Source organism: Bradyrhizobium sp. MI1.3 (assembly GCF_055811695.1).
Window position 1 is genome coordinate 72200 of record NZ_JBVVPQ010000009.1, and the last position, 42666, is coordinate 114865.

Genomic DNA, 42666 nt, shown 5'->3' on the forward strand with positions numbered 1-42666 from the left:
CCCCCCCACGCTTGGCCCCCCCGCGCCACCCCCCCCGCCATCGCCCCCCCAGCGACGCAATCCAGAATCTCTCCGCGGCGGCAGACTGGATTGCTTCGCTGCGCTCGCAATGACGGAGTCTCTGGGCGGCAGCGTCACGCTTCCATTCACATTTTCGATCGCAGACGCACCTTCGCATCCTCGCGGCGCATTCGCCCGAGCTTTGCTTCGATGCCTCACCCTCAAATGAAAAGAGGGCGCAGGGAAGACCGGGTGCCGGCTGGCACCCGCGGTCCACTGTGCGAGATTGTCGTAAGAACATTGCACAGCGGCATACAGGTGAAGCCTGAACATCCGGCCTTCCCTGCGCAGTGGTTTTACGGCTTTATGTCGCGCTCTCCCCGGGGAGCGATGCACTATTGCCCCCGTCGCCTTGCGGATGGCTGATGCACGCGCCCCGGTTGGGCCGCGACATCACCGCAACGCTTGGCGCACAGACCCCGGGCGCCAGGACCACACGGCCTTATTTTAGTGGCCGATGGAGAGATTTGGGCGGCCTTGGATTGATTTAGGCCCTTCAAATAAAGGCCTTTTCGGATTTACTTTTCCCGCAGGCCGCAGGCTTTCCATCAGAAGCCGCTGCAATTGGCGCTAGGCCCCAATCTCGAACCCTTCCCAAGGCCGATGAGATCGAGAACCCAGCGCCAAAGGCAGCACCCAAAAACCCACAATGGGCGCGGCCCAGAGAGACTATCGACTATGACGACGAAGACCAAGGACTGCATCTCCACGCTGATCAGCGCGGGGATCAGTGAGGATGACGGACGTGCGTTGCGCCGCATCTCGATGACGCTGCATCGCTGGCATGAGCTGGAGTGCGGCAACGAGCGCGGCGAAGCGGTCGAGCGCGATGAAGAAACCGGACTGACCTATCTGACTTTCGATACTGGCCAGAACGGCAAGCGCGGGCGCACGCGGATTCCTGATCGCGAGACCAATGCGCTGAAGCGGCTGGCGAAGATCATCAAGGGCTATCCGGGCTTCGCCTTCCACGTGAATGGCGATCCGCGCGGCTCGGCGCTCTTCATCATGCGCCCCGGTGATGTACCTGCCGGGGCCGACATCGACGCTTGCTACAATCGCGGCATAGCGGTGTTCAAATGACGGAGGCTGCCATCATCCGCGCTCGCATTGCCGAGCTAACGAAAATGCTCGCCGATCTGCAGGCCCGCCTGCGCATCATCGAAATTGAAAAGCAGCTGGTCGCGATGCTGCAGGCAAAAGAAGGAGCAACCATCCAATGAAAAAGCTCATCATCACCGCGCTCGTAATCGGCGGCATCATTGCCGCCTTCTATGGGGTCCAGCGCTTCGGCGATCAGGTCACCGAGGAAGGCAAGCAGATGCTGGTGCTTTGGGACAAGACTGAAGCGCTGATCGAGACCGCCCCGCGCGGCTTCGTTCCGCAGTCCTGCAGCTTGGCACGATCCAACGCCAGCGAGCTGCGGACGCTGCTGGCCAAGCGTTACATGACGCCCGAGAAGATGGAAGCACAAAAGGCTCTGGCCACGCAGGCGAAGGTTTGCGTCACTGATCTGCAGGCCGCGAATAAATGAGCTGATCCCGGCAACTCCCCAGCCAGCCCCGCCACCGATAGGTCGCGGGGTTAGGCGGTCAGAACGCCCCGCAATTCCGCGCGGCCTTCTGAAAAGGAAACTTGCCACATGACTACGAAGAAAACCCACCCTGCCGATACCGCCGATCTCGCGCTGATCCCGGCTTGCAAAAAGTTCACCGCCACGATCCTGAAGGGCGGCAAGCCGAATACTTCCGAGCATGCTTCGCTTGATGCTGCGCGGATCGAAGCGGCGAAGCTGAACGCTACCGCGAACGGCATGCGCAAGGCCCTGGTTTACGCGATCACCGACGATGGCCGATCGATCCTCGTTCCCGCATTGTATGGCCGCTCGCCAGCTGATGCAGGCAGCGAAGCCGCGAAGGCCGATGACAAGGCGCGCGATGCGAAGCCGCAAGGGCCGAAGACCGGCAAGCCATCCGAGGCCGATGTAGCGGCGGCGAAAGCCGAAGCTGCCGAGCGCGCCGCACTGAAGGCGAAGCCAGCGAAGCCCGCGAAGGCCGAGAAGCCCGCAAGGAAGGCGAAGGCCGCGAAGCCTGCGAAGGCCGCGAAGCCCGCGAAGGCGAAGCCCGCGAAGGAAGGCCCCTCCAAGGTCAAGACGGTGATCAAGATGCTGACCGGCAAGAAGGCGGTAACCCGAAAGGATATCGCCGAGGCGGTCGAATGGCCTTCGATCAACATCAAGGCGATCTGCGCCCGCAAGGGCATGAAGTTGAAGCAAGCCGCCGACGGCACGCTCTCCGCATCGGCACCGAAGTAACGCGATCAGGGGCGGCCTTCAGGGCCGCCCTTCATGCTTTCAAAACCCACAAAGGACGAACCAAATGCCAATTCGCTTTCGCAAAAGTTTCGGCGGCCTGATCCTCGATATCGATCATGTGCATCTGGAGCCGCACCCTGATCATCCCGACAACCAGCTCGCCAAGTAAGGGAAAGCCATCACCATGTCGAAGACTGCAAAGCAGAATATCCTGAACCGCGACTGCATCAAGCCGGTGAAGAAACGCCGCAAGATTGGCGATGCCGAATGCTCGGGCTTTTACGTCAGCCTGAGCCCTACAGCGCCGCCGACCTTCTCGCTGAAATATACTTGCCCGCGAACCAAGGAGCGTCTGACGCATCGGCTGGGCACCTATCAGGTGGGCGGCGATGGCATCGAAGCGCGCGACGTGGCCTATTGGCGCGTCGAAGCGATGAAGGTGAAGGTCAGGATCGCCAAGGGCGAAGATATCGCGGGCACCACGCAGCGGGCGCGGCAGGCGGCGGCAAAGCAGGCGATCACCGTCGATGAGCTGATCGATCTGCGCATTGCGTGGATGAGCGAGGAGATCACCGAGCGCCGCCAGACCGAGCAAGGCTGGATCGTCAAGGTGAAGCCGCGCGTCAAGGATCACGCCAACATGGCGGCGCATCTGAACCGCTACATTCGCCCGCGCCTCGGGCCGATGATTGCGAGCGAGGTCACCAACGATGATATCGCGCAGCTGCAGATCGACATCCTTGAAAAGCATATGTTCGTCAGGAAGCGCAGGCCCGATCAAGGCGCACCAAACAGCCCCGTCCGCCATATGCGCAAGGCGGCATCGGGCCTGTTCAATTGGGCGGCTGAAGCGGGCCGCAAATACATCAACAGCAGCCCCTGCGTGAACCTGCCCGAGATGCCGAAGGAGCCGCCGCGCAAGCGCAAGCTGAGTCATGACGAGATCAGGGTGCTATGGCACGGGCTTGATCGGCCCGACATGCCGATCGATCGCAAAATCTGTCTGGCGCTGAAGTTCGCGCTGGCCTCCTCGCTGCGATCGATCGAGTTTCTGCACATCCATCAGGATGAACTGCAGGGGCGCGGCCTGAATGATCCGAAGCCGCTGGTGATCATCCCCGAGGAGCGCGTCAAAAAGGCGCGCGACATTCATCAGCCGCTGTCCGATCTGGCGGTCGAGATCGCCCGCGAAGCGATGGGCAACTATCCGTGGATGTTTGCGGGCCGCTTCGGCACCGAGCCGCTGAATCGCAAGGCGATGGCCTGTGCGCTGCGCGGCAAGACCAAGCGCGTCAAGGGCAAGGTGGTGATTGAAAGCGAAGGCATCTGCCGCTTCCTCGGCATGCGGCCTTTCACGCCGCATGATCTGCGCCGCACCGCTGCCAGCCTGATGGGCAGCATCAAGGTGCCGCGATCGATCATCGCGCTTTGCCTCGACCATGTCATCAAGGCCGACGAGTTCGGCGATGTCTCGGCGGTGACGGGGGTTTACGATACCGATCAGCGCATCGACGAAAAGCGCGATGCCCTGCAGAAGCTCGCCGATGAGATCAGGCGCATCGTCAGCGCGCCGCAGGAGATGCGGCAGGCCGCCTGACGCATGTGAAAAAAAGTTAGCCGCCCCGCTTGATCCGGGGCGGCTTTTTTGTTGCCATCGATCCCGCCAAGGCTGGGGCGCAGCCAAGGCGGCTAAGATGCTTCCATTGCTGCAGCCGAGGTTTCCCCTCGGGCTGGCCATCGCCTGCGCGGCCCTGTGGTGCGCGCTGGCGATCGGGACTGTATTGGGCCGGGGCGGCGAAAATTCCGCACCAACGCCGCCGCCTGGGCCGCCGCAAAAGGCCATTTCGCGGATCATTCGGGCCGACCGGATCGCCCCGGTGCTGGCCTTTGATGAGCGCTGGCCCCAGCACCAGCTATGCAGCAGGCGATCATGGCTGAAGTAATCCAGCCCGCGCCAAAGCGTGCCACTGCTGTCCAGATCAAGCCACAGCGCGCCAAACGCCATGCAGATCGCGTATGCGGCAGCAAGGGCCGCCGCTATTTCCACATCGGGCGGCATCTATCATGGAGGTGCAGGCGATGAACAGGAGACTCGCCGAAGTCGATGCGTGGATGGAGCAGGTAAAGCTGCGCGCCGAGTAGCGAACGGGGTCGCTTCCAACTGCGAGCGAGTTACCAGCCTGGCATTCTGAAAAGACGGCCGTTCTCGCCCTCATCGTGGAGGAGCAGTACTGTCTCGCTATCGTCAAAAAACGCGGGGTCACCTTCTGCACGAGCGGGAAGATCGGAATCGATCAAAGTAATGATCGATTGAACGCCAAGGGAAGTGTAGCGCCGAATGACCGCAAGCAGGTTCTCTTTCTTGCGATCGTCCAATGATTCCAGGACGCCGTCGTGATAGACAAAGCGCGGAAAGTTCTCGTGCAGGTGCGCCCTGAGTACGGCCATATCGAACGCGACGCAAAGTAGCTTTCTGTAAGTGTGCCCGAGATCAGCGCTGGTGGCATTGCCTGCCTCGTCTAGTATCTCCGCTCTAAACTCTAGGTGTCCCTCCTTATTGGGTGAAACGCTCAAGAGGGCCTTTCGGTCTACAACTTCTTCAACAATCTCATTGAAGAATAAGCGAATAGTAGAAAATAGGCTCACTTTGTCCGCGTTCTGAGCCTCTACGTCGGCTTCAATTTCGGATTGCACGCGGCCACGTTCTTCAGTCAGCGTGCGGATTTCGGTGCGGAGTTCCTGCAAGCGATGGAGAAATGCGCGTTGACGCTCAAGGGAAGTGATATCAGCGCGAAGAGTGACCAGTTCGGCTGACACTTGTTTGTATTTCCCAAAAGCGTCCGTGCCACTTAGAAACGCCAACATCTCTGAGCGCCGCTTTCCAAGGGTGTTTAACTCGGTCCCTATCTGCTTAAGTTCCGCATCTATTTCCTCACGCTCTTCTTGCAGGTAGACGCGTCGCTCGTCGGTAATCGCTTTGTTGAAGGATATCAGTTGCTGAAAATCCTTCTTAAGCTGCCCCTCGAACAGCACGCCAGCCTCTAAAAATAGCTTTCTGGCTTCGTCGGGATTGAAAAGTATTTGGCCCTCATCAAGCGAAGAAACTACCTTCTTTTTATTTTGGGTGAGGGAGTAGCGCCGTGCGTTAAGTGCGCTGATTCTATCATCGACTTCTTCAACGAGTTGCTTGGTTTGCGCCTTGTCTTGTGCGCGGAAGTCGAACGCGTCGAGAAGCTGCTGCTTCTTATCGGCTTCCTGCTGCTTCAGCAAAAGGATGCCGTCAATTTTGCTGGCATCCTCAACGGAGCCGCCGAGCTCTTGTCGTATCGTTTGCGCCGTCGCTTGCTTTTCCGCAAGCTCCCGTTCTTTGTCATAGTGGCGCGAGATCAGTTCTGCTTTAAAGCCTAGAATATGAGCCAAGAATGGCTTCCAGTCAGCGTGACCACCCGCAAATCGTCTAAGATGAAAAACGTCCCGGAAATCGTCTTGCGAACGTAGGAGGTAACCTAGTCCCTTGCGGTAGGCCCATGGCTTGAGCGCTCGCCAATCCAATAGACTATCGAGCAAGTCTCGCGCGCGCTCAAAGGGTACGTCCGAATGGTCCCATGCGGCACCTGCTGTAGTTGAGAAGTCCTGGTTGGCTGCCGCATGCTTCTTAAAAGCAATCTTTGATGCCTCTGCCACGCTTCGCCGAATTGTTAAGAAAGAGCCATCGGCCAACTCAACTTCGAGAAAAAACACGAAGTTGTTGAAGCGGTCGGCGTGCTTGAAAAGAAAAAATTTCGGATCGCGTCCGGCCAGAAAGCAGAAATCTAGCATTCTGCCAACCGTCGTCTTGCCCAGATTGTGGGTGTCTCTCTTGCGATTTTCGGGGAGCCTGATCTCAGCCAGCACAACGTTTAGGCCCGGTATGAATTTTACCGGGCCAAAAATTGAAGGCGCGTTTGAGTAGAGCTTAGAGAGCTTCATTCGGCCCAACATACTCGATCGCATCAGTCTTGGGGTGGTACTCAATGAGGCCCATCAAAAACAGGAAGTTGATTGACGGCAGAAACAAGACTTCGCCGCCCACGACCGCATGGCGCGCGTACTTCAAAAGAGCGTCATACTCGTCCAACCGCCGCGCTTTCAGCCGTGCGAGGAGAAGGAACGCCACGCTTAGAACGGTGCGGTCAGGGTGCGAATGCTTAGACGGCCGCAGCATCTGCAACCTCTCCAATGTCGCAATTCCAGTACATATAAAAGAGAACTGCTCTCGTAAGGCGTTTGTGCCGCAATTGCCGAAGCACAGGGTCGCGCGCGAAAAGGAGATCGAGAAGATACTCCATAACATCATCGAAGCTCTGGTAGTCCTTGCGTTTTGCGATGATTTTCAACTGAAATTCATCTACCACGGCTTCGTAGAACCGCAGGATGTCTTCGTTTTCTGGAGCAGACAGGAACGTTCTGATTTGGGCAGTTTCCTTTAGATATTTCTTCCTCAGTGCTTTGGCATAATCGGCCGACATGTTGTTGAGTAGATTCTTGTCCTCAAACGAAATCCGCGCGGTCGGCGGATCATCAAGAACAGCCGCCACTTCAGCTTTACTCCGTGCGAGCGCCTGCACTACCTCAGCGAGGTCGTCAGGGCTGACAATCAACGGAGAATCGATGGGATCGAGATCGGCAAGCTTTGCTACATCTCCGAACGTCTTTAGCCACAGCTCGAGTTGCTCTACTCCGCACAGATAAATGGAGCTCGTAGGCAGAGCGCATTTCGTGGAGATATGAGAGCAAATCTGGGCATCCGCATTTCCGGCAAGGCGCCGATTGGAGAACAGCATGTAGTGATCGAGAAGCTTGGCATCGCGGAGCTTTTTTATTCGAGGTATCTCCTCGCCAAGCACGGTGGTTGCTGCCGTCAAACTGAAAAAGTCTCCTTCAGAAAAGTTGCGGTTGTAGCCGTTCGTATGCTTTGCTTGGATGATTGTAATGCCCGACCACGGCGATGCCTTGCTAGGATGGAGCTCGGCGGTTCCAATGAATTTAGCGTCGCGCCCCCCGTCGGGCCCCTTGGCGAACCCCTGAACGGAAATACCCAGTAGGCGTTGGCACAGCAACACGACCAGTGTTTCAAATTGATCCGAATTCAAATCCTCGTACGCGTACTTCATTTGCGTCGCGCACGAACGCTGTAAAAAGCCATTTGATCGAATCCCCAGAACCTAAATGGACTATCCTGCAACCGAAAGGCGAGCGCAAGTGCATGCTGTGACTGGGGCGTGGCTCAGTGGCGGCAGGCTAGGGCGAGTTCGACCAGGCGACGTATCGCCTCAACGATTGGGCACGCCGTTCTTTTCCGCCCACGCATCGATGTCCGTGGCAAGTTCCTCCGGCGGCCGTACCGCTGAAACTGGCTCGCGTCGCCGGTCGTCCACGTCTTTTTTGGTTTACCTTAGTTGACTTCTTCATATTTTTGGTTTGCCAAAATGAAGCGCAGCGGGGAAGCCCCTTTCCTGGTGTGCGGCAAACACCCTTAAGGTGCGGAAATGCTGGTAGCGGTGGCGAGAATCCCGATGAATTGGCTTGCTTCAGTGGACGGTACGGTCCCGGTGCCGTCGTAGTGTCGAACCGAGCACAGCAATCTGTGGATCGCGATGGATCACCGCCGCATGGGGATAGCGCCGGTTTTGGGGTGCGCGCTCACCTCCGCGCGGATATAGTTCTGCCGTTATTGTTGAAATCGAAGGATTCGTGGGGCATAGAACGCGATACCTGCACTAGGTGCAGGTCTGGCGGGTCAAGCTGTAAACCCACGAGAGGTCGAAAAAGCGAAGCGGCCGCCGAACGTGGCGAAATAGTCCGAGTACATTCGACCCATGAGCCTGATCAAATCAAAGAAACGCGTCGCCGACCACGGGGAGGTGTTCACCCCTCCTTGGATGGTCGAAGCGATGCTCGACCTCGTCAAGGGCGAGACCGAGCGCATCGACTCCCGCTTCCTGGAGCCGGCGTGCGGAAGCGGTAACTTCCTCGTCCGTGTCCTGCAACGGAAGCTCGCCGCGGTCGAATTCAAGTTCGGGAAGTCTGACTTCGAAAAACGGCACTACGCCCTATTCGGCCTGATGTGCACTTACGGGGTCGAGCTTTTGGTGGACAATATCGCCGAGTGCCGTGCGAACATGCTGGAGGTCCTGGCTGAGTATCTGAACATCGACGACCAAGATGACCTGTACCGCGCCGCATCCTACGTGCTGTCGCAGAACCTCGTGCACGGCGACGCCCTAACGATGCGCGCTTATGACGGACAGCCCATCACCTTTGCTGAGTGGGGCTACCTCGGCAAGGGCAAGTTTCAGCGGCGCGACTTCCGCTTCGACGCTCTCACTGGCTCATCCGCCTTCAGCGCGGAGGGTTCGCTCTTTGCTCACCTGGGCAAGCACGAAATCTTCACGCCGACTAAGACGTACTCGCCGATGACGGTGATCGAACTGGTCGCCGCCGCAGGCACACCCAAGGAGGCCGCATGAGCGCGCAGGCTGGGTTTGCGTTCCGTGGTCGCAACCCGGATGTGCTGACCTGCATCGCGAATCTCTCGAATGACGAGGTGTTTACCCCGCCCGAGTTCGCGAACCGTATACTGGACACGCTGGCCGAGGCGTGGGGGGGTGATTACGGCGGGACGAATATCTGGGCGGACAAAACGGTGAAGTTCCTCGACCCGTGCACGAAGTCGGGCGTTTTCCTGCGCGAGATCATTGGCCGGCTCACGGAAGGGTTGGCGACTGAGATTCCGGACCTAGAAGAGCGCGTCGATCACATCTTGACGAAGCAGGTGTTCGGCATTGGCATCACGCACCTCACCAGCCTGCTAGCGCGGCGGAGCGCGTACTGCTCGAAGCACGCCAACGGCAAGCACTCCGTCGCCAAGTCGTTCACAACAGAGAGCGGCAACATTTGGTTCGAGCGCACGGAGCACACATGGGCGGATGGCAAGTGCAAGTTTTGCGGAGCAAGCCAGAAGACGTTCGAACGCGGCGAAGGGCTTGAAACGCATGCTTACGCGTTCATTCATACCGACGACATCAAGACTCGCACTGCCGAGTTGTTTGGAGGCGAAATGCAGTTCGATGTGATCATCGGCAATCCGCCGTACCAGTTGGACGACGGCGGCTACGGCACGAGTGCGGCGCCGATTTATCAGTTGTTCGTGGAGAAGGCACTCGAACTCGATCCGCGATACGCGGTGTTCGTGACGCCTTCGCGCTGGATGGCCGGAGGCAAGGGCCTCGACAAGTATAGGGGGCGGATGCTTTCCGACAAGCATCTACGGAACATCGTCGACTATCCGAGGCTCTACGAAGGCTTTCCGGGCGTAAAGATTCGAGGCGGAATCTCCTACTTTCTTTGGGATCGAGAACACAACGGGCCATGCGAGGTTCAGACCATCTGGGATGGCAAACCCACGGGACCAGCAATCGCCCGCCACCTTGACGCATACGACATCCTCGTCCGGCGCAATGAAGCCGTTCCGATCCTTGATAAGATAAGGGCGAAGGGTGAGCCGACCCTCGACCTCCGGGTCTCCAGTCAGAAGCCCTTTGGCCTCCGCACGTTCTTCCACGGCAAGCCGGACCCGAAACGTCTCAAGAATCCCGTGAAGCTGTTCGGATCCCAAAGGATCAGTTTCGTGCAACGCTCGGATATACCGACGAACGCGGCGTGGATCGACAAGTGGAAAGTGCTCATGACGCGCGTCCAAGGGACGAGCGCGGCAATTGAGACAAAGTTTCTCAGCAAGCCGATCATCGCTGAGCCCGGCACCGCCTGTACTGAGAGCTACATCGTCGCGGGCCTCTTCAACACAGAAGCCGAAGCGACTAATTACGCGAAGTACCTCCGTACGCGTTTCGCGCGCTTCCTTGTTTCACTCCGCAAGTCCACTCAAGACGCCCCGAAGCATGTCTACGCTTTCATCCCTGACCTACCGCTGAACCGAGAGTGGACGGACGCCCAGCTGTACACGCGGTATGGGCTATCGAAGGAGGAAATCGCCTTCATCGAGTCGCAAGTGGCCGAGCACGACAGCGAAGAATTCGAGGAGGTTGGTGCGGGCGAAGGCCAGGATGAGTAGGACCATCGAGGAAATCCTCGCGCCCAAGCCGCAAGCTCGGCCGCGCATATACGCCTACTCCATCGACGATGAGGCACATGCTGGTCTGCTCAAGGTCGGGCAGACGACGCGCGACGTCAAGTTGCGAGTCGCCGAACAGGTTAAAACCGCCGCCATCAAGAACTACTGCATCGAACTGAACGAGACCGCTGAGCGAGACGACGGCGGCATCTTCAGCGACCGCGAGGTGCGCGCGGCGCTTGTCAAGAAGGGTTTTCATAACACCGAACTGGAGTGGATGCGTTGCGCGGTCGGAGACGTGAAGACCGTGCTCACCGAGCTGCGCACGGGGCAGAAGTTCACCGGCACACATCACGAGACGTTCCCGATGCGCCGTGAACAGGCCGAAGCGGTGAAGGTGACGCACGCCTACTTCCTCTCGCGCTGGGCGGAAGACAGGCACGCCGTGCCTCGCTTCCTGTGGAACGCGAAGATGCGCTTCGGCAAGACCTTCACCACCTACCAGCTCGCCGAGAAGCTCAGCGCCAAGCGTGTGCTCGTGGTGACCTTCAAACCCGCGGTGGAGGATGCGTGGCAGACGGACCTTGAAAATCACGCGGATTTCGACGGCTGGCAGTACCTCTCGCGCAACTCCGACAGCGACCCGACCAGAATCAACGCCAAAAAGCCGGTCGTCTATTTTGGCTCCTTTCAGGATTTGCTGGGCCGCGACGCGGCCGGGAACATCAAGCCGAAGAACGAATGGCTCCACACGGTGAATTGGGACTTGGTGGTGTTCGACGAGTACCACTTTGGCGCGTGGCGCGACACGGCGAAGGAACTGTTCGAAGGCGAGGAAGAGGCGGTCGCCAAGAAGGAGGCTAAGCTGGAGTACGCCGCCGGCCTGGAGGAAGTAAACGAAGACCTCGGCGTGCTATCGGAAAAAGAGACTGAGTTTTTGCCCATCACGACCAAGGCCTACCTCTACCTCTCGGGGACGCCCTTCAAGGCGCTGGCCACAGGCGAGTTCATCGAGGAACAAATATTCAACTGGACTTACACCGACGAGCAGCGCGCCAAGGAGGAGTTCGCCGCCAAGAATTCCGGCAAATGGAATCCCTACGGGGCGCTGCCGCAGATGCGCCTACTAACCTATCAGATGCCGGACGAGCTGCTGGCGATCGCGAGCGGAGGGGAGTTTGATGAGTTCGACCTCAATGAGTTCTTCACGGCCTCCGGCACGGGCAAGGGCGCACACTTCAAGCACAAGAGCGACGTGCAGAAGTGGCTGGACATTATCCGGGGCCAGTACGCACCGAAGGCCGTCGAGAGCCTCAAGACGGGCACGCGGCCGCCGTTCCCGTACTCCGACGTGCGTCTGCTGCCATACCTCCAGCACTCGTTCTGGTTCCTACCCAATGTGGCGGCCTGCTATGCGATGGCGAAACTGCTGGCCGAGAAGCACAACACCTTCTGGCACGATTACGAGGTCGTCGTCGCGGCTGGTGCGTCGGCAGGGATCGGACTCGACGCGCTACCGCCGGTGCGCAAGGCCATCGGGAGCGGGTTCGAGACCAAGACGATTATGGTCTCGTGTGGCAAACTCACCACGGGCGTGACAGTGCAGCAGTGGTCATCCATCCTGATGCTGCGTAACCTTAAATCGCCAGAGACCTATTTCCAGGCCGCCTTCCGCGTGCAGTCGCCATGGTCGATCAAGAACCCGAATGGGGATGACCCGAACGAGGAAGAGATTCTCAAGCCGGTCTGCTTCGTGTTTGACTTCGCGCCCACGCGGGCGCTGCGCCAGCTTTCCGAATATGGGATCGGTCTGTCGCCAAACGAGCGGAATCCGGAGAATGCCGTTAAGGATTTGGTGTCGTTTCTGCCCGTGCTGGCCTATGACGGCGCGAATATGACGCAGATTGACGCGGGCGGAATCCTAGATATTGCGATGGCAGGCACCTCCGCCACACTGCTGGCCCGCAAATGGCAGAGCGCGCTGCTCGTGAACGTGGACAACGACACCCTGCGCCGCATCCTCGACAACCCCGAGGCGATGGCAGCGGTGGAACGTATCGAGGGCTGGCGCTCGCTGGGTGACAACATCATCGAGACCATCATCAACAAGAGCGAGAAGGTGAAGGAACTGAAGAACAAGGCTAAGGACAGGAATTTGACGGCCAATCAGATGAAGCAGCTCACCGAGGAAGAAAAGGAATATAAGTCCAAGCGCAAGCTCGTCCAAGAGAAGCTGATCAAGTTCGCCACGCGCATCCCTGCGTTCACGTACCTGACCGACTTCCGCGAGAACACACTGCAGGATGTCATCACCAAGCTTGAGCCGGATTTGTTTCTGGCCGTCACCGGGCTGACGGTGAAGGATTTCCACTTGCTCGTTCGGCTCAAGGTTTTCAACACCGAGCAGATGAACCAGGCTGTCTTTGCATTCCGTCGCTATGAAGACGCTTCGCTACGCTATACAGGAATCGAAAGCCACAAAGGCCTGACTCACTATGGGCTCTACGACACCGTCGTCGCTAGGGAATGAGGGCGAGCCGCTGCCGGCTTCCGCGAGCGGGCAACGCTAACGAGAGAAAAGGGCCGGTGTCACTGGGCTATCACCGGATATTCAAATGCGACGCCCTCCGGATCATTCTCCTTGAACCAAGTATCGGCGGCTTCGGCCGTTGCAAACACTCGGAGGTGCTCGGCATCGCCGACGTCACGCGAGGTATCGACATAGACCCAGACCGTCATGACATGCCTCCTTGCGCGCGGCATTCATGCCGCCACCGCACGATCCTCTTTGTCGGCCCCGCGCATGACGATCCTGAGCGCACCATCCGGCAGCGGTCGCTGCAGCGCCTTGGCCTCATCCCATGGCGCACGCATCCAGATGTCCCGCTCCTCGTCGGTGGTCAAGATCACCGGCATCGCCTTCGGATGGATCGGCTCGACCACTGCGTTCGGCGATGTCGTGAGAAAACCATAGACCTGATGCGGTCCTGGCACCGGCTTTGACTTGGTGCCTCGACCCCCATTGAACGTCGTCCAAATGCCGGCAAACGCGAACAGCGGTCGCTGCTCATTCAATGCGAACCAGACCACGTCCTTTTTCTTGGTTTCCGGGTTCGGCTCCGGGGCGTACTCGGCGAAGCTGTTAGCCGGGACCAAGCAGCGGTTCGCCGGCTTGAGCCAGCCGCGCCAGTGCGGTGATGACGTGTTGCGGATGTTGGTGACCGGCGGGCCGCCTGTGCGCGGTGGCGGCGGCATGCCCCAACGCATCAGCGCCATTTCGGTGCCAGTGTCGGTGTTGCGTATCACCGGAGCCGGATAATCCGGAAACACGCCCGTCATCGGCGCGAGGTTGCCGACATAGCGGTTGACGACGCGAAACAGCGCAGCAATGGCGGCTTGGTTGGTGGTGATTGAATAGAGGTTACACATCGTCGGACGTGGTCGCCTTGGCTGATCGTTTTGCGTCCACCGCAGCCCGGATTTTAGCGAAATTCAAAAGGATTTGCTCACCGCCGCCCAGCGCCTTCTCAGCCAGCGCAACGGCCTCCTGCACATGCTCAAGTGTTAAACGGTTAACTGTATAGTCGTCCTTGCTTCTCACAGTCATGCTCTTCAACAGTTTGGTGGCCGCCCCTGCCGCGAACTCAAATCGCCCGTCTGCCTTGCCCGGAACGATCGGAGTATGACAGACGGCGTTTCTCACCTTGGCTATGCGCTCCAATCGATCCGCGTGCGTCTTGATGGCCTTTTTCCAGTCCGGCTGCCTGATGTGCCCCGCGCGGCTCTTTAGCATTTCGATTTTTTGTCGAGGATCGAGGGTCGCAACCACAGCTTCCAGCATAGGCGCTGGTGCAAGGTACATCACCTCAATGACAATCAGGTTCAGTTGATGGTCGAGCGCGGTGTAAAGCAAGACGAGTTCGCCCACGTTTGCGAACGCGTCTCTCCATTTGCCTTCTTTAGCCGGCATGACACTACCTCTCACCCGGCCACCACGTGGAGGGCGGATCGCTCGCCGTTATCTTGGCGGTCCGCAGCGCCACTAAATGGCTGCGCTTGAACGGTCGCCCCTGTACCTGCGAGCAGTCCTTACACCTCATATACCGTTCAAGCTCGTGGATCGGCGTCGCCTTCGGTCGCCGCACGATGCCGAGGGCAACGGTCTGGTGCGTGCTGCAGCCCAAGCATTTCACTTCAAGATAAAGGTAGCCGGCATTGAGTGCATCACCCAACGCAGGAGAAGGCTGCGCTGGTCCCTGAAAGCCGAGCATCCGCTTATTCCATGCCTCGCAGGCCAAACGGTCGGCGGTCTTGCGCGCCTCCGCTGCTTGTTCTGCGGCGGCCCGCACTGACGCGCCGTAGATGGTTTCCCGTGACTTGGTGCCCATCACCCATCAAAGCGGGTCGCGGAGCGCAACGCAAATGCACTAGGGCTGGTAGTCGGCGATTGCCGAAACCCCGCCGGATTGTGGCATGAGCGAATGGCTCAGCTACCGGATAGCAAAAGGGCCGCATTCCTGCGGCCCTCCGCCAGCCCAAATTTGTTCGGGATGAAAACACCACGCTGGCACGAGCAAGTTTATAGCGTTCAACAGGATTGAGGATTCCGTAGAATCACGGTGTTTCGAGGCCAGAATCCTGATCGGGAAAAATCTGCAAACCATTGGTGGTGGTGAGAGCGGTCACGTCCCCTGATTGTTCGAGATGTCCGGGAAGTAAGTAAAATGCTCGCCATTGCCCCAAGCGGCGGGCTTTTTGTGAGTTTCCCGAGTGCCAAAGCGTATCGAGATGCCGGGGTTCATCAAACCCCAGCTCGCCACCCTGAGGAGCAAAGCTCCCCAGGGCGATCAGTGGCTCCATGAGATCAAGTACGACGGCTACCGCGTTCAGGTCCATCTCAACCGGGGACGGAAGAAAGTCTTTACCCGCAACGGGCTGGACTGGACCAAGCGCTTCACGGAGATCGCCGCGGCGCTGGCCATTCCGGGCGAAGCCATCATCGATGGGGAGGTGGTGGTCGTCCATGAAGGACGTACCAACTTCTCGGAATTGCAGGCAGAGCTGGCTGCAGGCAGGCAGGGCCGGCTCGTCTACTACGCCTTCGACCTACTCTGGCGAAATGGCGACCTACGCAAGCTGCCGCAAATTGAGCGCAAGCAACTGCTGCTGGACCTCCTCGGCGAGAACGATATTGAATTGCCGGTGTTGTTTTCCGAGCATCTGGTCGGCGACGGTCAGAAGATGTTTGAGCATGCCGCCAAGCTGAATTGGGAGGGCATCATATCGAAGCGGGCGGACGCCCCGTATCGGTCGGACCGGAATGAGAACTGGCTGAAGATCAAAGCTGTGCAGAAGGGCAAATTCCCTGTCGTCGGCTTTGTCAAAGACCCGAGCGGCGTCGCCGCCCTGTATCTCGGCAAGCAGGAAGGCAAAGACCTTGTCTACATGGGCAAGGTTGGGACGGGCTGGTCTCGCACCGTCTCAAGCCAGATCAGAAAGCAGCTCGACACCGTGGTCAGCCCGAAGTCAAAGCTAAGCAGACCTATCAGAAAGCCGAAAGCAACATGGGTAGAACCAAAGTTCTATGCCGATGTTGAATACCGGGACATCACGTCGGAAGGATTGCTGCGGGCGAGTTCGTTCAAAGGGCTGAACAAGAGAACGGGGCGCATCTGACAACCCCGTTCTTGAACCGTGGCCGCCTCGGGATGCGGGAGTTGAGTATGCGTATAGAGCCATCAATTGTTCCGAATACACCTGAAGATTATTACATCGTTTTGAACGACTACGGCGTGTACGGTTCAGCCTTCGCCGAGACCGATCTCTATCGCGCCGACTACGAAAGTACCGTCAGCGATTTGATGAGCGGGCAGCACTCTGATCCGCTGCGGGTGATCATGTTCAACCCCGACACCAACCGCTCCGAGGACGTCTCCCATGCCGTGGCTCAAGAGCTGCTGCGCCGCCTCGGGCTTGAGGGTCGCACGGTGCCGAGAGCCCTGGAGGACTTTATCGACCGCCATGTCGGGCCCGATCGTCAACTGACACTGCGACTGGTGAGCCAATGATCGACCGCGATGCTATAACCGCCGAGCTGGCCGAGATCGAGGCGCTGCTCGCGGACAACCGCCTCAAGGATGAAGATCGCTTCGCGCTGTTCGGCGCTGTACAGGCGCTGAGCAACATCCTCGAACCCGATACATGGGACCCAGCCAGCCAGACCTTTTACCGTCTCGGCCACCGCCCGCTCGAAGTGGCGAGCAAACGGCAGCACTGATGGCCGAAAGGCTCGAATTAGTCCGCATCGTCGGCCCCGGCTTCGTGGCCGCGTTCGAAACTGACGGGACGGTGCGGCGCGCGGCCCCGATCCTAAAGGCGCTGATCGGGATGACCGATACCGAGGCCCGCGCGCATATCAAGGCGCAAGGCTGGCAAGCCAGCATCGTGCCGGATCAGCCGAGCATCGCGCATAATTTCGCGGAGTTTGGCGGAAGCAATGCTGGCAGCTTCGAGGTGCGCCACCCAGGCGGTCGCAAATTTTTCTACTATGACGACAACGCAGGACGCCGCGCCACCGGCGGCTACCTGACCAAGGAGCAGGCACTCGAAAAGGCGCAGACTTACCTCGCCGAGCTGACGGCTAAATCTGCCCGTACATGACGATTGCGATCATCACGAGCAGCAGCGCCGCCGCCAGCGCGGTCAGCCATAGCCGCGTCACACCTTCATCCGCGAATAGGTGACGATGGCGCGCGAGCCCTGCGCGGTATGATCCCACGTTACCTCGGGCATGATCACGCCGAGCCAGCTGATGTCCTGGCGCAGCAGCAACAGCGGCAGCATCGCACTACAGGTTTCGCCATAGCGATCTGCGCCGATGATCACGCACTTGCCGCCGATCGGGTCTTTGCCGGTCGGCAGCAGAAAGGCGTGGATCGGCTTGCCGCGCGACAGCCCGGTATCATCGATCCAGCCGGTGTCGATATGGCCATTCTCGAAAGCGGCCAGCCGGAAGTGGCCCAGCGTATCCGCGCCGATCAGCTGGTGCAGCGCGGCCAGCGTGGCGCTGCTTTCCAGCTCGCTAATGTTTCGCGCCTCGGGATCGATCAGGATCACGCGATGCCTTTTTGCTTCTTTGCTCATGCATTCTCTCCAACCGCGCCATCACCTTCGTCTGCAGCTTCTCCCAATTCGGGCGGGGCCCATAGCTGTGATCGTCCCACGCATCAGCGCCGACCATGGCGATGGCGGTGATCATGTTGCGGTAGTCGGCCTTGGTGAAGCGCGGGCATGTCATCAGTTCGCGCCTTTCTTTTTCAGATGCGCCGCGACCTCGGCGGCGCTCTCGGGCGTGATGATTGAGTGCAGCTCGCCCTGCGCTGCCAGCTGCGTGGCCAGCGGCTCGGCGCACTCCCAACACAGCTTGCGCGGCAGCTTCGGCGCATGCGGGCGATGCTGGACGGCTTCGCCGCAGGCATCGCAGAGGCTGATCTCATTGTCGGGCATCAGCAGCGGGTGGGTCAGGCGCACGCAGACCAGCACATCGGCGTGCTCGCCATTGCCGCCTTCATCAATTTCGACGCTATTGGTCATCAGTCTTCTCACTCGCAAGGAAACCACTTGACGTAGCAGTCGCTCACCCAGCCTTGGGTCGGCTTTGCTGACTGCTTTCCGTCTAGTCGTGGAATGCTCGTCACATGGGTCCAGCGGGTGCCCTTGCCGCAAATAGACAAGTCGCCGCGTGTCTCGCATTGAGCGGTGTCCACGTCCAGCTTCTCGCCTTGCTTCAATTTCGCGACAACCTCGGCGTTAGCCATTGGCGCTTTACGCAAGGCGAGAAATCCGTCAGGGGTTTTCAAAACCACTGCGCAACCGTCAGCGGCGGCGTTGGCGGTCAGTGGTGCCATTGCGAGCATGAGCAGGCCGCACCATATTCCCCATCGGTTGGTCATTCGATCACCGCCTTTGCTCTGCCGCCCAGCGCCTGCAGTATCTGATCGAACGTATGCGTGGGCGTAGGCTTCATGCCGCTTCTGATCTCGTGCCATTGCCCCTCGATATCGAACGGCGGCGCGAAGATCACCAGCGCATCTTTGGCATTGTAGCGCACGATCGTAGCCACGCCCGCCTGGGCGCGTCGAAACATCCAGCGCCGGAGCGTAGGATCGCGGTGCGCTTCGGGATGGCGCGGATCGATCCAGACCTGCGCGACCTGAATGTTCTGCGGCGGCTCACCCTCGGGCGTGATGGTGATGAAGTCCGGCATCACGTCGATCACGTAGTGCGATCGATCGGGCCGCGACAGATCGGCAGTGTCGTCATTGACCAGCCAGCGGCAATTCCAGATCGCGCACTCGTTTGGCATTTCGGGTCGATGATAGACCGCGCAGCCCTTGTGGAATTTCTGAAACTTGCAGGCCACGCCCGCCGCCTTTTGCAGTGGCGGCACCGGCAGCAGCCTGCAGCACAGCTGGCAGTCTCCGCATTGCCTCATTGCTTGGTCCCTCGCCAGTCCTCGCCGACCTGACCGGCATCGATCATCTCTTCGATCACGATCGGCACCAGATCGCGCACCATATCGACAACCAGCTCCAGCGCTGCCGGGCGCATCTCGGGCGCATGGCCAGCCACGAGGATCGCCAGCAGCTGGCCCAGCGTAGCGCCGACAATCTCGGGATCGATGCCCGCGAAGACCGGCTTCAGCAGCTCGACCAGCTCATTAGCCGCCCGCGTCGCTTCATCCGCGCGTTCTTCGGTATCGATCATGACTTCCATTCTCCGCCTTGAGCGCGAGATCGATGGACAGCTCGGCATGGCCGCGCAGCACATTCGATAGCGCGGGCCGCGCGATCTGCAGCTGGCGGGCGGCATCGGTCACCGTCAAGCCGCATTGCATGATGATCGCCTTGTGCAGGCGCTGCGATACTCTGCTCATTCCAGCACCTTCGGGAACATATCTTCGCGCCACTGGCTTTCGCTATCGATGCGCTCGATCGAGAGCATCAGGCCGCGCCAGTGCGCGACATTGAAGCGCTGGCCGCAGCTGACGCACTTCGAGGTTTTGCGACAGTCCTCCGCATGGTCCTGGGCGAAAGATAAAACCGCCGCAGTCCAGACAATTGAAGCCGCCACCGCTCATTGCATCTGGCTCCCATCAGGCTGGAATGACATCAGCTCGGTGCGCTGGCTCAGCTTGATCAGCTTGACCTGCTTGCCCGATAGCGCCGACAGCTTCTGCGCCCACGGGATCAGCGACTTCATGCGCGCTTCATCGGCGGCGATCAGCGGCCCCAGCGATCCGGGGCCTGCGATCGGCGCGGCGCAGACGCCTTCGCCGGTTTCGTCGATCGAGACGAACATATAGATCGCATCGATGCGCAGCAGCTCGTTCGGCGGCGCGTGGACGTAGGTCGGACCCTCATCATCGCTCATAGCCATGTCTCGACAACCTTGGGAGGATCGCCGGGTGATCTGGTCAGGCAGACCAACCCGGCATGGCCCAGCACCTTGCGCAGCTTGTCCAGATCGCCGCTGATGCAATGGGCAGTCGGCTGGTCGGCGACGAAGCACCGCGCGACATATTCTTCATCGGGGAAGTCCAGCGGGTGATCATAAATCGTCCACATCGCCAGCTGCCCCGTCTGATAAGCGCGGTGGTTCAGATGCGCGACAAAGCCGAGCGGATCATCAGGCGGATCATCAATGCTCATTGCACCGTCCCTCGCACCGGCAGCATGCCGACCATGCGGCCCTCGGAAGTTATAGACGCGCCTTGCGGCACGTGCGGCAGGTCATTCACGGTCTGCAGCGGCCCGAGAGATGGCTTGCCCTTCGGCGGCCTGATGATGTTGCGCGCGGCGATGATCTGGCCGTAGTCGCGATCCTCGCCCTGTATCTGCACCACTTCGACGCGATCAGGATGCTCGGCAAGGCCCTTGCGGAAAATCTCCTCCTGCTCCTCGGGCCTGATCATGCGATTCAGCGTCCATGCCTCGCCGATATAGACGTAGCGGATCACGTCGCGCAGATCGAAGAACGAGCGGATCATCGCCGCCGCCATGTCCTTGCCGAGATAGGTCGGGTGCGGCTCGATGATGGTTTGCCCATCGGAGCAGACCGCGTGCCACATCGGTGCTATCTCGCCTTTCTTGGCGAAGCATCGGTCGCAGAAGGCGGATGCATGATCGAGCATCCGCCGCAGTTCCCTTTCGCTCATCGTTAGAGCCTACGAGCCGGCCAGCGTCCGCGCGAGCTGAATCACGCCCTTGCGCAAACTTGGGCTGTTGATGTGCATCATGGCTTCGACGATGTCCGCGCCATCCTTGGTCGCCATGAACTTGGCGAAGCGCGAAACGACGGGCGTCTTTTTGCTGTCGCCGCTGAGATCGCCCATGAAGTAAGCCATGTCCACCTTCAGGAAGTCGGCGATCTGCTGCAGCCTGCCTACGCCGACGCGGTTCACGCCCTTCTCGTATTTCTGTATCTGCTGGAAGCTGACGCCAAGCGACTCGGCGAGCTGCTGCTGGCTGAGCTTCTGCTCCAGTCGGCGGGCGCGAATCCGATTGCCGACAATGCCATCGATCGGCCCGCTGCCTCGCTTGGTCTGCTTCATAATTCTCTTCCCGTTCGCCATCACTTCCTCCCGCCGTTCCGCTTTTTGGCGGGCTTCGGCTTTGCTGCCTTCATTTGCTTTTCACGCTTCGCCAGCCAGTCCGCGCCCGCCTTGCGCTCGGTCTCGACATCGATGTCCTTTTTCTTGACAAACTCCTCCTGATAGCCGAGCGAAGTGACCACCGCTGCGATCGTGACGTGCTGCGGCTTGCGCGTCGTACCATTGAACCAATTGTCGAGAGTCGCGGTCGCGACGCCCGATATCTCGTGGACGATCTTCAGCTTTTTGATCAGGCCCTCGTCCTGCACAAGCGTGCGGACCTTGTCGATGATCGGGTCTTTGTCGATGTAGTTATAAGTCCGATACATCCGCATCTCAGCCATGGGTCACCGCCTGCAGTTCGATCTTCTGTCCCTTGGCAGTCAGCTCGTAGCCGGTGCCGTTCTTCCTGATCAGGCCGCCATCCTTGGCACGTGCCAGCACGCCCGAGACGCTCTTCGGCGACATGCCTTGCGCTGCCATTCGCTTGCGCAGATCGATGGGAGTCAGCGGGCCTGCATCAAGCGCGGCGCGCAGCACGATGTTGCCCGAGCCGGGCTTGGCGCGGCCTGCAGGGCCATGCGCGACCTGCGCGCCTGCCGGGGCTGGCAGCGCCAGCGCGCCGCCCAGCTGCGACTTCGCCCTGGCTGTAAGCTGATGTGTGCCCTTTTCTTCGCCCGCTTCGGTGAGGCCTTTCTTTTTCAGCTGATGCACCGCGCCATAGGCCCGCGACTTTGCGCCGCCGACTTCTTGGCTGATCGCGCGGATATGCATCGGCCCGCGCTGCAGCAGCAGCTTGAGGACTTGCTGCTCGGCGGTGCCGCCGTTGTTGCGCACCTTCGCCACTTTATCGGCAAGCCGCTTTACGCCTGCGCCTTGGCCGCCATGGCCGAGATCGAGATGCAGCTTCGCTATACCAGGCATCTCATTCAGCTTGCGCAGCACCGGGCCGAGCAGCAGCTCTTCCACCTCAAGCGTGATCGGAAATGTTTTCGGCATCGCTAAAGTCCCCTTTTGCGAGAACAACGGTTACAGGTCAGCGATGTGCAGCTTGTCTGGGGCAGAAGGCGTCGATCGGCTTACGAGGCCGCGCAAGTTTGCCGTGTGCCGTAGTTGCACATTGCTATCCAGGGAGGTCTCGCGCAGGCCCCAGCGAGCGCGAGAGAAGGCCGAGGAGGTATTAAGATAATTCAGATCATTGTGGTTGTATAGCGGCGAAATGCTCGCTGGTTATGTTTTGCCCATGGGCGTTTTGCCCACCCCCTTGTCGCTGCAGAGCAAAAAAAAGCCCCGCCGAAGCGGGGCCGCAGGTCAGGGAGATGGGTCGCCAAAATGGCCATGGCCAAAATGGTCAGTCGGTTGCGCGACTCTGTCAGACAGGTCGATCAAACACGCGCCAGCGGTCAAGCTTCGCGGCGCGGGCCGCGATCAAGCGCGGCAGCAGCATGCCACGCCTCGCCATCTCCACATCGACCATTCGATACTCTACCTTGAAGCACTGCATCGGAATGTTCGGCGTCCCGACTTCGGTGTGCGGGTGATTGACCGGCACTTGCATCACGCAGGCGACTGCCTGATCGAGCCGGTCGAACAGCATCGCCTCGCGCACATCATAGGTGAACCACGTCTGCCCTTCGCCCCTGTTCCAGTCCGGGTCATAGGCCTTGAGGTAGGCACGCTCCATCCAGCCATCTGGGCCGACATAGATCGGGCCAGAACAGACGATGGTGACCTTGACCGGCATCTCTCACTGCGCCTGCTTGGGCTCGGCGATTGCCCTCGCGGCGGGCGGGGTCCTCGCCGCTGCAAATGCCATCGAGCGCGCATCCCAGATCGAGGCCAGCGCGAACTCGATGTCGCCATCGGGCACGTTGGAGCCGAGCGACGCAGGGTCTTGCTCGATAGCCGCAGCGATGGTCGGGTTCGATGAGATAGCATGCGCGGCAACCAGCTGCGGCTTCTCGTCGCCCCGGATCACCAAGGCGGCATAGTCAATGCGCTCCTCGTGGTGCGCGGTGCCAGGGTCTTCGCTGGCGACGTTCTGGGCCACCTTGAACATGATCATCATGACGCGACCCGCGAACGTGGGATCGGAGGCAGTTGCGATCAGATCGAGTGCGGACATCAGTTCACTCCGAGAATTTGTGCAGCGGTCTTTGCCGGTTTGCTGTCGAGCGCCGGGTTGATGTTGCCTTTGGCTGTCGCGGCGTTCCAGAGATCGACATAGGGCTGATACGGCGAGAAGTCGGTGATCATGCTATTCGGCAGGCGGCCCGTTGCGGGATCGGTTCGATGTTCTTCCTCCCCGACCGTGTCGTACCATTGCATCGCATGGATGTTCTGCTCGATCAGCGCCGAGCAATCGACCCTTTGCAGCTTGCCGTCCACGACGACGACATTATCGTCAACGATGATCGAGACGCGCACCGCCAGCCTCCGTCAGTGATGGTCCATCGGGCAGCCGTCTTGATGCAGCGATCTTTGCCGCATCGATCATGCCATTGCGAAGGGTCTCCATGGCGACCGTGGTGCCGCGCGATACCTGGGCGTTCTCGACCAGCAGCATCGGCAGCAGCGCAATGGCGCAGCGCCAGTCGTCGATCATCTCCTCGCTCTGCGGATTTTTGCCGCGCACCATCGTCCACCATGGGCACTTGTGGCAAACCGTGCTCATGTCCTTCTTGTGCAGCGGGCAGATGCCGCCTTCGTCAGCGTGCGGTATTTTCATGCTCGGCTCGCTATGATCATATCGACGTACTGCATCTGCATCGTGATGGGATGGTTGTGCGATCCGCCGCCCGTGTTGGTCGAGGTGACGGAGAGATTGTTGTTACCGAAATGGCTACTGGTGATCATGGTGTTGGCAGAACCGACGCCGCCGATCACCCAGACGTTGGTCGCGCCATTCGCGACTTGATAGCTGGTGTAGGTGCCAGAAACGCCAAAGTATTCCATCGCGAAGTTGCCGTTGCCGGCGGGATAGACGTAGATGGTGTTCGTTCCGCCTGAAGCAATGCCAGCCGGAAGGCCCGCGAGCGGCAGCGTGGTGTTGCCGACGACACTCTGCGCCATCACCGTTGAGAACGGATTGCTGCCGCCGCTACCGCCGCCGACACCGGAGACCACGCGCAGCGCCTTGTCGTTATGCGTGGCATCCTGCACCCAGCCAGCCGGGGCCGCCGCCTGATAGAACAGCATCTTGGTGCCGCTCGGGATGATGTCAAGCGCGCTGCTGCTGGTGGTCCACTTCTCGCCGTCCCAGCGATAGACCGGCACGCCCGCGACCGGAGGCGTCGGATAGAGCTGGCCGAAAGTGGGGCTGCTGGGAAAGTCGAGCGCCGCCATTACGTCATCAACTCCTCAACGTTGTGGTTCCACGCGAGGTATTGGATGTTGCCCGTTCCAGAAGACGCATTCGTCGCGAGGAGCTTGTACATCACCTGCGCCGTCGTGCGCGGCCAGTCGTAAACTGTCTGGTGCCAGTCCCCAATGGCGTCAGTCGTCGCCGCCGTGTAGAAGTTGCTGTTCGAGAATGACACGACAGTGCTGTCGCGCTTGAAACTGATTTGACCCTGCTGGTGCGCGATAGCGGCGCGCAAATAGATGTAGCCATCTGCAGAGACGCGCGTGAAGTTGCATGCCGAACTCAAGGTGATCGGCGTTGCCGGTGAACCCAGCTCTACCGGCGTCAAGCTGTTCAGCGTAGCGCCGCCAACCGCCTGATTAAAGATGTGCTGAAGAACCGTTCCGGGGCGCGGCGTGCTCTGCGTTACGATCTCAATCACACTGGGCAGGTTGACCCATTGCCCAGCTGTTGCTTGACCGGCCTCGAAAGCCGCGTAAGCAAGCCAGCGCCAGAACTTGCCGGTGATCGCGGCCGCAGCATAGAAGGTGTGAGCGCCGTTGCCCGGTGGCGTCGTGCAGGATGCGACGGCATGCTCACCAGGATTGACAATGCTGTAGTAGCTGACTGCGTTGCTGCAGACGCGCACCGCGAGCCGCACCGTACCGCCATCATCGAACGCCGCAATCCAAAGTCGGAACGGCAAACCGTTTCCAGTGCCAAGCGTGGCACCACCCGGAATAGTAATCGACAATGGCGCTGTGATAGCGCGCACCACCGGAATGCCGGTGACGGCTTTGAACTTCAGATAGACTGGATTGCTTGGTGACGGATCAGCGGCAGTTATTGGCGTCTTCAGCGAAAAGGTAATCGCGCCAGCAGCAACCGCCACACTGAAACAATATCCGAACTCATCGTTCGCATCGACATATTGCTTACTCGCAGCATGCAAGGCTGACGAAGGCGCGGCGGCCAGCGACAGCGCGCCGGTCATTGTGTCGCCGCTCTTCTGCACGAAGGCGTTTACGTCAGGCGCGGCGACCGCGATCACCCAAGCGGTCGAATTGCCGTCATTGTATTTGATGTAGAACTGGCCGTTGATCGAGTTCCACCACAGCGATCCATCAGGCGTGCCGACTGGCGGCGTTGGGCTGACGTAGACTGTCGCGCCACCGGCTGGGCCTGCGATACCTTGCGGCCCTCTGATGTTGCCGACCGGCGATCCCCACGACGAACCGGAATAGCTGTAAACGTCGCCGTTGGTGGTGTTGAGATAGTTGTCCTCGGCCTGCGCACCCGCGATGCTGCCCGGTGCGCCTGCGCCCTCGTACCAGAGCGAGCCGCGAACACCTTGGACACCTCGGACACCTTGGACGCCCTGAATACCTTGGTCGCCCTTGTCTCCCTTGTCTCCCTTCGGTCCCTGCGGCCCCGGATCGCCAACCAGCGAAGCACCGGGAGGCCAGACACCACCAGCCTTCGGGCCGTACATGATGTCGGTCTCGGTGTCGTAATAAAAATCACCATCATGGCCGATGTCGCTTGCAGGCGGCGCGGTGCCATAAAGGATTGCAGTGCCGTCGCGACCGGGAGGCCCTTGATTGCCTTGCGGACCCGCAGGACCGGCTGGACCTGGCGGCCCTTGCTCCTGCACCTGAATGACTTCGGTCTCGAAATCGGTCTTGACCAGAATATCGTCGTCGGGCTCAGCACTGATCGTGACATCAGCCTGATTGGTGACGACGACTTCATCGAAACTCATCGGCTCGGTCCAGCATTGTTGGTGAGCATCCCAGACCAGATGCGCAGATGCATGCCGCTATAGATGCGGATCAGCGAGTGCTCATAATCGCCGACCGGCAGCTCCACCAGCTTGGCTTTGGTGATCAGCACGGTGAACTTGCCACCTGCTGCATCAACGATGGCGAGGCTGCCGTTCTCAGTGGTCAGCAGCATTTCCTCGACAACATCTTCCGCACGTTTGCGGATGCCCATCTTCAGGGTGCTGCCGGTCAGATTAATCGGCGCACCCTCAAGGGTCTGGTAGAGAAACTGCCGGTAGAAGTCGGCATCGTTCTCAACGGTGATGTTGACGATTGCCATCGTTCATTTGTCCGGTGGTTTGCTGCTCACTTTGTAGGCTAGCGGTGTGCCAGCGATTGGCTCGCCTCCGACTTTGATGTCGTAACTTTCGAGCACCGCCTGCAGCGCCGCGTCGGTCTGTGCGCCAGCCTCGTCGCGCGGCCATTCCGTTGGCGGCCCGCCCTCCAGCCACGCGACATAATCTGGATCATCAGCCGTCAGCGCAGCGCGCCTCTTGCTTCCCCAGATGCGGCCATCCTCGGCGAGCCAATACCAATCCACAAAATTGTACTGGCGCATTGCGAAAGCCAACAATTCTCGCGGTGTTGCCTCTAACGGCTTCTGCTCATCAGACATATTGTCCTCCGCTCGATTGCACACCAGCGACCGTGCCGGGATAGTAGTTCGCGCCGCCGCCAGAAGTGTTGATAACGCCATTCATTGCGACGTTGTATTTTGTCCCGGTGACGTTGCCGTAGCCGGTGATCGAGGTCCAATAGAAGTTGGTTACGCCTTGCTGCGAGGCATTGATGAAGGTGCCGATGTTGATCGCATTGGGCATGCTGACGTAATGAGGTGCTATCGCCGGTGATGTCTCAACTGATGCTGCGAAGAAACAGTTGATGAAGCCCGCCGATGCGTAGGCGTTGCCGCTTGAGCCGCCGGAGATAACAGTGTTGCCAGAAGGCACCCAGGATGCCGTGCGCGTGACGCCGACCTGATAGCCGCTCGATTGACCGAACTCGACGTTCTGCGAGTAAAGCCGCACTTGGTAAGCGAGGAACATATCGCAGCCCGGATCGCCGGGATCGGCGCCGCTCGCGGTCATTTTGAAGCCGCTGAGATTGACCTGACCCGGCCTAACGAACTGGATCGCGGTGCGGTTGGTGCCAACAAGCAAGCACGATGCAGGCGCAGCGGAGTTACCGGTCCAAATCAGAGAGCCAGCGCCACCGGGGCACTGGACATAAATGCTCTGCCCCGGAACGCCGTAGCTGCCATTGGCAACGTGAACAGTAATGCTGAAATTGTTCAAATTATACTTGGTGCATTCATTCGCAGCGCGCTGGCATGTCGCAAATGGACCCTTGTTGGTGCCAGCGACCAGCGTCGTTGATGAACCGTCATAGGTCGTATCGTTGCCGGTAGCGCCGTTGACGTAGAGGTCGCGCGGTGCGGTGAGATAGACCGGGCCACCGCCCGATCCGCCGCCGCCAGCGTAGGACGACCAGACCAAATGGAAGTAAACGCCGTCAAAGACGAAGCAGCAGATGGCGTTGATCTTCAGCTCGCCAGCCTGCAGCTCGCTATTGTCAGCCGGATGCTTGATCGGTTTCGGCCCCAGCGCATTGCAGTTGAGCGTTGAGGCACCGGAGTTGGTGTTGCCGATCTTGCAGACCACCGTCATGTATTTGAAGTAGGCGGTCGGTGCGGGTGCCATCGTCACCTGATACTGGTTCGAGGTGCCAGCATCATCGTCGGAGTAAAGCAGCGTGCTCTGCACCGCTTTGGCTAGCTGGTGCAGATCGGCGTTGTCAGGCGCGGCGATCCCGGCGTGCGTGATCAGGTTGACAATCTCGCGCTGCGGATACTCAATCGAAGCCGCTGGCGGGATCGATCCCATCGTGCCGGTGGAGGGGTTGCCATTGATGTACGGCGCGTTCGGATCGCTGACGCCATAGGGCTGGTTATACTTCATAGGCTTCCCCCGTCAGGGCGTCCCTTCCATCGGATCGCCGGGATTCAGGTTGGTGTAATCGAAGATGATTTCGGTGTGCGCTGGCTTCCATCGGTTCAGCAGGCACTCCAGATCGTCAGCGAGGCCGATCTTCAAATGCGGATCGAGGCCGGTCTGTCCCTTGGTGACGCGGAACCAGATCAGCGAGGCCTCATGGACATGCACGGTCCAATAGAAGCGGTTGGTATCGGGGCCGAGCCCGTAATAGGGCCACTCACTCAGCTCGCCTTCTTCGAGCGGCGCATCGCCGACCGCGTTCATGATCGGGTTGCCCCACTCGTTGTACATCATGGGGTCAGGCGCACCTGCAGCGCCGTAGACGCGCGCATCGCCGACGCGATCAATGCCGACCACGAACGTGCGATACTCGGTGATTGTGATTGAGTAACCGATCATCTCGGCGACCGCGATGAAGAACTCGCGGCTCTGCGCGCCCTGCATCGTCATCCGCATCACCAGCGCGAGCTGGCGCTCGCCGATGGTCTGCGGCTCCTCATAGCAGGGGTCAGGCAAGCCCCAGTTGCGTTCCCAGTCTGGCAGCAACTCGACGGTCTGGCGCGGATCGCTCTCGCGCTCCAAGAGATCGGCGGCGCGGCCATCGACAAAGCCCCAATAATCGCAGAGGCCAGTGATGCCACGCACCAGCGTGCTATCGGGAGCATGCTTCGGCCACGCTTGGCCCTGCGGCAGCAGCGAGAGGAAGGAGTCGCGGTAGTCGGAGCCAAGCCTGCGGATATGCCGGTCGCTCACAGCTCGGCCCCGGCTTCATAGAGGATGGTGCCGAGCACCGCCATGTGGCCGAGCGACGGCATCACATAATCGTCGTTGGTGACCAGATTGAAGGAGATCACGCTCGGCGCGTTCATGATCGCGTAGGAGACCCACGCGGCATAGATGGTCTGTCCAGGCGCTGCCATCTGGAACAGCATGTCGCGGATGCTCTGCTCGACTTCCTCCTGCACCTCGGTGGTATTTGGCACCAGCTCGTGGATCGTGATGTCGATGAACTGCTTGATCGGCGCGAGCACATAGCAATCCTTCACGGTGACGGGCCGCTTGGTATTGATGTAGTCGTGAACGATCCGGACATCCTCGGCGGTCGGCCAGCCGTCATTGTCGGCGCGCAGATCATCCATCAGGAATCGAACGGTGATGGTGCCGACGCCTTGCTCGGGCGCGGCCCATGCGCGGGTGACGCCGGGGACCTGCAGCGCCCATGCCACATAGTCGGCCTGCGAGCCACCCATCGGCGGGTTGCGGATGCGCTGCAGGATGCGCATGCGCAGCTGCTCATCGGTCTCGGTATCGGTGCCGCCCGTCAGATGCACAACGGTCGCGGTGGTGCTGACGCCGGGGACCAGATTCTGGCCCATCGAGAGCGCGGAGCCATCTTCGAGATTCCCGATCTTGCCGGGATCGAGCGCGCGGATCGAGCCGACGACAGGCGAGAACGCCGAGGTGGTGATCTCCTCCATCGTCTCGAAAGTCACGACTTGGTTCGGGCTGTCGGTATTGGCAGGCATGCCGACGCCGCTCTGCAGCTGCGTGCCAATCGGGATGATGCTGCCGTCAATCACGCCTTGGAAGCTGGCGGTGCCGCTCGCCAGCGTGGCCATCTTGCGGCCCGTCGAGCCATCGGCATTGACCAGCCAGATATCGCCGTGCCGATCCAGCCACTCGGTCTCGGCGGTGTCAGGCAGCAGCTGCAGCGAAAGCCAATCGACATACTGCAGTGTCAGATGGCAGAGCGCGCCTTGATTGTCCGAGAGCACGCGCAGCACGCTGTTCGGCACATTGGCATCGGCTCCAGGCAGCGATGCATTGACGGCATCGCGCACCAGCGAGCGGACATCTCGCAGCGTCGGCGTTGACCAAGGCATGCTCTACGGCCCCATTGCATCCCAAAGAATTTGATACTGCAGCTCGACCGGCTGCAGCGGCCCGCGAAATATTCGGAGCAGTGCGTCGATGCGCTGCTTGTCCACGCGAGTGGCGATCACCTCAAAGCTGGTGCAGATTTTGTGAGCGACGAATGGCTGCATCGCATCGCGGATATAATTTTCGGCGGCGGTCAGCGTCGAGCCTTGCTGCGCAGATGCCGGCGCAATCTTCGAGCGGCGCAACAGCCAGAGCTTCGAGCCGATGGGCCAGCCGTTCCAGATCAGCTCGGCGTCGAGATCGCCCCACCAGCCGCAGCGGTCGTTGCTGTCAGGATCGGGCAGCAGATCATTTTTTCCAGCCAGCGCATTGGTGCCGAGCGCCACGCAGACCGCAGTCGCCAGCGCCTGGGTATCGTCAAGCGTGCCATTCGGCAGCAGCTGCCAGTCGAGCGTGACGGATTGCTGGTTGGGAAAGAAGTTCGACTGCACCAGACGAATGTCGGGGACATTGGCGCGGGCCATGGCTCAGCCGATCTTGCCCTTGCTGTTGATGCACGGCCCGCTCAGCGTGGCGAGGAAGTCGAAAGAGCCTTTGCCGGATTCGCCGCCGACATAGACGTTCTTGTCGCTGTGGACATGCACATAGGTGTTGCCGTCATCGAGCATCGAATGAACCTGCTTGCCCGCGATCCGGCTTTTGTCCTTGGTGACATCGATGAAACGCTTGGCCTTTTCGTTGTCCTTTTTCAGCGCTTCCTGACCGCGCTTCTGCTTGCCGCCTTGCTGGCCTGATCCGCCATCGCCGCCGCTCTCGGCCCGCGCCGATACGCCAGCGCCGCCGCCTGATCCCGATCCGCCGCCTTGCTCCTGCGTGTCATTGCTCTCGCTGTCGCTATCGAGCAGCGCCATGCGCAGCGTCTTGTCCTGCGGCGCGCTCCAGAAGCCGCCATCCTTCGTCATGTGGAATTGCTGCTTGTCGCCGCGCCCGCGAAACAGCGCGGTGTCGCCTTTTTCCAGCTTGTACATACGGTGGCGGCGATCATCCATCGGGCCTGCGACCGGGAACGAGCGGTTGCCGCCCATGAAGCCGATGAAGGTCTCGGCGCTGGCCTTTACCTTACCGTCCTTGTCCTTCTCGGCATCGAACACCACCGAGGTGAAGCCATAGTTCTGCGGGCTCTCGACCTCCGAGCGGGTCTCGTTGGCCATGAAGTTTCCGCCCATCTCCTGCATCAGCTTCTCGTCATCGACCTTATCGACGACGCTGCGCGAGCCGCCTGCGGTATAGGATCGGATCGAAGTGTTAAGCGGGGTGGCGCGGTGCATGCTTGGCTCCTCTAGCCGGGATTGAAGTTGAGGCCTGATCGCAAAAGGTTCGGGCTCACCAGATCGAGCGTGGTCAGCGAGCCGCCGTTATTGTCTTGGGTGAACGTCACGTTCTGCGCGGTGAGATTGTTGTTCAGCATCGCCATCGGCGAGTAGACCGAGACATCATCGCCCGCATGCCAGAGGCTGGAGCCATCGCGCAGCCAGCCCTGCACCACGATGGTCGCCTGAATCTTGGTGCCCTCGTGCCAGATGTTCTCGTTCTTGGCGCGGTTCTGCAGCTCGGCCTGCGTCTTCACCGGCTGCTCGCAAGGCGTGATCAGCTTGCAGAAGACTGGCGAGGTGCCGCCGACAATGGCCTTCATCTCGCTGGCAGCGGTGCCCGAGTTGTCATCGCTGGCGGGAGCCTGCCCATCGACGCGCATCTCGGTATAGGTATGCTCCTCGGTGATGATGCACTGGCAGCTCTTGATGTTCTGCCCTTCGACCAGCTGAGCCTTGACCGCGCCCGCATGCTCGCCGATCAGCAGGAAATTGCCGTGGCTATCGGAGCCAAGCACCACGCCGCGAGGCCTCGCGATGCGTTCGAGGAAGTCCCAGATCAGCTCACCTTTCTCGTTCTGCAGCTTGGCGAACGGCGTGAGATCAAGCTGGCCGATCACCTTGAGCCCGACCGGATAATCCTTCAGCACTTCCTGCGCGACCTGCTGGATGTTCTTTTTGTCGAAGTTGCCGGTCTTGGTATCGACGCTTGATCGCGCAGGCCAGGCGGTGGCGCTTTTGCCGATCAGCATCACGCCGTGCTGGTTGGCGTCGTATGCGACCTGCCGCGTCTCGATATAGCCGGTGACCGCGAGCTGCCCCGCCAGCGTGACCTCGCATTTATCTCCGGGCTTGAACTGCAGTTTCTGGATCATCGGGAAGATTGCCGATGTTTTGAAAATCGGGTCGCGCTCGGCTGCAGTGAAGCGAAACACCGTGGAGGAATCGGCCCAGCGCTCCTGCACCCAAACCGATTCCCAATCATCGAACTGCGCGCCAGCGACTTTAAGAACGGCGATCTCTTGAGGCTTTGGCATGCGTCACCAGCGGGCGGCCATAGAGCACGCCGTTCTTTTCGCGGTACTCGTAGTCATCCATGGTCGGCCCCGGACATTTGCACTCGGCATAATCGATGCCGCAGACGGGGCAGTTGCCGTCCTCATCGCAGTCGGCAGCGAAGATGACGCGCTGCCATCTTCTGCTCACGGCGCTGGCGGGTTGATCGGTTCCTGTTCGCCGACCGGCTGGATTGAGCCCGCGACCGCTTCGCCCGCCACGACCATGATGTCGCAGATGGTGAGCAGCTCGCGCACGCCTTCGCCGAGATCGGCGTCGGCCTTCGCGCTGACTTGCGTCCGCCCCGGCTTCTTCGGGATCACCTTGCAGATTGTGCCGTCATCGGGATCGACCTCGATGTCGGCGATCTCGGGGTTGGCCGGAAACCATTCGACCGCGCCATCGACCTGCGCAGGATTGCCCGCGCCATCGACGTAAGAGACTTGCATTTTGACGGTGTGGTCTGCGGGCAGGTTGTACATAACGTGGCTCCCTTCTGCGGTTATGATGAACGCACCGAATGCAATGGTGATCTCGATGTGCCCGACCGCAGGCGCGGGCACCTCCATGATCTGCAGTGGATTTTTGAAAACGATCTCGACGCGCTCGACCATGGTCAGGCCGATAGCGCGAGGCCGAGCCTCGGGCAGAATGCCGGATGCACGACCTTGTTCTCCTCGCGCAGCTCATCGCAGCGCGAGGCATCGTCATAGAGCCGATACGCCATTACCAGCGACGGCAGCGGCTCGAAGAACTCAAAGCTGGTCATGCGCGGCAGCGGGCGCGCTGTCGCTACCAGATGGTTGGTCACCGCGCCGTGCAGCGCGACCAGTGTCTGGAAAGTCATTTGATCCATGCTGTCGGCGGCGATCTCCTCGGCATCGCGGAACGGCTGCAGCAGCTGTTCCTTGATCTCGTTGACATCCTGTCGGCTGACGAAGGTCATGCCGCCGATCACGCGGCATTGCGTCGCGAGGCAGAGCCGGATGCCCGCGTCCCTGACCAGCCTGCCGCCGAGACTGACCGGCGACTCCAGCTCGATCTGGATGCGGACATAATTGAGATGCTCGAAAGTCGAGCCTGCCTGCCGCGCCAGATCGAAACAGTTATCCAGCGGCGGCCCGAGCGCATCGTTGATGCAGAGCTTGTACGCATTGGCGCGAGTGTCGCCGATGGCCGTGCGCGCATCGGAACCGGGGCGTCCCTTGGCAGGCACGGTGCCGAGCAGGGCCGCAAGCATCCGATCCGCAATCGGCGCAGCCTCGTCTGCTTCGGCCCGCTTCATGCGTTGATCCCGGTCGGCGGTGGCAGCGGCTGTGCTGACAGGGCGCGCACCACTTGACCGCGCAGTGCCTCGCTCGCCTGGGCGAGCATGGCGGTGGTCGAGATCGCGCCGACCTGCTGCGGATCGAGGCCATATTCCGCGAAGGTCATATCGAAGACGCAATAGCCGCCGAAGCGCTCTTCCTCGCTGAGCCGATAGCGCGGGCAGACAACCTGCTGCGAGGGCTGCGTCGGCAGCTGCAGCGTGCCGGGGCCCTCGGCTTCGAGCTGCTTCATCAGCTCATCGCGGGCGCGGCGGAAGTCGCGGCTATAGAGCGTGTACTCGCTGTCATAGGGAAAGACGATGCAGTAGCCGCGCACGTTGAACTCGCGCGCCGCGCGGCCCATGTCCTCGGCATAGGGCAAATCTTTTTTCGGGAACTGATGCTGCACGATGCGGCGACCGCTCTCGCGGCTGTTGGCCTCGCAGTGGAATCGCGCGCCATTGAACGAGGCCGGCATCAGCGCTCTGCGCCATACCGCAGGCAGATCGAAGACGTTGGTCATTGCAGCATATCCTGCGTTGCGTAACCGCCCTTGGGCCCGCGCGGCGCTTCAGACATTTGCGTCTGGCGGTTGATGTCCACTTTCTTGAACAGACCGGAGCCTTCGGCGCTGACATTCGTGCCCTTCGGCGCGTTGACGTTCACGCCGATGGTGGCAGCGCCTGTCACCTTGTGCTCGGCGACCGTCGATCTATCGAGCTGCCTGCGCGAGCGCTCGGCCAGCGCGGCGCGCTTCGCGGTCATGCCTTCGTCGGCTTCCTTGTGGCCGGGGTTGACTTCGCCGTGCCCCATGATCGGCGTGTCGGGATAGCGCTCGGCCATGAAGCGCGCATAGGCCGCCGCCTGGGCTGGCGTTACATCCTTGTCGTCGCGGGCGATGATCTCCATGCCGACGACATTGCGATTCGAGAGGCCAGCACCTTGACCCCAACCGGTTTTCATGTGCGAAGCACCGGGGCCGCCGGTCTGGACGATGTTGCCTTCGCGATCCATCACATACTGGACGCCGAGGCCGCGCTGCCGCAGCGTATTCTGCACGCCCGCGACTGTGCCGCGCCCGCCTGTATGGTGCGTAATGAAGGCCTTGGGGTCTTCGCCGCCGACCGCCTGAACGCGCGGCGGCAGATCGCCGCCTGCAGCTGTGCCGCCCGCAGGCGTCTCGCCAGCGCCTGCGCCCGAGCCCGCGCCAGCGGTCTGGCCGTTGGGCGGCGTGCCTCCCGGCAGGCCTTCGCGCGGACCAACGCCGACGCGCTTCGCGCCGTGCCATGGGCCCCAGCCGGTTTGCTTCACCTTCTTCATCGCGTAGTCGATGGTGGCGCGCTCGTTCTTCGGATCGAGCGGGTTGAGGCCGGTCTCCTTCTGAAACTCGTTGCCGAGGCCACCGCCTGTATAGAGCTGGAAAGCACCGCCAGATTTGCCGCGATCACCGAGGAAGTCGCGCAGGCCTTCCGATTTTGCCACGCGCACCGCTGTATCGGGATCGACGCCCTCGCGCGCTGCGGCCTCGCGGATATAGGCTTCCATGCCGCGCGGATCGTCGCTCTTGCCGAGCACCATCGGGCCCTTGCCGCTGGGCTGCGCTGGCGTTGATCCTGCACCAGCTCCGGTGCCGGGGCCTGCAGTCTGGCCATTCGGTGCGCCGCCGCCGTAGCCACCAGTGCTCTGGCCGAGATTGGCATAGCCGCCGCCGCCGAAGGCGCGGCCACCAGCGCCGCCGCGAGGGCCGAAGGGCCCGCCGCCACCGGGGCTATAGGCCGCAGGGATGATGCCGCCGCCCATCGCGCCGCCGCCGAAGCCGGTCGGCTGCATGCCGCCGCCGAGGCCGCGTAGCAGGTTGGTCAGCTCCTTCGTCGCCTCGGTGTTTTTCTCCATCTCGGTCGGGATGCGCTCTTTCCAGCGATCCTCGAACGACTGGTTGGGTCCGCCGCCACCAAGACCGAACTTGCCGAACTTCTCCTGAATGCTTTCCTTGGCTGTATCGGGCCGCAACAGTTTCTTTTCCTGCAACTCGTCCCACTTGCTCGTGATGGCGTCGAGCACGCCCTCGGCCATCTTCAGCGCGGTGGTCAGATACGGCACGAATGGCTGCTGCATCTTCTCGACCAACGTCTCATATTTGCTGGTGACTTTTCCCCATTGCGTTGCGAGTTTCTCGGCCTCCGTATTCCGTTGATCGGCGCGTTTCTGCTCTGCTTCGCTCAGCTCCTCCAGCTTGCCCGCATTGGCGAGCTGCGCGTTGTAGCCGAGCATCTGCCAGAACATATTGCGCCGGTTTGCCGCCTCCTGTTCGCTGGCTCCCTGCTTGATGGCGTTGCGGAAAACCTGCTCGCCGCCTTCGCGCGCCACGTTGAGCTGCTGCTGAATGCCTTTAGCGTGGGTCAGGCGCTCGATGAAGGCGTTCATATTGGTGATCGACTCGCGATCAGGCCCCACGTTCTTCAGCAGCTCCAGACGCAGATGACTGCCTTGCCGCTGCAAGTCCGCGATCTTGCCTGAAATGGCGGCAATGCTGGCCGCTGCGGTTTCGCCGGAGATGCCGAACACCTTCAGCTGCTCGATCACGTCCTTGTACTGAGCAGGGTTGACGCCGATCTGCCGAGCCGCCTGATTCAGCGCCCTGATCTTGTCCGCGTATTCGATCAGCGCCTTGCTCTGCCGCGTGATCTCCAGACCGAACAGCGCGATGCCTGCAGCCCCGAGCGCCAGACCGCTGCGCAGCATGCCGAGGCCCTTGTAGGCCTCGCCGACCTCTGCGCCCATCTGCTTTACTTTGCCGGTGATCTCGCCGGTCTCGCGCTTGAACTTGTCGATGTGCTGCTGGCCCGCGCCGCTGCCGAGCTGCTTGATCTCCTCGTTGAGTTTCGCCAGCCCAGCCGAAGCGTTGTCGGCGAGGTTGACGGTTAAGCGTAGCTCTTCCTGTTCAGCCATCAGTCATCATCGCCTGCTGCGGCCTGCTGCTCGCGGTCCAGCTGCGCCGTGCGGTTCATGTGCATGGCGACCTCGCTCAGCGGCATCGACAAAAATGTTTCGGGACTGACATGAAACCAGCGCGCCAGCCGGTAGCAGTCGAGGATGATGTCTTCCTCGCCGCCTACCAGGCCGCTGGATCGGGAAGAAAAAAACGCCGCAGCCGATACGCGCAGCTGTTCCAGTCGCGCGGGTCCATCTCATCGATGAACGGCGGCAGGATGCCGGACAGCGCGGCGATCATGTAGGACATTTTCCGCTCATCGATGATCACGTCGCCTTCCTGATTGACGCGGATCGGATTGCCATAGCGGTTGATGTCGCCAGCGCGCGGCTCGCGCAGCGAGACCTCTCGCACGTCCTCCCCGCGATTGTTGCGAATCGGGCGGTACATCATCTTGACGATGATCGGCCACTCGTCCTGCTCCAGCGGCGGCAGCTCGGCAGGCGAAGGCTCGATCTCGGGCGGCGGCATCGTGCGCTTTGCGCCGCCGCTCGGCGCGATGATCTCGGGCTCGGGCTTCGCCTGATCGTCAACGAAGCCCTCGCGTCTCGGGTTGACGTTCACAGGCTCACCTCCTCACAGGTTACGCCTTCCCACCGCACGCGGACCTGACCGTCGCGGGTATTGTTCTCGAAGCCGCCCTTGCAGGTCGCGCTGGTGAGCACGTACTGCATCCGGTTGGCGAGCTGCGCGACCACCGTGACATCGGTTTCGTTCAGCAGGTCCTCCAGATAGAAGCCGGGAAGCGTCGAGAGATCGCCCTCGATGTAAGGCACGCGCGGCAGCTCCTGATAGCCATGCACGCCATCCTGTCCCGCGATCATGGTTCGCTCGACAGGCGACGGGCTGACGGTGAAGTTGCCGCGCAGCGCCAGCTGATTGCCATCCACTGTCAGGAAGGCGATGCCCGCAATTCTTTGTGCCATTGCTCAGTCTCCTTCTGTGGGATTGCGATCAGACGCCCGAGGCCGCGTTGAACGGCGGCTGCGTCGGGCCGATGATCACGGTGTCGATGCCTCGGTCGTATTGCAGCCGGAACTGCGCCAGGACTGCGAAGATGCGCAGCTGGTTGATCAGATCGGGCGGATAGAGGACGTTGAGGCGGTTAGGGTCGTTGGGATCGCGCTCGACCAGCAGATGCCGCTTGAAGTTCGAGAGGTCTTCGACCAGCCCCGAGTACATATCCTGCTGATATTGCGCGATCAGCTCGGCCTTGATGATGCCGGGCGTGACGATGGCCTGACCGGGGCCGAACTTGGTGCCGTCATTCGCCAGCTTGTGGCGTGGATACTTTGAGGTCACCGCGTGCTTCTGGTTACGCAGCAGCTTGGCCAGCGTAGCCAGCGTCGTCACCAGCTCATAGGCATCATCCGGCTGACCGTAGAGATTGACCTGATACGTGGTCTGCTCTCGCGCGATCATCGGCTGGTTGTCGCCGCCGATCTTCTGGATAGCGAGGCCGGTCGATGCCAGCGAGTTCAGTTCAACGAAGTCGAAGCGCTGATGCACATCTGCCGCCTTGATATCGTTCAAGGTCAGCGCCTGCAGCGGACGCGCGGGATCGTTGATCAGGGCGCGCTGCGCCTTCGCGGCATAGGCCGCCGCCCACTCAAAGCTCGGCGACGGCGAGGCTACCTCGAAGGCCATGACCGACTCGACGGGGCTGTTGAGCGCATCGCCGAAGGTGAGCAGATCGGCATAGGTGCCGCGCTTGGCCGAGAAGACATGGCCGAACAGCTGGCGCTGCCATCCCCAGCGGCCTTGATCGGTGAAGCCGAACTCCTGATCCCAATCGAACAATGAGTTCGTGTCGGTGTACGGCATTGCGACATATTCAAACGGCTCTTCGCCGAGGTTCATGATCGCATCGTCAAAGGCGGGCGTGCCGGTGCCGCCAGTGAGGAACCCGGTTGCCGGCACCGTGATCCCCAGCCCAGGCGGGGTCTGCTCGCCGCCTCTGCTGCCGAAGTAGTTCAGCGAGACGCCGATGTCGTTGGCGTTGATGCTCTTGAAGGTCGAGGTCAGCGTGACCACTCCAGCCGCCGCCGCAGCGGTGACCGGCAGCGTCACATCGTCATTGATCGCGTCGGCAATGGCGGTTGCGATCCCATCGACGGTATCGGTGGTCGCGACGTTGATCGGAACGTGCTCGCCCGCGACATAGAGATGGATGGTGCCTGCAGCCGTCGGCGCGGCGGTGACGGTGATATCGCCAGTGCCTGCAGCTGCGGCGAGCGGCTCCTCCAGCGGCAGGCCCCAGACTTCGTTCGCGAAGTTGTTCTTGAAGAAGGCCTTGAACATTCGCGAAAGCTCGGAGCCTTGGCCGAAGGCGAGATCGGCCTGCGCTTGGCTTCCAATCGGACGCGGAATGTCGAGCTCGGCCTCGCCATCGGCGGTCATCACGCCAACCAGCAGAGCCCGCAGATTGATTGTCGGCAGGCCAGCCATCGACGGATCGACTTCGACCCAATAGAGCGGCACCTTGATGTTGGCGGGAATGTTCGCAAAGCTGATCGGCATGATCGTCTCCTGTCAAAATGAAAACGCCGCCTAATCAGGCGGCGTCGTTGGGTTCATCTGATTGGCGCTGTCGCCGCTCGGGCTCGCGGCGCTCCTCTTGCCGCTGCTGGTGTTCGCGCGCCTGGTCGATTGGCTGCTCGGCCTCGCGTTGCACCGAGCTATCGGCCAGCCTGCGCTTGGTGAAGCGATCATCCGGCCACGTCGCTGCGCCGCTCTCGGGAAAACCGCCGCCGTGCGGATGCTTCATCAGCCGGCGCACATCATCATTGGCAGGCACGACGCGAACGCCCTGTGCAGCCTTTGCCGACCGCATCACTTCCATGCGCTGCTTCGAGCGCAGGCCCCGCAGCGAGGCCTTGCTCAGGCCTTTGCGTTCTTCTCTCATCGTGATCGCTCCTTCTTTGCTGACCGTTTGGAAATGTCGAACAGATACTTGCTCTGAATCTGAGGGCGCTGATCGTAGGGCTGGTCGCCGACGACGGTGGTGACATCGATCTCGCGCAGATCATCGAAGTCGATCGGCGGCCATGTCGTGCGGAAAAAGATCGAAACGTCGTATTGCATCTCGGCGACCGGCGTTTCGTTGTTCAGCGCCGTGCTGCCGTAGACGTATTTGACCGCGCCCCGCGTGATGCTTTCGATGATGGTATTGTCGGGATTGTCGGTCCCGGTGTGCGGGTTCATCGTGTCGAGCAGATTCATGATGTACTGATCGGGCCAGAGCCGATGCATGATCCGCCACCATGCGGCGTTGATCTGCCGCTCGGCGACATCCTGATCATTGTTCGCGACTATCGCAGAGAAGCCGATGCGCAGCGTATGGCTGAAGCGGATCATGCCAGCGTTAGCATCGCCATCAGGCTGCATGATCTCATCGATGATGTAGACGCCCAGGTACGGCAGCAGCTGATGCTGCACGCTCAGCATCTTGGTCTTTCGCATATTGTAGTCGGCGAAGAAGGCGTCGGCCTTCAGGGCATCGAAAAACACGTCGCGGATCACCAGCGAGAACGACTGCGTGTCGGTGATGCCCATGGCTCACATGATGGTTTCATACTTGCGGATCGTGAGCATGGTCTGGCCGCCGCCATCGCTTGATGCATCCACGATCTGATACTCGCCGCGCGGCACGTTGTTGCAATCGCGCGGGATGATGCAGTGATCATTTTGCTCAGGGAGGACGCTGAACTCGCTCTCCCTGATGTCGAGAATCGTGCGCTGATCGGAATAGATTTGCCCGTCGAGCCCAGCGATATCGAGGCTGTAGGTATTGAGGATGCCGCGCCCCGAGAAGTCAGGCGCTCCCGGCTGCGAGACCAGCGGCCTGAACGTGACGGGCACCGCCCAGAAGTCGAAGATTGGGCCCTGCAGCAGCACGTCGAGATTTACGGCCATTTCATTGCCTCGGCTGTCAGCTTCACCATGCGCTGCCACAGCGTCTCCAGCAGCTCGGCGCGCAGGATCGGGCGGTTGCTCCTCACCACAGGGTTGCGCCTTTGCGGCTGATATTTTTTCGGGGCCTGAAACCGCCGCTCACGCTTGCTCGGCGTGCGCGAGCGCGGCCAGATCGAAGTGCTCGCGGTGGTCTCGTTGCTGACGGTCGCGCTATGCGTATTCGGATATTTGCGCTTCATGTCATCGCGCTGCCACGCCTCCAGCTCCTGCGGCACGGCGCTGTGCAGCTCGATGATCTGCTTCTCGTATTTCTGCAGCTTCGCGAGCACGTCATCGACGCCGTCGATCTCGACCTTAAACATAAAACCGCATGTACTTATAAAGCAGCGCGTTGACCGTCTCGGCGGCCTTCGCCAGCCCGCCGCCGCCGCTGCTGCTGCCGCCGCCATCCATGAATTGCACGCGGCTTTCGCGATGGGTGATCGACTTGATGCCGCTCACCGCCGCCTGCGTCATCGACTCGCGAGCGCTCTGGATCAGAAGCCCGGTCGCCTGCTTCAGCGCTGGCGGCGCTTCATCCGGCAGCTCATAACCGCCCGTGTAGGTGACGGTAACCGGCTCTCTCCAGAGCCCGTCGATGCGCAGCTTGCCCGAGCGATTCTCGATCTCGTAAGCTGGAGCCGAGACGAAGCTGCCGCGCGGGCTCTCGACGCTCTCGATATCATCGTCCGCGACCGGATAGTGGGTGAGGAAAAGCCGGGGACAATCGAACGGCATGGTATCGCCGCGCCACGTCTCGGCGACCTTCTCCTTCGCGAAGACGCGGTTGCACATGGTGGCGACCACATCGCTATAATGGTCGATCCACATCTGCAGCTGCTCATCTTCGGAGGTGTCGTCAGCCGAGATGCCGAGAATAGTTTTCACTTCCTCAAGCGTCAGCAGCGCATAGCTCTCGGCGGGCTCGATCACCTTGACCCAGATGTCAGCCATCAGCTGGCCTCGTCATGGAATTGCTCGAACAGTTCGCGCAGCTGAAGCGGCTCGACCTCGGTGCCATCGGACATGATCGGCGTGGCGGTATAGGCCGCGCGGTCGATCTGCCAGCCGATGATCGCCGCTGCAGGTATGCCGCGCTCACCCTGCAGACCGCGCGGGCCGTCCTGTCCCGGCTTGCCTTGCTTGCCCGCGCTGGCAATCAGCTGCCAGCCTTCGCCTGGACATGGCCCCGGATCGTCCGTGCGCGCGATGAAGCTGGAGCCCTGCAGCGCGACAATGTTGAGGAACGAATAGTTGTCGCCCTCGCGATAGGTGCCCATGATCTTCGGCATCGCGGCATCGCGGCCCCGCGCGGCGATCAGCTGCCAGTCATCATGCGGCGGCGTGCGCGCGGTATCGCATCGCGCCTGATAGGTGCTGCCCAGCTGCAGAACGACATCGCCCTCGTAGTGGACAGCACCTTCTTCAAACGCGACTGCAGCGCTCAGCCGCCCCGGTGCGCCGGGCGAGCCATCCTGTCCCGGTAGCCCTTGCTCGCCTTTTTCACCGGGGAGACCTTGACCGCCGATCGGGCCTTGCTCGCCGCGCTCGCCTTTTTCCCCTTGGTCGCCTTTTTCGCCTTGTTCGCCTTTTTCGCCTTGCTTGCCATCTTCGCCTCGCTCTGCTGCTTCGCCCCGCTCACCCTGTAGCCCTTGTTCGCCGCGCTCGCCCGGCAGGCCCTGCGGCCCTTGCACGCCGCGCTCGCCAGCTTCGCCCCGCTCGCCGCGCTCACCCGGTGGCCCTTGCTCGCCGCGCTCGCCCTGCAGGCCTTGCGGGCCTTGCTCGCCTTGCTCACCGCGCTCGCCAGC

At 60.8% G+C, this 42666-nt stretch carries 60 protein-coding genes; 13 read left to right on the plus strand and 47 right to left on the minus strand.

Going from position 1 to position 42666, the window contains the following annotated elements; translation table 11 throughout:
• The first annotated feature begins 738 nt into the window (after positions 1-738).
• The 6 genes from AC0L3A_RS08705 (at position 739) to AC0L3A_RS08730 (ending at position 4317) form a co-directional block, all read left to right on the plus strand.
• Positions 739-1143, plus strand: a complete 405-nt coding sequence (locus tag AC0L3A_RS08705; protein ID WP_473254089.1) for a hypothetical protein — start codon at positions 739-741, stop codon at positions 1141-1143.
• Positions 1140-1283, plus strand: coding sequence for a hypothetical protein (locus tag AC0L3A_RS08710; protein WP_473254090.1), 144 nt, complete (start codon positions 1140-1142; stop codon positions 1281-1283). Before AC0L3A_RS08705 ends, AC0L3A_RS08710 begins: the two co-directional genes overlap by 4 nt.
• A complete protein-coding gene (locus tag AC0L3A_RS08715; RefSeq protein ID WP_473254091.1) occupies positions 1280-1594 on the plus strand; it encodes a hypothetical protein in 315 nt (104 codons plus the stop codon). The genes AC0L3A_RS08710 and AC0L3A_RS08715 overlap by 4 nt, the downstream gene beginning before the upstream one ends.
• A 108-nt stretch (positions 1595-1702) precedes the next feature.
• The gene (locus AC0L3A_RS08720; RefSeq protein ID WP_473254092.1) at positions 1703-2374 is read left to right on the plus strand and encodes a hypothetical protein; all 672 of its coding nucleotides are present in this window, start codon (positions 1703-1705) and stop codon (positions 2372-2374) included.
• A gap of 184 nt (positions 2375-2558) precedes the next feature.
• Positions 2559-3971, plus strand: a complete 1413-nt coding sequence (locus AC0L3A_RS08725; protein WP_473254093.1) for a tyrosine-type recombinase/integrase — start codon at positions 2559-2561, stop codon at positions 3969-3971.
• A gap of 97 nt (positions 3972-4068) precedes the next feature.
• Entirely contained in the window at positions 4069-4317 is a 249-nt protein-coding gene (locus tag AC0L3A_RS08730) for a hypothetical protein (RefSeq protein ID WP_473254094.1), read from the plus strand.
• 229 nt (positions 4318-4546) lie between these two features.
• Here the strand turns inward: AC0L3A_RS08730 and AC0L3A_RS08735 are convergent, their stop codons facing one another.
• From AC0L3A_RS08735 to AC0L3A_RS08745, 3 genes are read right to left on the minus strand one after another with little or no spacing between them, the layout of a single operon-like run.
• The gene (locus AC0L3A_RS08735; RefSeq protein ID WP_473254095.1) at positions 4547-6343 is read right to left on the minus strand and encodes a DUF2326 domain-containing protein; all 1797 of its coding nucleotides are present in this window, start codon (positions 6341-6343) and stop codon (positions 4547-4549) included.
• On the minus strand, positions 6330-6578 hold the full coding sequence (locus AC0L3A_RS08740; RefSeq protein ID WP_473254096.1) for an ABC-three component system middle component 8: 249 nt from the start codon (positions 6576-6578) through the stop codon (positions 6330-6332). The genes AC0L3A_RS08735 and AC0L3A_RS08740 overlap by 14 nt, the downstream gene beginning before the upstream one ends.
• A complete protein-coding gene (locus AC0L3A_RS08745) occupies positions 6562-7527 on the minus strand; it encodes an ABC-three component system protein (RefSeq protein WP_473254097.1) in 966 nt (321 codons plus the stop codon). Before AC0L3A_RS08745 ends, AC0L3A_RS08740 begins: the two co-directional genes overlap by 17 nt.
• A 705-nt stretch (positions 7528-8232) precedes the next feature.
• Between AC0L3A_RS08745 and AC0L3A_RS08750 the strand changes: the two genes are divergently transcribed.
• Genes AC0L3A_RS08750 through AC0L3A_RS08760 form a run of 3 tightly spaced genes read left to right on the plus strand, consistent with a single transcriptional unit; the run spans position 8233 to position 13017 of the window.
• The gene (locus AC0L3A_RS08750; protein ID WP_473254098.1) at positions 8233-8883 is read left to right on the plus strand and encodes an N-6 DNA methylase; all 651 of its coding nucleotides are present in this window, start codon (positions 8233-8235) and stop codon (positions 8881-8883) included.
• Positions 8880-10487 (plus strand): Eco57I restriction-modification methylase domain-containing protein, encoded by a 1608-nt coding sequence (locus AC0L3A_RS08755; protein WP_473254099.1) that lies wholly within the window; start codon positions 8880-8882, stop codon positions 10485-10487. Before AC0L3A_RS08750 ends, AC0L3A_RS08755 begins: the two co-directional genes overlap by 4 nt.
• The gene (locus AC0L3A_RS08760; protein WP_473254100.1) at positions 10480-13017 is read left to right on the plus strand and encodes a DEAD/DEAH box helicase family protein; all 2538 of its coding nucleotides are present in this window, start codon (positions 10480-10482) and stop codon (positions 13015-13017) included. The genes AC0L3A_RS08755 and AC0L3A_RS08760 overlap by 8 nt, the downstream gene beginning before the upstream one ends.
• A 59-nt stretch (positions 13018-13076) precedes the next feature.
• Here AC0L3A_RS08760 and AC0L3A_RS08765 read toward each other — a convergent pair whose 3' ends face one another.
• From AC0L3A_RS08765 to AC0L3A_RS08780, 4 genes are read right to left on the minus strand one after another with little or no spacing between them, the layout of a single operon-like run.
• Positions 13077-13226, minus strand: coding sequence for a hypothetical protein (locus AC0L3A_RS08765; RefSeq protein WP_473254102.1), 150 nt, complete (start codon positions 13224-13226; stop codon positions 13077-13079).
• Between the two features lie 24 nt (positions 13227-13250).
• On the minus strand, positions 13251-13916 hold the full coding sequence (locus AC0L3A_RS08770) for an SOS response-associated peptidase (protein WP_473254104.1): 666 nt from the start codon (positions 13914-13916) through the stop codon (positions 13251-13253).
• The gene (locus tag AC0L3A_RS08775) at positions 13909-14457 is read right to left on the minus strand and encodes a hypothetical protein (protein WP_473254105.1); all 549 of its coding nucleotides are present in this window, start codon (positions 14455-14457) and stop codon (positions 13909-13911) included. Before AC0L3A_RS08775 ends, AC0L3A_RS08770 begins: the two co-directional genes overlap by 8 nt.
• Positions 14458-14461: 4 nt before the next feature.
• Positions 14462-14875: a hypothetical protein gene (locus tag AC0L3A_RS08780; protein WP_473254107.1), complete on the minus strand. Its 414-nt coding sequence runs from the start codon at positions 14873-14875 to the stop codon at positions 14462-14464.
• A gap of 382 nt (positions 14876-15257) precedes the next feature.
• On the opposite strand from AC0L3A_RS08780, the gene ligD reads away from it, so the two are divergent.
• From ligD to AC0L3A_RS08800, 4 genes are read left to right on the plus strand one after another with little or no spacing between them, the layout of a single operon-like run.
• On the plus strand, positions 15258-16163 hold the full coding sequence (gene ligD / locus AC0L3A_RS08785; protein WP_473254108.1) for a non-homologous end-joining DNA ligase: 906 nt from the start codon (positions 15258-15260) through the stop codon (positions 16161-16163).
• Positions 16164-16210: 47 nt separating this feature from the next.
• Complete coding sequence (locus AC0L3A_RS08790; RefSeq protein WP_473254110.1) at positions 16211-16555, plus strand: hypothetical protein; 345 nt, start codon at positions 16211-16213, stop codon at positions 16553-16555.
• On the plus strand, positions 16552-16764 hold the full coding sequence (locus AC0L3A_RS08795) for a hypothetical protein (protein ID WP_473254111.1): 213 nt from the start codon (positions 16552-16554) through the stop codon (positions 16762-16764). The genes AC0L3A_RS08790 and AC0L3A_RS08795 overlap by 4 nt, the downstream gene beginning before the upstream one ends.
• Positions 16764-17147 carry a hypothetical protein gene (locus AC0L3A_RS08800; RefSeq protein WP_473254112.1) on the plus strand — a complete coding sequence of 128 codons (384 nt, stop codon included), beginning with the start codon at positions 16764-16766 and terminating at the stop codon, positions 17145-17147. Before AC0L3A_RS08795 ends, AC0L3A_RS08800 begins: the two co-directional genes overlap by 1 nt.
• 57 nt (positions 17148-17204) lie before the next feature.
• On the opposite strand, the gene AC0L3A_RS08805 is transcribed toward AC0L3A_RS08800, so the two are convergent.
• The 40 genes from AC0L3A_RS08805 to AC0L3A_RS09000 all read right to left on the minus strand — a co-directional run.
• A complete protein-coding gene (locus AC0L3A_RS08805; protein ID WP_473254113.1) occupies positions 17205-17603 on the minus strand; it encodes a hypothetical protein in 399 nt (132 codons plus the stop codon).
• Between the two features lie 180 nt (positions 17604-17783).
• Positions 17784-18080 (minus strand): hypothetical protein, encoded by a 297-nt coding sequence (locus tag AC0L3A_RS08810; RefSeq protein WP_473254114.1) that lies wholly within the window; start codon positions 18078-18080, stop codon positions 17784-17786.
• Between the two features lie 8 nt (positions 18081-18088).
• Complete coding sequence (locus tag AC0L3A_RS08815; protein WP_473254115.1) at positions 18089-18439, minus strand: SH3 domain-containing protein; 351 nt, start codon at positions 18437-18439, stop codon at positions 18089-18091.
• Positions 18436-18936, minus strand: coding sequence for a hypothetical protein (locus tag AC0L3A_RS08820; protein ID WP_473254116.1), 501 nt, complete (start codon positions 18934-18936; stop codon positions 18436-18438). The genes AC0L3A_RS08815 and AC0L3A_RS08820 overlap by 4 nt, the downstream gene beginning before the upstream one ends.
• Before the next feature lie 41 nt (positions 18937-18977).
• Positions 18978-19262 (minus strand): hypothetical protein, encoded by a 285-nt coding sequence (locus AC0L3A_RS08825; RefSeq protein WP_473254117.1) that lies wholly within the window; start codon positions 19260-19262, stop codon positions 18978-18980.
• Complete coding sequence (locus tag AC0L3A_RS08830) at positions 19225-19422, minus strand: helix-turn-helix domain-containing protein (RefSeq protein WP_473254118.1); 198 nt, start codon at positions 19420-19422, stop codon at positions 19225-19227. Before AC0L3A_RS08830 ends, AC0L3A_RS08825 begins: the two co-directional genes overlap by 38 nt.
• Positions 19419-19619 carry a hypothetical protein gene (locus AC0L3A_RS08835; RefSeq protein WP_473254119.1) on the minus strand — a complete coding sequence of 67 codons (201 nt, stop codon included), beginning with the start codon at positions 19617-19619 and terminating at the stop codon, positions 19419-19421. Before AC0L3A_RS08835 ends, AC0L3A_RS08830 begins: the two co-directional genes overlap by 4 nt.
• Before the next feature lie 3 nt (positions 19620-19622).
• Positions 19623-19919 (minus strand): hypothetical protein, encoded by a 297-nt coding sequence (locus tag AC0L3A_RS08840; protein WP_473254120.1) that lies wholly within the window; start codon positions 19917-19919, stop codon positions 19623-19625.
• Positions 19916-20197, minus strand: a complete 282-nt coding sequence (locus AC0L3A_RS08845; protein WP_473254121.1) for a hypothetical protein — start codon at positions 20195-20197, stop codon at positions 19916-19918. Before AC0L3A_RS08845 ends, AC0L3A_RS08840 begins: the two co-directional genes overlap by 4 nt.
• On the minus strand, positions 20194-20703 hold the full coding sequence (locus AC0L3A_RS08850) for a hypothetical protein (protein WP_473254122.1): 510 nt from the start codon (positions 20701-20703) through the stop codon (positions 20194-20196). The genes AC0L3A_RS08845 and AC0L3A_RS08850 overlap by 4 nt, the downstream gene beginning before the upstream one ends.
• Before the next feature lie 9 nt (positions 20704-20712).
• Positions 20713-21099: a helix-turn-helix domain-containing protein gene (locus AC0L3A_RS08855; RefSeq protein ID WP_473254123.1), complete on the minus strand. Its 387-nt coding sequence runs from the start codon at positions 21097-21099 to the stop codon at positions 20713-20715.
• Positions 21100-21119: 20 nt separating this feature from the next.
• On the minus strand, positions 21120-21467 hold the full coding sequence (locus AC0L3A_RS08860; RefSeq protein WP_473254124.1) for a hypothetical protein: 348 nt from the start codon (positions 21465-21467) through the stop codon (positions 21120-21122).
• Positions 21468-21474: 7 nt separating this feature from the next.
• Entirely contained in the window at positions 21475-22137 is a 663-nt protein-coding gene (locus tag AC0L3A_RS08865) for a helix-turn-helix domain-containing protein (protein WP_473254125.1), read from the minus strand.
• A 373-nt stretch (positions 22138-22510) separates the two neighbouring features.
• Complete coding sequence (locus AC0L3A_RS08870; protein ID WP_473254126.1) at positions 22511-22882, minus strand: hypothetical protein; 372 nt, start codon at positions 22880-22882, stop codon at positions 22511-22513.
• Between the two features lie 3 nt (positions 22883-22885).
• Complete coding sequence (locus AC0L3A_RS08875) at positions 22886-23263, minus strand: hypothetical protein (RefSeq protein WP_473254127.1); 378 nt, start codon at positions 23261-23263, stop codon at positions 22886-22888.
• Complete coding sequence (locus tag AC0L3A_RS08880) at positions 23263-23526, minus strand: hypothetical protein (protein WP_473254128.1); 264 nt, start codon at positions 23524-23526, stop codon at positions 23263-23265. The genes AC0L3A_RS08875 and AC0L3A_RS08880 overlap by 1 nt, the downstream gene beginning before the upstream one ends.
• Before the next feature lie 16 nt (positions 23527-23542).
• Positions 23543-23866: a hypothetical protein gene (locus AC0L3A_RS08885; RefSeq protein ID WP_473254129.1), complete on the minus strand. Its 324-nt coding sequence runs from the start codon at positions 23864-23866 to the stop codon at positions 23543-23545.
• Positions 23863-24483 (minus strand): hypothetical protein, encoded by a 621-nt coding sequence (locus AC0L3A_RS08890; RefSeq protein WP_473254130.1) that lies wholly within the window; start codon positions 24481-24483, stop codon positions 23863-23865. The genes AC0L3A_RS08885 and AC0L3A_RS08890 overlap by 4 nt, the downstream gene beginning before the upstream one ends.
• Positions 24483-26243, minus strand: coding sequence for a hypothetical protein (locus AC0L3A_RS08895; protein WP_473254131.1), 1761 nt, complete (start codon positions 26241-26243; stop codon positions 24483-24485). The genes AC0L3A_RS08890 and AC0L3A_RS08895 overlap by 1 nt, the downstream gene beginning before the upstream one ends.
• Positions 26240-26584 carry a hypothetical protein gene (locus AC0L3A_RS08900; RefSeq protein ID WP_473254132.1) on the minus strand — a complete coding sequence of 115 codons (345 nt, stop codon included), beginning with the start codon at positions 26582-26584 and terminating at the stop codon, positions 26240-26242. Before AC0L3A_RS08900 ends, AC0L3A_RS08895 begins: the two co-directional genes overlap by 4 nt.
• A gap of 3 nt (positions 26585-26587) precedes the next feature.
• Positions 26588-26920, minus strand: a complete 333-nt coding sequence (locus tag AC0L3A_RS08905; protein WP_473254133.1) for a hypothetical protein — start codon at positions 26918-26920, stop codon at positions 26588-26590.
• Positions 26913-28187 (minus strand): hypothetical protein, encoded by a 1275-nt coding sequence (locus AC0L3A_RS08910; RefSeq protein ID WP_473254134.1) that lies wholly within the window; start codon positions 28185-28187, stop codon positions 26913-26915. Before AC0L3A_RS08910 ends, AC0L3A_RS08905 begins: the two co-directional genes overlap by 8 nt.
• A gap of 87 nt (positions 28188-28274) precedes the next feature.
• The gene (locus tag AC0L3A_RS08915; RefSeq protein ID WP_473254135.1) at positions 28275-29051 is read right to left on the minus strand and encodes a YmfQ family protein; all 777 of its coding nucleotides are present in this window, start codon (positions 29049-29051) and stop codon (positions 28275-28277) included.
• The gene (locus tag AC0L3A_RS08920; protein ID WP_473254136.1) at positions 29048-30181 is read right to left on the minus strand and encodes a baseplate J/gp47 family protein; all 1134 of its coding nucleotides are present in this window, start codon (positions 30179-30181) and stop codon (positions 29048-29050) included. The genes AC0L3A_RS08915 and AC0L3A_RS08920 overlap by 4 nt, the downstream gene beginning before the upstream one ends.
• A 3-nt stretch (positions 30182-30184) precedes the next feature.
• Positions 30185-30703: a phage GP46 family protein gene (locus AC0L3A_RS08925; RefSeq protein ID WP_473254137.1), complete on the minus strand. Its 519-nt coding sequence runs from the start codon at positions 30701-30703 to the stop codon at positions 30185-30187.
• Positions 30704-30706: 3 nt separating this feature from the next.
• The gene (locus AC0L3A_RS08930; protein ID WP_473254138.1) at positions 30707-31507 is read right to left on the minus strand and encodes a phage baseplate assembly protein domain-containing protein; all 801 of its coding nucleotides are present in this window, start codon (positions 31505-31507) and stop codon (positions 30707-30709) included.
• Positions 31508-31518: 11 nt separating this feature from the next.
• Positions 31519-32586 (minus strand): phage baseplate assembly protein, encoded by a 1068-nt coding sequence (locus tag AC0L3A_RS08935; protein WP_473254139.1) that lies wholly within the window; start codon positions 32584-32586, stop codon positions 31519-31521.
• Positions 32587-32751: 165 nt separating this feature from the next.
• Positions 32752-33219 (minus strand): hypothetical protein, encoded by a 468-nt coding sequence (locus AC0L3A_RS08940; RefSeq protein WP_473254140.1) that lies wholly within the window; start codon positions 33217-33219, stop codon positions 32752-32754.
• 2 nt (positions 33220-33221) lie between these two features.
• A complete protein-coding gene (locus tag AC0L3A_RS08945; RefSeq protein ID WP_473254141.1) occupies positions 33222-33890 on the minus strand; it encodes a hypothetical protein in 669 nt (222 codons plus the stop codon).
• Positions 33887-34435, minus strand: coding sequence for a DNA circularization N-terminal domain-containing protein (locus tag AC0L3A_RS08950; protein ID WP_473254142.1), 549 nt, complete (start codon positions 34433-34435; stop codon positions 33887-33889). The genes AC0L3A_RS08945 and AC0L3A_RS08950 overlap by 4 nt, the downstream gene beginning before the upstream one ends.
• Positions 34432-36861, minus strand: a complete 2430-nt coding sequence (locus tag AC0L3A_RS08955; protein WP_473254144.1) for a peptidoglycan recognition protein family protein — start codon at positions 36859-36861, stop codon at positions 34432-34434. The genes AC0L3A_RS08950 and AC0L3A_RS08955 overlap by 4 nt, the downstream gene beginning before the upstream one ends.
• A gap of 163 nt (positions 36862-37024) precedes the next feature.
• Entirely contained in the window at positions 37025-37468 is a 444-nt protein-coding gene (locus AC0L3A_RS08960) for a phage tail assembly protein (protein ID WP_473254145.1), read from the minus strand.
• Positions 37465-37830, minus strand: a complete 366-nt coding sequence (locus AC0L3A_RS08965) for a phage tail tube protein (protein WP_128941060.1) — start codon at positions 37828-37830, stop codon at positions 37465-37467. Before AC0L3A_RS08965 ends, AC0L3A_RS08960 begins: the two co-directional genes overlap by 4 nt.
• Positions 37831-37858: 28 nt before the next feature.
• On the minus strand, positions 37859-39424 hold the full coding sequence (locus AC0L3A_RS08970; RefSeq protein ID WP_473254146.1) for a phage tail sheath C-terminal domain-containing protein: 1566 nt from the start codon (positions 39422-39424) through the stop codon (positions 37859-37861).
• A 34-nt stretch (positions 39425-39458) separates the two neighbouring features.
• A complete protein-coding gene (locus tag AC0L3A_RS08975) occupies positions 39459-39809 on the minus strand; it encodes a hypothetical protein (RefSeq protein ID WP_473254147.1) in 351 nt (116 codons plus the stop codon).
• Positions 39806-40459, minus strand: coding sequence for a hypothetical protein (locus tag AC0L3A_RS08980; RefSeq protein WP_473254148.1), 654 nt, complete (start codon positions 40457-40459; stop codon positions 39806-39808). The genes AC0L3A_RS08975 and AC0L3A_RS08980 overlap by 4 nt, the downstream gene beginning before the upstream one ends.
• Before the next feature lie 3 nt (positions 40460-40462).
• Positions 40463-40858 carry a hypothetical protein gene (locus tag AC0L3A_RS08985; RefSeq protein ID WP_473254150.1) on the minus strand — a complete coding sequence of 132 codons (396 nt, stop codon included), beginning with the start codon at positions 40856-40858 and terminating at the stop codon, positions 40463-40465.
• Positions 40810-41181, minus strand: a complete 372-nt coding sequence (locus AC0L3A_RS08990) for a hypothetical protein (RefSeq protein WP_473254152.1) — start codon at positions 41179-41181, stop codon at positions 40810-40812. The genes AC0L3A_RS08985 and AC0L3A_RS08990 overlap by 49 nt, the downstream gene beginning before the upstream one ends.
• Complete coding sequence (locus AC0L3A_RS08995) at positions 41174-41812, minus strand: phage head-tail connector protein (protein ID WP_473254153.1); 639 nt, start codon at positions 41810-41812, stop codon at positions 41174-41176. Before AC0L3A_RS08995 ends, AC0L3A_RS08990 begins: the two co-directional genes overlap by 8 nt.
• A partial coding sequence (locus AC0L3A_RS09000; protein WP_473254154.1) for a collagen-like protein occupies positions 41812-42666 on the minus strand: 855 nt, incomplete at its 5' end. The genes AC0L3A_RS08995 and AC0L3A_RS09000, both read right to left, overlap by 1 nt.

What these genes read in the sequence shown, in the direction of transcription:
- AC0L3A_RS08705 (WP_473254089.1), top strand. Translation starts at nt 739, where the DNA reads ATGACGACGAAGACCAAGGACTGCATCTCCACGCTGATCAGCGCGGGG.
- AC0L3A_RS08710 (WP_473254090.1), top strand. Translation starts at nt 1,140, where the DNA reads ATGACGGAGGCTGCCATCATCCGCGCTCGCATTGCCGAGCTAACGAAA.
- AC0L3A_RS08715 (WP_473254091.1), top strand. Translation starts at nt 1,280, where the DNA reads ATGAAAAAGCTCATCATCACCGCGCTCGTAATCGGCGGCATCATTGCC.
- AC0L3A_RS08720 (WP_473254092.1), top strand. Translation starts at nt 1,703, where the DNA reads ATGACTACGAAGAAAACCCACCCTGCCGATACCGCCGATCTCGCGCTG.
- AC0L3A_RS08725 (WP_473254093.1), top strand. Translation starts at nt 2,559, where the DNA reads ATGTCGAAGACTGCAAAGCAGAATATCCTGAACCGCGACTGCATCAAG.
- AC0L3A_RS08730 (WP_473254094.1), top strand. Translation starts at nt 4,069, where the DNA reads ATGCTTCCATTGCTGCAGCCGAGGTTTCCCCTCGGGCTGGCCATCGCC.
- AC0L3A_RS08735 (WP_473254095.1), bottom strand. Translation starts at nt 6,343, where the DNA reads ATGAAGCTCTCTAAGCTCTACTCAAACGCGCCTTCAATTTTTGGCCCG.
- AC0L3A_RS08740 (WP_473254096.1), bottom strand. Translation starts at nt 6,578, where the DNA reads ATGCTGCGGCCGTCTAAGCATTCGCACCCTGACCGCACCGTTCTAAGC.
- AC0L3A_RS08745 (WP_473254097.1), bottom strand. Translation starts at nt 7,527, where the DNA reads ATGAAGTACGCGTACGAGGATTTGAATTCGGATCAATTTGAAACACTG.
- AC0L3A_RS08750 (WP_473254098.1), top strand. Translation starts at nt 8,233, where the DNA reads ATGAGCCTGATCAAATCAAAGAAACGCGTCGCCGACCACGGGGAGGTG.
- AC0L3A_RS08755 (WP_473254099.1), top strand. Translation starts at nt 8,880, where the DNA reads ATGAGCGCGCAGGCTGGGTTTGCGTTCCGTGGTCGCAACCCGGATGTG.
- AC0L3A_RS08760 (WP_473254100.1), top strand. Translation starts at nt 10,480, where the DNA reads ATGAGTAGGACCATCGAGGAAATCCTCGCGCCCAAGCCGCAAGCTCGG.
- AC0L3A_RS08765 (WP_473254102.1), bottom strand. Translation starts at nt 13,226, where the DNA reads ATGACGGTCTGGGTCTATGTCGATACCTCGCGTGACGTCGGCGATGCC.
- AC0L3A_RS08770 (WP_473254104.1), bottom strand. Translation starts at nt 13,916, where the DNA reads ATGTGTAACCTCTATTCAATCACCACCAACCAAGCCGCCATTGCTGCG.
- AC0L3A_RS08775 (WP_473254105.1), bottom strand. Translation starts at nt 14,457, where the DNA reads ATGCCGGCTAAAGAAGGCAAATGGAGAGACGCGTTCGCAAACGTGGGC.
- AC0L3A_RS08780 (WP_473254107.1), bottom strand. Translation starts at nt 14,875, where the DNA reads ATGGGCACCAAGTCACGGGAAACCATCTACGGCGCGTCAGTGCGGGCC.
- AC0L3A_RS08790 (WP_473254110.1), top strand. Translation starts at nt 16,211, where the DNA reads ATGCGTATAGAGCCATCAATTGTTCCGAATACACCTGAAGATTATTAC.
- AC0L3A_RS08795 (WP_473254111.1), top strand. Translation starts at nt 16,552, where the DNA reads ATGATCGACCGCGATGCTATAACCGCCGAGCTGGCCGAGATCGAGGCG.
- AC0L3A_RS08800 (WP_473254112.1), top strand. Translation starts at nt 16,764, where the DNA reads ATGGCCGAAAGGCTCGAATTAGTCCGCATCGTCGGCCCCGGCTTCGTG.
- AC0L3A_RS08810 (WP_473254114.1), bottom strand. Translation starts at nt 18,080, where the DNA reads ATGACCAATAGCGTCGAAATTGATGAAGGCGGCAATGGCGAGCACGCC.
- AC0L3A_RS08815 (WP_473254115.1), bottom strand. Translation starts at nt 18,439, where the DNA reads ATGACCAACCGATGGGGAATATGGTGCGGCCTGCTCATGCTCGCAATG.
- AC0L3A_RS08825 (WP_473254117.1), bottom strand. Translation starts at nt 19,262, where the DNA reads ATGGAAGTCATGATCGATACCGAAGAACGCGCGGATGAAGCGACGCGG.
- AC0L3A_RS08830 (WP_473254118.1), bottom strand. Translation starts at nt 19,422, where the DNA reads ATGAGCAGAGTATCGCAGCGCCTGCACAAGGCGATCATCATGCAATGC.
- AC0L3A_RS08840 (WP_473254120.1), bottom strand. Translation starts at nt 19,919, where the DNA reads ATGAGCGATGATGAGGGTCCGACCTACGTCCACGCGCCGCCGAACGAG.
- AC0L3A_RS08845 (WP_473254121.1), bottom strand. Translation starts at nt 20,197, where the DNA reads ATGAGCATTGATGATCCGCCTGATGATCCGCTCGGCTTTGTCGCGCAT.
- AC0L3A_RS08850 (WP_473254122.1), bottom strand. Translation starts at nt 20,703, where the DNA reads ATGAGCGAAAGGGAACTGCGGCGGATGCTCGATCATGCATCCGCCTTC.
- AC0L3A_RS08855 (WP_473254123.1), bottom strand. Translation starts at nt 21,099, where the DNA reads ATGAAGCAGACCAAGCGAGGCAGCGGGCCGATCGATGGCATTGTCGGC.
- AC0L3A_RS08860 (WP_473254124.1), bottom strand. Translation starts at nt 21,467, where the DNA reads ATGTATCGGACTTATAACTACATCGACAAAGACCCGATCATCGACAAG.
- AC0L3A_RS08865 (WP_473254125.1), bottom strand. Translation starts at nt 22,137, where the DNA reads ATGCCGAAAACATTTCCGATCACGCTTGAGGTGGAAGAGCTGCTGCTC.
- AC0L3A_RS08870 (WP_473254126.1), bottom strand. Translation starts at nt 22,882, where the DNA reads ATGCCGGTCAAGGTCACCATCGTCTGTTCTGGCCCGATCTATGTCGGC.
- AC0L3A_RS08875 (WP_473254127.1), bottom strand. Translation starts at nt 23,263, where the DNA reads ATGTCCGCACTCGATCTGATCGCAACTGCCTCCGATCCCACGTTCGCG.
- AC0L3A_RS08885 (WP_473254129.1), bottom strand. Translation starts at nt 23,866, where the DNA reads ATGAAAATACCGCACGCTGACGAAGGCGGCATCTGCCCGCTGCACAAG.
- AC0L3A_RS08890 (WP_473254130.1), bottom strand. Translation starts at nt 24,483, where the DNA reads ATGGCGGCGCTCGACTTTCCCAGCAGCCCCACTTTCGGCCAGCTCTAT.
- AC0L3A_RS08895 (WP_473254131.1), bottom strand. Translation starts at nt 26,243, where the DNA reads ATGAGTTTCGATGAAGTCGTCGTCACCAATCAGGCTGATGTCACGATC.
- AC0L3A_RS08900 (WP_473254132.1), bottom strand. Translation starts at nt 26,584, where the DNA reads ATGGCAATCGTCAACATCACCGTTGAGAACGATGCCGACTTCTACCGG.
- AC0L3A_RS08905 (WP_473254133.1), bottom strand. Translation starts at nt 26,920, where the DNA reads ATGTCTGATGAGCAGAAGCCGTTAGAGGCAACACCGCGAGAATTGTTG.
- AC0L3A_RS08910 (WP_473254134.1), bottom strand. Translation starts at nt 28,187, where the DNA reads ATGGGATCGATCCCGCCAGCGGCTTCGATTGAGTATCCGCAGCGCGAG.
- AC0L3A_RS08920 (WP_473254136.1), bottom strand. Translation starts at nt 30,181, where the DNA reads ATGCCTTGGTCAACGCCGACGCTGCGAGATGTCCGCTCGCTGGTGCGC.
- AC0L3A_RS08925 (WP_473254137.1), bottom strand. Translation starts at nt 30,703, where the DNA reads ATGGCCCGCGCCAATGTCCCCGACATTCGTCTGGTGCAGTCGAACTTC.
- AC0L3A_RS08930 (WP_473254138.1), bottom strand. Translation starts at nt 31,507, where the DNA reads ATGCACCGCGCCACCCCGCTTAACACTTCGATCCGATCCTATACCGCA.
- AC0L3A_RS08935 (WP_473254139.1), bottom strand. Translation starts at nt 32,586, where the DNA reads ATGCCAAAGCCTCAAGAGATCGCCGTTCTTAAAGTCGCTGGCGCGCAG.
- AC0L3A_RS08940 (WP_473254140.1), bottom strand. Translation starts at nt 33,219, where the DNA reads ATGGTCGAGCGCGTCGAGATCGTTTTCAAAAATCCACTGCAGATCATG.
- AC0L3A_RS08945 (WP_473254141.1), bottom strand. Translation starts at nt 33,890, where the DNA reads ATGAAGCGGGCCGAAGCAGACGAGGCTGCGCCGATTGCGGATCGGATG.
- AC0L3A_RS08950 (WP_473254142.1), bottom strand. Translation starts at nt 34,435, where the DNA reads ATGACCAACGTCTTCGATCTGCCTGCGGTATGGCGCAGAGCGCTGATG.
- AC0L3A_RS08955 (WP_473254144.1), bottom strand. Translation starts at nt 36,861, where the DNA reads ATGGCTGAACAGGAAGAGCTACGCTTAACCGTCAACCTCGCCGACAAC.
- AC0L3A_RS08965 (WP_128941060.1), bottom strand. Translation starts at nt 37,830, where the DNA reads ATGGCACAAAGAATTGCGGGCATCGCCTTCCTGACAGTGGATGGCAAT.
- AC0L3A_RS08970 (WP_473254146.1), bottom strand. Translation starts at nt 39,424, where the DNA reads ATGCCGATCAGCTTTGCGAACATTCCCGCCAACATCAAGGTGCCGCTC.
- AC0L3A_RS08975 (WP_473254147.1), bottom strand. Translation starts at nt 39,809, where the DNA reads ATGAGAGAAGAACGCAAAGGCCTGAGCAAGGCCTCGCTGCGGGGCCTG.
- AC0L3A_RS08980 (WP_473254148.1), bottom strand. Translation starts at nt 40,459, where the DNA reads ATGGGCATCACCGACACGCAGTCGTTCTCGCTGGTGATCCGCGACGTG.
- AC0L3A_RS08990 (WP_473254152.1), bottom strand. Translation starts at nt 41,181, where the DNA reads ATGTTTAAGGTCGAGATCGACGGCGTCGATGACGTGCTCGCGAAGCTG.
- AC0L3A_RS08995 (WP_473254153.1), bottom strand. Translation starts at nt 41,812, where the DNA reads ATGGCTGACATCTGGGTCAAGGTGATCGAGCCCGCCGAGAGCTATGCG.